The organism is Microthrixaceae bacterium (assembly GCA_023957975.1).
Taxonomy (GTDB): Bacteria; Actinomycetota; Acidimicrobiia; order Acidimicrobiales; family Microtrichaceae; genus JAMLGM01.
The window spans coordinates 1-48,746 of record JAMLGM010000014.1 but is presented as its reverse complement, the minus strand read 5'-3'; the positions used below and the strand labels follow the sequence as shown (position 1 = coordinate 48,746).

At 65.6% G+C, this 48,746-nt stretch carries 55 protein-coding genes and 2 pseudogenes; 55 read left to right on the top strand and 2 right to left on the bottom strand.

What is annotated here, in order from left to right; genetic code table 11:
• The first annotated feature begins 327 nt into the window (after nucleotides 1-327).
• The 45 genes and pseudogenes from M9952_15650 (at nucleotide 328) to M9952_15430 (ending at nucleotide 36,672) form a co-directional block, all read left to right on the top strand.
• Complete coding sequence (locus M9952_15650) at nucleotides 328-3,924, top strand: DNA-directed RNA polymerase subunit beta (GenBank protein ID MCO5314356.1); 3,597 nt, start codon at nucleotides 328-330, stop codon at nucleotides 3,922-3,924.
• A gap of 5 nt (nucleotides 3,925-3,929) precedes the next feature.
• On the top strand, nucleotides 3,930-7,853 hold the full coding sequence (locus M9952_15645) for a DNA-directed RNA polymerase subunit beta' (protein ID MCO5314355.1): 3,924 nt from the start codon (nucleotides 3,930-3,932) through the stop codon (nucleotides 7,851-7,853).
• A 168-nt stretch (nucleotides 7,854-8,021) separates the two neighbouring features.
• The gene (rpsL, locus tag M9952_15640; GenBank protein ID MCO5314354.1) at nucleotides 8,022-8,393 is read left to right on the top strand and encodes a 30S ribosomal protein S12; all 372 of its coding nucleotides are present in this window, start codon (nucleotides 8,022-8,024) and stop codon (nucleotides 8,391-8,393) included.
• A gap of 2 nt (nucleotides 8,394-8,395) precedes the next feature.
• Nucleotides 8,396-8,866, top strand: a complete 471-nt coding sequence (gene rpsG, locus M9952_15635; GenBank protein ID MCO5314353.1) for a 30S ribosomal protein S7 — start codon at nucleotides 8,396-8,398, stop codon at nucleotides 8,864-8,866.
• Between the two features lie 69 nt (nucleotides 8,867-8,935).
• A complete protein-coding gene (fusA, locus tag M9952_15630; GenBank protein MCO5314352.1) occupies nucleotides 8,936-11,035 on the top strand; it encodes an elongation factor G in 2,100 nt (699 codons plus the stop codon).
• 54 nt (nucleotides 11,036-11,089) lie between these two features.
• Nucleotides 11,090-11,440 (top strand): GTP-binding protein, encoded by a 351-nt coding sequence (locus M9952_15625; GenBank protein MCO5314351.1) that lies wholly within the window; start codon nucleotides 11,090-11,092, stop codon nucleotides 11,438-11,440.
• A gap of 293 nt (nucleotides 11,441-11,733) precedes the next feature.
• Nucleotides 11,734-11,880: a hypothetical protein gene (locus M9952_15620; GenBank protein MCO5314350.1), complete on the top strand. Its 147-nt coding sequence runs from the start codon at nucleotides 11,734-11,736 to the stop codon at nucleotides 11,878-11,880.
• A 33-nt stretch (nucleotides 11,881-11,913) separates the two neighbouring features.
• The gene (locus M9952_15615; protein ID MCO5314349.1) at nucleotides 11,914-12,267 is read left to right on the top strand and encodes a hypothetical protein; all 354 of its coding nucleotides are present in this window, start codon (nucleotides 11,914-11,916) and stop codon (nucleotides 12,265-12,267) included.
• A 162-nt stretch (nucleotides 12,268-12,429) separates the two neighbouring features.
• Nucleotides 12,430-13,773 (top strand): beta-lactamase family protein, encoded by a 1,344-nt coding sequence (locus M9952_15610; GenBank protein MCO5314348.1) that lies wholly within the window; start codon nucleotides 12,430-12,432, stop codon nucleotides 13,771-13,773.
• 115 nt (nucleotides 13,774-13,888) lie between these two features.
• Nucleotides 13,889-14,206, top strand: a complete 318-nt coding sequence (rpsJ, locus tag M9952_15605) for a 30S ribosomal protein S10 (protein ID MCO5314347.1) — start codon at nucleotides 13,889-13,891, stop codon at nucleotides 14,204-14,206.
• Nucleotides 14,207-14,459: 253 nt separating this feature from the next.
• The gene (gene rplC / locus M9952_15600; protein MCO5314346.1) at nucleotides 14,460-15,119 is read left to right on the top strand and encodes a 50S ribosomal protein L3; all 660 of its coding nucleotides are present in this window, start codon (nucleotides 14,460-14,462) and stop codon (nucleotides 15,117-15,119) included.
• Nucleotides 15,119-15,754 (top strand): 50S ribosomal protein L4, encoded by a 636-nt coding sequence (rplD, locus tag M9952_15595; GenBank protein ID MCO5314345.1) that lies wholly within the window; start codon nucleotides 15,119-15,121, stop codon nucleotides 15,752-15,754. Before rplC ends, rplD begins: the two co-directional genes overlap by 1 nt.
• Nucleotides 15,751-16,050 carry a 50S ribosomal protein L23 gene (gene rplW / locus M9952_15590; GenBank protein ID MCO5314344.1) on the top strand — a complete coding sequence of 100 codons (300 nt, stop codon included), beginning with the start codon at nucleotides 15,751-15,753 and terminating at the stop codon, nucleotides 16,048-16,050. Before rplD ends, rplW begins: the two co-directional genes overlap by 4 nt.
• Nucleotides 16,051-16,061: 11 nt before the next feature.
• On the top strand, nucleotides 16,062-16,898 hold the full coding sequence (gene rplB, locus M9952_15585; GenBank protein MCO5314343.1) for a 50S ribosomal protein L2: 837 nt from the start codon (nucleotides 16,062-16,064) through the stop codon (nucleotides 16,896-16,898).
• 18 nt (nucleotides 16,899-16,916) lie between these two features.
• A complete protein-coding gene (rpsS, locus tag M9952_15580) occupies nucleotides 16,917-17,195 on the top strand; it encodes a 30S ribosomal protein S19 (protein ID MCO5314342.1) in 279 nt (92 codons plus the stop codon).
• Nucleotides 17,195-17,548: pseudogene (rplV, locus tag M9952_15575) on the top strand (50S ribosomal protein L22). Before rpsS ends, rplV begins: the two are co-directional and overlap by 1 nt.
• A 308-nt stretch (nucleotides 17,549-17,856) precedes the next feature.
• Nucleotides 17,857-18,483: pseudogene (gene rpsC, locus M9952_15570) on the top strand (30S ribosomal protein S3).
• A 266-nt stretch (nucleotides 18,484-18,749) separates the two neighbouring features.
• Nucleotides 18,750-19,166, top strand: coding sequence for a 50S ribosomal protein L16 (gene rplP / locus M9952_15565; protein ID MCO5314341.1), 417 nt, complete (start codon nucleotides 18,750-18,752; stop codon nucleotides 19,164-19,166).
• On the top strand, nucleotides 19,166-19,393 hold the full coding sequence (rpmC, locus tag M9952_15560; GenBank protein MCO5314340.1) for a 50S ribosomal protein L29: 228 nt from the start codon (nucleotides 19,166-19,168) through the stop codon (nucleotides 19,391-19,393). Before rplP ends, rpmC begins: the two co-directional genes overlap by 1 nt.
• Nucleotides 19,393-19,668, top strand: coding sequence for a 30S ribosomal protein S17 (gene rpsQ / locus M9952_15555; GenBank protein MCO5314339.1), 276 nt, complete (start codon nucleotides 19,393-19,395; stop codon nucleotides 19,666-19,668). Before rpmC ends, rpsQ begins: the two co-directional genes overlap by 1 nt.
• Nucleotides 19,665-20,033: a 50S ribosomal protein L14 gene (rplN, locus tag M9952_15550; protein MCO5314338.1), complete on the top strand. Its 369-nt coding sequence runs from the start codon at nucleotides 19,665-19,667 to the stop codon at nucleotides 20,031-20,033. Before rpsQ ends, rplN begins: the two co-directional genes overlap by 4 nt.
• Nucleotides 20,033-20,332, top strand: a complete 300-nt coding sequence (gene rplX / locus M9952_15545; protein ID MCO5314337.1) for a 50S ribosomal protein L24 — start codon at nucleotides 20,033-20,035, stop codon at nucleotides 20,330-20,332. The genes rplN and rplX overlap by 1 nt, the downstream gene beginning before the upstream one ends.
• Nucleotides 20,332-20,904: a 50S ribosomal protein L5 gene (rplE, locus tag M9952_15540; protein MCO5314336.1), complete on the top strand. Its 573-nt coding sequence runs from the start codon at nucleotides 20,332-20,334 to the stop codon at nucleotides 20,902-20,904. Before rplX ends, rplE begins: the two co-directional genes overlap by 1 nt.
• A 3-nt stretch (nucleotides 20,905-20,907) precedes the next feature.
• Nucleotides 20,908-21,093, top strand: coding sequence for a type Z 30S ribosomal protein S14 (locus M9952_15535; GenBank protein MCO5314335.1), 186 nt, complete (start codon nucleotides 20,908-20,910; stop codon nucleotides 21,091-21,093).
• A gap of 14 nt (nucleotides 21,094-21,107) precedes the next feature.
• Entirely contained in the window at nucleotides 21,108-21,512 is a 405-nt protein-coding gene (gene rpsH, locus M9952_15530) for a 30S ribosomal protein S8 (GenBank protein MCO5314334.1), read from the top strand.
• Between the two features lie 7 nt (nucleotides 21,513-21,519).
• Nucleotides 21,520-22,059, top strand: coding sequence for a 50S ribosomal protein L6 (rplF, locus tag M9952_15525; protein ID MCO5314333.1), 540 nt, complete (start codon nucleotides 21,520-21,522; stop codon nucleotides 22,057-22,059).
• Nucleotides 22,059-22,421: a 50S ribosomal protein L18 gene (gene rplR, locus M9952_15520; GenBank protein MCO5314332.1), complete on the top strand. Its 363-nt coding sequence runs from the start codon at nucleotides 22,059-22,061 to the stop codon at nucleotides 22,419-22,421. Before rplF ends, rplR begins: the two co-directional genes overlap by 1 nt.
• Nucleotides 22,421-22,990, top strand: coding sequence for a 30S ribosomal protein S5 (gene rpsE, locus M9952_15515; protein MCO5314331.1), 570 nt, complete (start codon nucleotides 22,421-22,423; stop codon nucleotides 22,988-22,990). The genes rplR and rpsE overlap by 1 nt, the downstream gene beginning before the upstream one ends.
• Complete coding sequence (gene rpmD, locus M9952_15510) at nucleotides 22,987-23,184, top strand: 50S ribosomal protein L30 (protein ID MCO5314330.1); 198 nt, start codon at nucleotides 22,987-22,989, stop codon at nucleotides 23,182-23,184. The genes rpsE and rpmD overlap by 4 nt, the downstream gene beginning before the upstream one ends.
• A gap of 3 nt (nucleotides 23,185-23,187) precedes the next feature.
• A complete protein-coding gene (gene rplO, locus M9952_15505) occupies nucleotides 23,188-23,673 on the top strand; it encodes a 50S ribosomal protein L15 (protein MCO5314329.1) in 486 nt (161 codons plus the stop codon).
• Between the two features lie 116 nt (nucleotides 23,674-23,789).
• Entirely contained in the window at nucleotides 23,790-25,118 is a 1,329-nt protein-coding gene (secY, locus tag M9952_15500) for a preprotein translocase subunit SecY (GenBank protein ID MCO5314328.1), read from the top strand.
• Nucleotides 25,119-25,158: 40 nt separating this feature from the next.
• Nucleotides 25,159-25,821: an adenylate kinase gene (locus tag M9952_15495; GenBank protein MCO5314327.1), complete on the top strand. Its 663-nt coding sequence runs from the start codon at nucleotides 25,159-25,161 to the stop codon at nucleotides 25,819-25,821.
• 159 nt (nucleotides 25,822-25,980) lie between these two features.
• On the top strand, nucleotides 25,981-26,205 hold the full coding sequence (infA, locus tag M9952_15490) for a translation initiation factor IF-1 (GenBank protein MCO5314326.1): 225 nt from the start codon (nucleotides 25,981-25,983) through the stop codon (nucleotides 26,203-26,205).
• Nucleotides 26,206-26,312: 107 nt separating this feature from the next.
• On the top strand, nucleotides 26,313-26,426 hold the full coding sequence (gene rpmJ / locus M9952_15485) for a 50S ribosomal protein L36 (GenBank protein MCO5314325.1): 114 nt from the start codon (nucleotides 26,313-26,315) through the stop codon (nucleotides 26,424-26,426).
• Between the two features lie 10 nt (nucleotides 26,427-26,436).
• Nucleotides 26,437-26,814, top strand: coding sequence for a 30S ribosomal protein S13 (gene rpsM, locus M9952_15480; GenBank protein ID MCO5314324.1), 378 nt, complete (start codon nucleotides 26,437-26,439; stop codon nucleotides 26,812-26,814).
• The gene (rpsK, locus tag M9952_15475; protein ID MCO5314323.1) at nucleotides 26,814-27,212 is read left to right on the top strand and encodes a 30S ribosomal protein S11; all 399 of its coding nucleotides are present in this window, start codon (nucleotides 26,814-26,816) and stop codon (nucleotides 27,210-27,212) included. The genes rpsM and rpsK overlap by 1 nt, the downstream gene beginning before the upstream one ends.
• A 2-nt stretch (nucleotides 27,213-27,214) precedes the next feature.
• Complete coding sequence (rpsD, locus tag M9952_15470) at nucleotides 27,215-27,832, top strand: 30S ribosomal protein S4 (protein ID MCO5314322.1); 618 nt, start codon at nucleotides 27,215-27,217, stop codon at nucleotides 27,830-27,832.
• Nucleotides 27,833-27,914: 82 nt separating this feature from the next.
• Entirely contained in the window at nucleotides 27,915-28,853 is a 939-nt protein-coding gene (locus M9952_15465) for a DNA-directed RNA polymerase subunit alpha (protein ID MCO5314321.1), read from the top strand.
• 9 nt (nucleotides 28,854-28,862) lie between these two features.
• Nucleotides 28,863-29,216 (top strand): 50S ribosomal protein L17, encoded by a 354-nt coding sequence (gene rplQ / locus M9952_15460; protein ID MCO5314320.1) that lies wholly within the window; start codon nucleotides 28,863-28,865, stop codon nucleotides 29,214-29,216.
• 140 nt (nucleotides 29,217-29,356) lie between these two features.
• Complete coding sequence (truA, locus tag M9952_15455) at nucleotides 29,357-30,112, top strand: tRNA pseudouridine(38-40) synthase TruA (GenBank protein MCO5314319.1); 756 nt, start codon at nucleotides 29,357-29,359, stop codon at nucleotides 30,110-30,112.
• A gap of 162 nt (nucleotides 30,113-30,274) precedes the next feature.
• Nucleotides 30,275-30,721 carry a 50S ribosomal protein L13 gene (gene rplM / locus M9952_15450; protein MCO5314318.1) on the top strand — a complete coding sequence of 149 codons (447 nt, stop codon included), beginning with the start codon at nucleotides 30,275-30,277 and terminating at the stop codon, nucleotides 30,719-30,721.
• A gap of 33 nt (nucleotides 30,722-30,754) precedes the next feature.
• A complete protein-coding gene (rpsI, locus tag M9952_15445) occupies nucleotides 30,755-31,147 on the top strand; it encodes a 30S ribosomal protein S9 (protein MCO5314317.1) in 393 nt (130 codons plus the stop codon).
• Between the two features lie 13 nt (nucleotides 31,148-31,160).
• Nucleotides 31,161-32,579 carry a phosphoglucosamine mutase gene (locus tag M9952_15440; GenBank protein MCO5314316.1) on the top strand — a complete coding sequence of 473 codons (1,419 nt, stop codon included), beginning with the start codon at nucleotides 31,161-31,163 and terminating at the stop codon, nucleotides 32,577-32,579.
• A 170-nt stretch (nucleotides 32,580-32,749) separates the two neighbouring features.
• Complete coding sequence (locus tag M9952_15435; protein MCO5314315.1) at nucleotides 32,750-36,226, top strand: SIS domain-containing protein; 3,477 nt, start codon at nucleotides 32,750-32,752, stop codon at nucleotides 36,224-36,226.
• Complete coding sequence (locus M9952_15430; GenBank protein ID MCO5314314.1) at nucleotides 36,223-36,672, top strand: holo-ACP synthase; 450 nt, start codon at nucleotides 36,223-36,225, stop codon at nucleotides 36,670-36,672. The genes M9952_15435 and M9952_15430 overlap by 4 nt, the downstream gene beginning before the upstream one ends.
• Before the next feature lie 117 nt (nucleotides 36,673-36,789).
• Here the strand turns inward: M9952_15430 and M9952_15425 are convergent, their stop codons facing one another.
• On the bottom strand, nucleotides 36,790-37,086 hold the full coding sequence (locus M9952_15425) for a hypothetical protein (protein MCO5314313.1): 297 nt from the start codon (nucleotides 37,084-37,086) through the stop codon (nucleotides 36,790-36,792).
• A 99-nt stretch (nucleotides 37,087-37,185) separates the two neighbouring features.
• Here M9952_15425 and M9952_15420 point away from each other — a divergent pair, with 99 nt between their 5' ends.
• From M9952_15420 to M9952_15410, 3 genes are all read left to right on the top strand, one after another.
• The gene (locus M9952_15420; GenBank protein MCO5314312.1) at nucleotides 37,186-38,619 is read left to right on the top strand and encodes an NAD(P)H-hydrate dehydratase; all 1,434 of its coding nucleotides are present in this window, start codon (nucleotides 37,186-37,188) and stop codon (nucleotides 38,617-38,619) included.
• Nucleotides 38,616-39,803, top strand: coding sequence for an alanine racemase (alr, locus tag M9952_15415; protein ID MCO5314311.1), 1,188 nt, complete (start codon nucleotides 38,616-38,618; stop codon nucleotides 39,801-39,803). Before M9952_15420 ends, alr begins: the two co-directional genes overlap by 4 nt.
• A 107-nt stretch (nucleotides 39,804-39,910) precedes the next feature.
• Complete coding sequence (locus tag M9952_15410) at nucleotides 39,911-41,869, top strand: hypothetical protein (GenBank protein ID MCO5314310.1); 1,959 nt, start codon at nucleotides 39,911-39,913, stop codon at nucleotides 41,867-41,869.
• A gap of 25 nt (nucleotides 41,870-41,894) precedes the next feature.
• Here the strand turns inward: M9952_15410 and M9952_15405 are convergent, their stop codons facing one another.
• Complete coding sequence (locus M9952_15405) at nucleotides 41,895-42,659, bottom strand: hypothetical protein (GenBank protein MCO5314309.1); 765 nt, start codon at nucleotides 42,657-42,659, stop codon at nucleotides 41,895-41,897.
• 134 nt (nucleotides 42,660-42,793) lie between these two features.
• On the opposite strand from M9952_15405, the gene tsaE reads away from it, so the two are divergent.
• From tsaE to M9952_15370, 7 genes are all read left to right on the top strand, one after another.
• Nucleotides 42,794-43,378 (top strand): tRNA (adenosine(37)-N6)-threonylcarbamoyltransferase complex ATPase subunit type 1 TsaE, encoded by a 585-nt coding sequence (gene tsaE / locus M9952_15400; protein ID MCO5314308.1) that lies wholly within the window; start codon nucleotides 42,794-42,796, stop codon nucleotides 43,376-43,378.
• Nucleotides 43,375-44,073, top strand: a complete 699-nt coding sequence (gene tsaB, locus M9952_15395) for a tRNA (adenosine(37)-N6)-threonylcarbamoyltransferase complex dimerization subunit type 1 TsaB (protein ID MCO5314307.1) — start codon at nucleotides 43,375-43,377, stop codon at nucleotides 44,071-44,073. Before tsaE ends, tsaB begins: the two co-directional genes overlap by 4 nt.
• Nucleotides 44,066-44,605 (top strand): ribosomal protein S18-alanine N-acetyltransferase, encoded by a 540-nt coding sequence (gene rimI / locus M9952_15390; GenBank protein ID MCO5314306.1) that lies wholly within the window; start codon nucleotides 44,066-44,068, stop codon nucleotides 44,603-44,605. Before tsaB ends, rimI begins: the two co-directional genes overlap by 8 nt.
• Before the next feature lie 83 nt (nucleotides 44,606-44,688).
• Complete coding sequence (tsaD, locus tag M9952_15385) at nucleotides 44,689-45,702, top strand: tRNA (adenosine(37)-N6)-threonylcarbamoyltransferase complex transferase subunit TsaD (GenBank protein MCO5314305.1); 1,014 nt, start codon at nucleotides 44,689-44,691, stop codon at nucleotides 45,700-45,702.
• A gap of 146 nt (nucleotides 45,703-45,848) precedes the next feature.
• Nucleotides 45,849-46,136: a co-chaperone GroES gene (groES, locus tag M9952_15380; protein MCO5314304.1), complete on the top strand. Its 288-nt coding sequence runs from the start codon at nucleotides 45,849-45,851 to the stop codon at nucleotides 46,134-46,136.
• A gap of 17 nt (nucleotides 46,137-46,153) precedes the next feature.
• The gene (gene groL, locus M9952_15375) at nucleotides 46,154-47,782 is read left to right on the top strand and encodes a chaperonin GroEL (protein ID MCO5314303.1); all 1,629 of its coding nucleotides are present in this window, start codon (nucleotides 46,154-46,156) and stop codon (nucleotides 47,780-47,782) included.
• Between the two features lie 330 nt (nucleotides 47,783-48,112).
• On the top strand, nucleotides 48,113-48,628 hold the full coding sequence (locus M9952_15370; protein MCO5314302.1) for a CoA pyrophosphatase: 516 nt from the start codon (nucleotides 48,113-48,115) through the stop codon (nucleotides 48,626-48,628).
• Nucleotides 48,629-48,746: the final 118 nt, after the last annotated feature.

The following is a 48,746-nucleotide window of genomic DNA, read 5'->3' as shown; positions in this document are numbered from 1 at the left end:
GATGGCATCGCCCTCCCTCGCCGTTTTGCCCTGCTCGCCACCTGCCCGCCAGCCGCCAATCTGCCTGTTCTCCGATAACCAGTGGTCGTGATCACGACCACTGGTTATCGGAGAACAGGCGGGGGAGCGCGGGAGAACAGGCGGGGGAGCGCGGGAGAACAGGCGGGGGAGCGCGGGAGAACAGGAGTGGCGGCTTGACCGCCTGTCAGAGGTGTTCCTATGATTATGGGTTGCCGTCCGTTCTGGTTTTCCGCTTCCCGTTTTTCGAACGGTTGAGCGCGTACCGCAACGGCGACCGCTGCATCTCCAAACGACGAGGAGTAGGCCTTGGCCTCACGTTCCGAAATTCGGGATCGCTATTCGTTCGGAAAGCTTGAGCAGGTTCTCGAGCTGCCCGACCTGATCGCCATCCAGCGCGAATCGTTCGACTGGTTCTTGTATCAGGGCCTCGCGGATGCGTTCCGCGACATCAGCCCGATCAAGGACTTCACCGAAACCCTTTCCCTCGAGCTCGAGTTCGATCCCAACGACGAGGACCTTCGTCCGCCGCCCAAGTTCACGGTGGAGGAGTGCAAGGAGAAGGACATGACCTTCTCCGCACCGATCTTCGTGCGTGCCCGCTTCGTCAACCAGAACACGGGTGAAATCAAGGAACAAACGGTCTTCATGGGCGACTTCCCGATGATGACCGAAAAGGGCACGTTCATCATCAACGGCACCGAGCGTGTCGTGGTGTCGCAGCTCGTGCGTTCCCCCGGCGTCATCTTCCAGCCCGGCGAGCGGTTCCGTCTTCGTAACCTCGCCAAGCACCAGTTGGTCACCGGCACCATCCACCCCTACCGCGGCGAGTGGATCGAATTCGACGTCGAGCAGAAGCCCGGCAAGGACGTCACCGCCGGCACCCGTGTGGCCCGCAAGCGTCGCCTCGGCATCTTCACGCTGATCCGCGCCCTCGGCTACGACGAGGAGAACGAGCCCGGCTTCCTCGACCGCTTCGTCAACCACTTCCACTTCCTCGAGGGGCAGTGGGAAAAGGAGCGCGACATCGCTCCGACCCAGGACGAGGCCCTCATCGAGATCTACAAGCGCGCCCGCCCCGGCGAGCCGCCGACGATCGACTCGGCCCGCGCCTATTTCCGCAACGCGTTCTTCGAGAGCCGTCGCTACGACCTCAGCCGCGTCGGTCGCTACAAGCTGAACCGCAAGCTCGGCCCCGAGATCGCCCGCCTCGAAGAACTCTTCGGGCTTCAGGACATCGATTACCCCGAGGCCGACCAGCCGGTGCTCAGCCGCATCGAGGTGCTCGCAGCATGCACCTACCTGCTGAACCTCGCCGCCGGCGAGCCGGGTTACCGCCTCGACGACCAGGACCACTTCGCCAACCGCCGCATCCGCTCGGTCGGCGAACTGATCCAGAACCAGGTGCGCATCGGCCTCAGCCGTATGGAGCGCGTGGTTCGTGAGCGCATGACCACCCAGGACGTCGAGGCGATCACGCCTCAGACGCTCATCAACATCCGCCCGGTCGTGGCCGCCATCAAGGAGTTCTTCGGAACCTCCCAGCTGTCGCAGTTCATGGACCAGGTCAACCCGATCTCGGGACTGACCCACCGCCGTCGCCTCTCGGCGCTCGGCCCCGGCGGCCTCAGCCGCGAACGCGCCGGCTTCGAGGTCCGCGACGTCCACTTCAGCCACTACGGCCGCATGTGTCCGATCGAAACCCCTGAAGGCCCCAACATCGGTCTGCAGGGTGCGCTCGCCACCTTCGCCCGGGTCAACCAGTTCGGCTTCATCGAGTCGCCGTACCGCAAGGTCGTCGACGGCAAGGTGACCGACGAGATCGTCTACCTGCCGGCCGATGAGGAAGAGGAATACGTCGTCGCCCAGGCGAACGCCGCCCTCAACCCCGACGGGTCGTTCGTATCGGACAAGATCCTCGTGCGCCGCTCGCCGCAGGCCCGTTCGCTCAGCGACCTGAAGCTGCAGCTCGAGCGCGACGTCTTCCTCGGTTCCACCACCGAGATCTCGGCGGTCGAGCCGAGCGAGGTCCAGCTCATGGACGTGTCGCCGCAACAGATCGTGTCGGTGGCCACCTCGCTCATCCCGTTCCTCGAACACGACGACGCCAACCGTGCCCTCATGGGCGCGAACATGCAGCGCCAGGCCGTTCCGCTGCTGCGCGCCGAGGCGCCCTACATCGGCACCGGCATCGAGTCCCGCGCCGCCCGCGACGCCGCCGACATGATCCTCGCGCTCGGCGACGGTGTGGTGAGCGAATGCGACGGCCGCACGATCACCGTCGACTACACCGAGTTCGGTCGCAAGGTGTATCGCCTGCACAAGTTCGAGCGGTCGAACCAGGACACCTGCATCAACCAGAAGGCGATCGTGACCGAGGGCCAGAAGGTCACCAAGGGCACGGTGCTCGCGGAAGGCCCCTCCACCGACAACGGTGAACTCGCTCTCGGCAAGAACCTGCTCGTCGCGTTCATGCCGTGGGAGGGCTACAACTTCGAGGATGCGATCATCCTGAGCGAGCGTCTCGTGAAAGACGACGTGCTCACCTCGATCCACATCAAGGAACACGAGGTCGACGCCCGCGACACCAAGCTCGGCCCCGAAGAGATCACCCGGGACATCCCGAATCTCAGCGAGGAGATCCTCGCGGATCTCGACGAGCGCGGCATCATCCGCGTCGGCGCCGAGGTCGAACCCGGCGACGTGCTCGTCGGCAAGGTGACCCCGAAGGGTGAAACCGAACTCACCCCCGAAGAACGCCTGCTGCGCGCCATCTTCGGCGAAAAGGCCCGCGAGGTGCGCGACACCTCGCTCAAGGTGCCCCACGGCGAGGTCGGCAAGGTCATCGATGTCAAGGTGTTCAGCCGCGACGAGAGCCACGAACTCGCCCCCGGCGTCAATCAGCTGGTGCGGGTGTACATCGCCCAGAAGCGCAAGATCTCGGTGGGCGACAAGCTCGCCGGCCGCCACGGCAACAAGGGCGTCATCTCCAAGATCCTGCCGCTCGAGGACATGCCGTATCTCGCGAACGGCACCCCGGTCGACATCATCTTGAACCCGCTCGGCGTTCCGTCTCGTATGAACGTCGGCCAGGTCATGGAGACCCACCTCGGTTGGGCTGCCCGCTGGGGTTGGGAGGTCGACGGCAAGCGTGTCGGCGAGGAGCCGATCCGCGGCACCGAGTCCAAGACCCGCCCCAAGACCCGTCCGGCCACCCTCATCGCCACCCCGGTGTTCGACGGTGCGAACTGGGACGAGGAAGAACTGTCGGGCAGGCACCCGACGATCAAGAAGATCTTCCAGAACCTGGTTCCCGAGTCGAGCGACCCGGTCTACGGCGACGGTGGGCGTCTCATCGGAGACGACGGCAAGGTCACCCTCTACAACGGCCGCACCGGCGAGGCCTTCGAGAACCCGGTGACCGTCGGTTACAAGTACATCTTGAAGCTGGCCCACCTCGTGGACGACAAGATCCACGCTCGTTCCACCGGCCCGTACTCGATGATCACCCAGCAGCCGCTCGGCGGTAAGGCCCAGTTCGGCGGCCAGCGCTTCGGCGAGATGGAGGTGTGGGCACTCGAGGCGTACGGCGCCGCCTACTGCCTCCAGGAGTTGCTGACGATCAAGTCCGACGACACCCTCGGCCGCGTCAAGGTCTACGAGGCGATCGTCAAGGGCGAAAATATTCCCGAGCCGGGCATCCCCGAGAGCTTCAAGGTGCTCATCAAGGAGATGCAGGCCTTGTGTCTGAACGTGGAAGTGCTCTCCAAGACCGGCGAGGAAATCCACATGCGCGAACTCGATGAAGACTTCTTCCGCGCCGCGGAGGAACTTGGCATCGACCTGTCCCGACCCGAACGTGGGTCCGATGAAGAAGATGCCCGCCGCCAGGCGGAGAGGGGCTGATCCCGTTGCTCGACGTCAACAACTTCTCACAACTCAAGATCGGTCTGGCCACCGCGGATTCCATCCGCATGTGGTCCAACGGCGAGGTCAAGAAGCCCGAGACCATCAACTACCGCACGCTCAAGCCCGAAAAAGACGGCCTGTTCTGCGAGAAGATCTTCGGTCCGACCAAGGACTGGGAGTGCTACTGCGGTAAGTACAAGCGTGTGCGTTTCCGCGGCATCATCTGCGAGCGCTGCGGCGTCGAGGTGACGCGTTCCAAGGTGCGCCGCGAGCGCATGGGACACGTCGAACTCGCCGCTCCCGCGGTCCACATCTGGTACCTGCGCGGCACCCGTTCGTGGCTCGCCTACCTCCTCATGGGCACCACCCCCAAAGAGGAACTCAAGGCCAAGCAGCTCGAAAAGGTCATCTACTTCGCTGCGAACCTGGTGACCTGGGTCGACGAGGACAAGCGCCAAGAAGACCTGCCGGCACTCGAGGCCGAGTTCCTCGCCGAGCGTGACGAGATCGTCAACGAGCGCGAGGTCGAACTGGCCCGCCGCCACGAAGACCTCGAGGGCGAGGTCGCCCAGCTCGAGGCCGACGGGGCGAAGGACTCCGACATCGCGTCGCGCCGCAAGGCCGCCGACAAGGACCTCGTGAACATCCGCGAGCGCTACGAGGCCGAACTCGACATGTTGCAGCGGGTGTGGGACGAGTTCCGCAACCTGTTCGCCCGACAGATCATCGAAGACGAACTGCTGTGGCGTGAGCTCGCCGATCGTTTCGGCGACTACTTCGAGGGCGGCATGGGTGCCGACACGATCAAGAAGCTGATCGACCGCCTCGATCTCGACGAGGAGGAGCGCAAGCTCCGCGACCTCATCGACCCGCCCGACGGCGGCAAGCCGCTCAGCGCCCAGCGCAAGCAAAAGGCCATCAAGCGGCTCAAGATCGTCTCGGACTTCAACCTTCGCGACGACAACGGCAACCGCGTCAACGACCCGCGGGCCATGATCCTCGACGTCGTGCCGGTGATCCCGCCGGAGCTGCGCCCCATGGTGCAACTCGACGGTGGCCGCTTCGCCACCTCCGATCTCAACGATCTGTACCGCCGCGTCATCAACCGCAACAACCGTCTCAAGCGCCTGTTGGACCTCGGTGCCCCCGAGATCATCGTGAACAACGAAAAGCGCATGCTGCAGGAAGCGGTTGACGCACTCTTCGACAACGGCCGACGCGGCCGTCCCGTCACCGGCCCGGGCAACCGTCCGCTCAAGTCGCTGTCGGACATGTTGAAGGGCAAGCAGGGTCGGTTCCGCCAGAACCTGCTCGGCAAACGCGTCGACTACTCCGGCCGTTCGGTCATCGTGGTCGGCCCGACCCTCAAGCTGCACCAGTGCGGTCTTCCGAAGCTCATGGCCCTCGAGCTGTTCAAGCCGTTCGTCATGAAGACCCTCGTCGATCGCGAACTGGCCCAGAACATCAAGTCGGCCAAGCGAATGGTCGAACGTCGTCGCCCGCAGGTGTGGGACGTCCTCGAAGACGTCATCAAGGAACACCCGGTGCTGCTCAACCGTGCCCCGACGCTTCACCGCCTGGGCATCCAGGCGTTCGAGCCGGTGCTCGTCGAAGGCAAGGCCATCAACGTGCACCCGCTGGTGTGCACCGCGTTCAACGCCGACTTCGACGGCGACCAGATGGCGGTGCACCTGCCGCTGTCGGCCGAAGCTCAGGCCGAGGCCCGCGTGCTCATGTTGAGCTCGAACAACGTGTTGAGCCCGGCGCACGGTCGACCGCTGGTCACCCCGACCCAGGACATGATCATCGGCGCCTACTACCTCACCGAACTGGTGGAGGGTGCCGACGGCGAAGGTGGCGTCTATCGCCGCATCGACCAGCTCGAGCGTGCCTGGGAGGCGGGGGAGCTGTCGCTTCACGCCGAGATCACCTGGCGCGATCCGAGCCAGCAGACCGGCACCGACGACGAGGGCCGTCCCGTCTACCAGACGACGACCGCCGGGCGCGTGTTCTTCAACCGCACCCTCCCGGAGGACTTCGGCTACCAGAACAAGCTCATCACCAAAAAGGAGATGGGCGAGATCGTCGATCGTCTCGCGGCCGAGTTCCCCAAGGCCGTCGTGAGCCGTTCGCTCGACGACCTCAAGGGCCTGTGTTTCAACTTCGCCATGCGTTCGGGCATCACCATCTCGATCAACGACGTCAAGACCCCGGCCGCGAAGGCCGAGATCCTCGAACGTCACGAAGGTGAAGCCGAAAAGGTGGAACAGCAGTTCCGCAAGGGCATCATCACCGACGGCGAGCGCATCCAGAAGGAAGTGGAGATCTGGTCGGAGGCCACCACCGAGGTGACCAACGCCATGCAGGACATGTTCAAGGTCCAGCAGTTCAACCCCATCGAGATGATGGTGGGTTCGGGTGCTCGCGGAAACATGATGCAGGTCCGTCAGATCGCCGGCATGCGTGGCCTGGTGGCCAACCCCCGTGGTGACATGATCCCGCGCCCGATCAAGCGGAACTTCCGCGAGGGCCTCGACGTGCTCGAGTACTTCATCGCCACCCCCGGTGCCCGTAAAGGCCTCGTCGACACCGCGCTTCGTACCGCCGACTCGGGTTATCTCACCCGCCGTCTCGTCGACGTCGCCCAGGAACTCATCATCAACGACGAGGATCCGTTCGCAGCGACCCAGGTTCGTGGCCTGTGGATCGAAGACGTCGCCCCCGACACCGCAGCCAAGCGCACCTACCTCGAGACCCGCCTGTTCAGCCGGGTGATGGCCGACGACGTCACGTTGTCAGACGGCACCGTCATCACGGCCGGCACCATGATCGACACCCCGGTCATGGTGGCGCTGCGCGACGACGCCGGTATCAACCGGGTTCGTGTGTTGTCGCCGCTCACCGATGAAAGCGAGGTCGGTATTTCGGCGGCCTCCTACGGCATGTCGCTTGCGACCGGCCGCGACATCGAGGTCGGCGAGGCCGTCGGCGTCATCGCCGCACAGTCGATCGGCGAGCCCGGCACCCAGCTGACGATGCGTACCTTCCACACCGGCGGTATCGCCGGAGCGTCGGGTGACATCACCGGCGGTCTTCCCCGTGTCGTCGAGTTGTTCGAGGCCCGCACCCCGCGCAACAAGGCGGTGCTCGCCCGCACCAGCGGCGTGATCCGCATGGGCGAGGACGACGGCAAGGGCCGCGTGGTCATCGTCGTCGGCGACGACGGCGAAGAAGACGTGTACTCGATTCCCCGCGAGTCGCGCCTCGAGGTCAAAGACGGCCAGGAGATCACCGCCGGTGACGCGATCGTCGAGGGTCCCCGCGACCCGAAGGAACTGCTGGAGATCAAGGGCGTCCGCGCCACCCAGCAGTACCTCGTCGATCAGGTCCAGAAGGTGTACCGCGATCAGGGCGTGTCGATTCACGACAAGCACATCGAGCTCATCGTTCGTCAGATGACCCGTCGGGTGTCCATCCAGGACGCCGGAGAAACCGACTTTCTTCCCGGCGAGCGCGTGGATGCCCGCGTGTTTTCCGAAGTCAACCGTCAGATGGTGTCCGAGGGCCGCAAGCCGGCCGAAGGCCGCCCCGAACTGATGGGTATCACCAAGGCGTCGCTGGCCACCGATTCGTGGCTGTCGGCGGCGTCGTTCCAGGAGACCACCCGCGTGTTGACCGAGGCCGCCATCGGCAGCCGGAGCGACTCGCTGCTCGGCCTCAAGGAAAACATCATCATCGGCAAGTTGATCCCGGCGGGTACCGGCATGACGACGTATCGCGACGTCGCCGTCGATGCCCCCAACTTCGAGCCGATGGCGTACTGGACCGAGGATGAAGGCCAACGTCCGGAGGAGTGGCTCGCCGAGGCGTCCACCCCGAGTGCTGAGATCATCGACCTCATGGCGGGTGGGACCTCGGCCGTCTAGGCCGAGCCCACCCTCCGCATCCCGAGCCGGAACGTGTCCGGCTCGGGAAGTCTTTTGCGGCCCTTTGCGCCGCACCTGTAGCCTGACCCACGGTTTTCTGCGTCCCAGATCGCTGACTCGGTCCGACGGCAGGTCCAACCCATGTACTGAGTTTTTGAAAGGTTCGCTGTGCCCACCATTGAGCAGCTGGTCCGTAAGGGCCGTCAGACCAAGCGCCGCAAGGAGGCCACGCCCGCACTCAAGGGTGCGCCGCAACGCCGTGGGGTCTGCACCCGCGTGTACACCAACACGCCGAAGAAGCCGAACTCCGCATTGCGCAAGGTCGCTCGTGTGCGCCTCACCTCCGGTATCGAGGTCACGGCGTACATCCCCGGTGAGGGCCACAACCTCCAGGAGCACTCGATCGTGCTCGTTCGCGGTGGTCGTGTGAGGGACCTGCCCGGTGTTCGTTACAAGATCATCCGCGGCACGCTCGACACCTCCGGCGTGCGCGACCGCAAGCAGGCCCGCAGCCGTTACGGCGCGAAGAGGGAGAAGTAGGAATGCCCCGCAAAGGACCAGCCCCGCGTCGTGAACTGATGCCCGATCCGGTCTACCGGTCGGTGCTCGTCACCCAGATCACCAACAAGGTCCTTCAGCGCGGCAAGCGCTCGACCGCCGAGCGCATCGTGTACGACGCCCTCGCGCAGATCGAGGCCAAGACCGGCACCGAGCCGATCGCCACCCTCAAGCGTGCCGTCGACAACGTCCGCCCGCAGCTCGAGGTCCGTAGCCGCCGCGTCGGTGGCGCGACCTATCAGGTGCCGGTCGAGGTTCGTCCCCGCCGCGCCAACACCCTCGCCATCCGCTGGCTCGTGGGGTACTCCCGCCAGCGCCGCGAGCGCACGATGGCCGAGCGTCTCGCGAACGAGTTGCTCGATGCCTCCAACGGCGTGGGCGCCTCGGTGAAGCGTCGCGACGATCTTCAGAAGATGGCCGAGTCGAACCGGGCCTTCGCTCACTACCGCTGGTAGTTCTTCGAGGCGGTCGCACCGTGAGGTGCGGCCGCGCTTACGCATCACGAACGCAGAGAGACCACAGACATGTCGCAGTTCCCCCTCGATCGCACCCGCAACATCGGCATCATGGCCCACATCGATGCGGGCAAGACCACCACGACCGAGCGCATCCTCTATTACACCGGCAAGAACTACAAGATCGGTGAGACCCACGAGGGTGGCGCCACCATGGACTGGATGGCACAGGAACAGGAGCGTGGTATCACCATCACCTCCGCCGCCACCACGTGCTTCTGGAAAGACACCGAAAAATCGGTGGAACACCGCATCCAGATCATCGACACCCCGGGCCACGTGGACTTCACCGTCGAGGTGGAGCGTTCGTTGCGCGTGCTCGACGGCGCGGTCGCCATCTTCGACGGCGTCGCCGGTGTGGAACCGCAGACCGAGAACGTGTGGCGCCAGGCCGACAAGTACGACGTCCCGCGCATGTGCTTTGTGAACAAGATGGACCGTACCGGTGCGGACTTCTTCTACGTGCTCGGCACCATCCGCGACCGCCTCGACGCCAAGGCCGCGGTGCTGCAGATCCCGATCGGCGCAGAGTCCGACTTCGCCGGCATCGTCGACCTGGTCACCATGACGGCCTGGATCTGGAACTCCGAGGACATGGGCGCTTCCTGGACCGAGGGCCCGATCCCCGACGACCTGCAGGCAACCGCGGACGACTACCGACAACAGCTCATCGACGTGTTGTCCGAACACGACGAAGCGCTGATGGAAAAGTTCCTCATGGAAGAGGAAATCACCGTCCAGGAAATCCGCGACTCGATCCGTGAGGGCACCCTGCATCACGGGGTCGTTCCGGTCATGTTGGGGACCGCGTTCAAGAACAAGGGCGTGCAGCCGCTGCTCAACGCGATCTGCTGGTACATGCCGTCGCCGGTCGACATTCCCGCCATCGAGGGCACCAACGCCCGCGGCGACGAACCGTTGACCCGCAAGCCGGATGCGAAGGAGCCGTTCTCGGCGTTGGCGTTCAAGATCGCCACGATGCCCCACATCGGCAAGCTCACCTACATCCGCGTCTACTCGGGCACGCTGACCAAGGGCGACCAGGTCACCAACATGCGCACCACCGCGAAGGAGCGCTGCGGTCGTCTGCTCGAGATGCACGCCATCGAGATGAACGATAAGGACACCATCTATGCCGGCGACATCGTCGGTGTGGTGGGTCTCAAGAACACCCGCACCGGCGACACGCTGTCCGACACGAACAACCAGATCGTGCTCGAGTCGCTCGACTTCCCCGACACCGTCATCTCGGTGGCGGTGGAGCCCAAGACCAAGGCCGACCAGGACAAGATGTCCAAGGCGTTGTTCTCCCTGTCGGAAGAAGACCCGACCTTCAACGTGCGCACCGACGAAGAGACCGGCGAAACCGTCATCTCCGGCATGGGCGAGTTGCACCTCGAGGTGCTCGTCGACCGCATGATGCGCGAGTTCAAGGTCGACGCCACCGTCGGCAAGCCCCAGGTCGCCTATCGCGAGACGGTCACCTCGCCGGTCACCAGCATCACCTACACCCACAAGAAGCAAACGGGTGGTTCGGGTCAGTACGCCGAGGTCACGATCAACATGGAGACCACCGGCCCCGGCGGCGGTTACATCTTTGAAGACTCCATCTCGGGTGGACGTATCCCGAAGGAGTACATCCCTTCGGTCGATCACGGAATCCAGGAGGCCATGACCAACGGTGTGCTTGCGGGATTCCCGACGGTCGACATCAAGGTCGAACTGGTCGATGGCAAGTACCACGACGTCGACTCCTCGGAGATGGCGTTCAAGATCGCTGGTGTCCAGGTGTTCAAGGAGGCTGCGCGCAAAGCGTCGCCGGTGCTCCTCGAGCCGATCATGGCCGTTGAGGTCGTGACCCCGGACGACTACATGGGCGACGTCATTGGCGACCTCAACAGCCGTCGCGGCAAGGTCGGCAAGATGGAGCAGCGTGGCAACAACCAGGTCATCCAGGCCGAGGTTCCGCTTTCGGAGATGTTCGGCTATTCCACCGACCTCCGGTCCAAGACCCAAGGTCGAGCCACCTATAGCATGGTGTTCAGTAGCTACCAGCAGACACCGCGCAACGTTCAAGAAGAGATCGTTGCCCGAGTGACCGGCCAGTAACCGGACCCACCCCTTCACAACTCAAGAACTACACCGAAAAGGTAGGAACAGGCCATGGCCAAGGAAAAGTTTGAGCGGACTAAGCCGCATGTGAATGTTGGCACGATGGGCCATATCGATCATGGCAAGACGACGTTGACTGCTGCGATTTCGAAGACGTTGTCGGATCGTGTTGCTGGGAACACGGCGACGGATTTTGAAAACATTGATAAGGCTCCGGAGGAGCGTGAGCGTGGTATCACGATCAATGTTGCTCACGTTGAGTATGAGACCGATGCACGGCATTACGCGCACGTGGATATGCCGGGTCACGCGGATTATCAAGAACATGATCACAGGTGCTGCGGTGGATGTAAACGATCTTGGTGGTGTCAGCTGCTGATGGTCGATGCCGCAGACTCGTGAGCACGTGTTGTTGGCTCGTCAGGTTGGTGCCGGCAGTTGTTGCTCTGGCTCGGGACCGACATGGTCGATGATGAGGAGCTGTTGGAGCTGGTGGAGATGGAAGTTCACGTGACTTCTTGATTCCTATGACTTCCCTGGTGATGAGATTCCGGTGATGCCGGTGTCGGCGTTGAAGGCCCTGGAGGGTGATTCGGCGGCGCAGGATCAGGTGATGGCGTTGAGTGGGCAGGTGGATACCTATGTTCCGGAGCCGGTGCGTGATTTAGACAATAGTTCCGGTACCGATTGAGGATGTGTTCTCGATCACGGGTCATTATGTACTGATGGTGACAGGCAAGATCGAGCAGGGGATTTTGCATACGGGTGATGAGATCGAGATCATTGGTGCGGACGCAGAAGACGACGTGTACTGGTGTGGAGATGTTCCGCAAGTTGCTTGAAGTGAAGTTCAGGCTAAGGACAACATTGGTGCGTTGCTTGATGGTACGAAGGAAGAGGTTCAGCGCGGTCAGGTTTGGCGGAAGCCTGGTTCGATTACTCCGCATACTGAGTTTGAGGCGAACGTGTATGTGTTGGAAGTAGGGATGAGGATGGCCGTCATAAGCCGTTCTTTTCGAACTATCGTCCGCAGTTCTATTTCCGTCGCCACTGACGTGACGGGCAATATCACGTTGCCGGCTGGTACGGAGATGTGCATGCCTGGTGATAACACTGAGATGCATGTGGAGTTGATTGCTCCGATCGCGATGGATGAGGGGTTGCGTTTCGCGATTCGTGAGGGTGGTCGTACGGTCGGCGCGGGCCGTGTGACCAAGATCCTCAAGTAGGGCCGAACGTCCAACGGCGCGATCGTCTGCGCCGGTGCCACCCGTGTGGTTGGGGGGGTGAGCCCGGCCCCCCCCCGGGCCCCACCACCGTTTTCGGCCGACGTTGGATCGCCCTCGCGGGCGCGAGGTACCATCCGTCGGCGTTGTTGAGAGGGGAGACCTATGGGGACGAAGAGGTCGACGCGTCGGCCGATCCGAACGGGTCGGGTGGCGCTCGTTGGTGTGATGGTCGCCGCGGCGAGTGCGTGTCAGCCCTACATCGTGATGTCGACCGCCACCGAGCAGGCGATCAACCGACCGGTCGCCGGCACCGATCGGGTTGAGGCGGCCTGCGATCTGCCGGCAGCGGGCGACCGTTTCGCGCGGGCGACCCCCGAAAGCGTCGGAATAGACCCGAAAATCCTCGACTGGGCACTCGAGGCGACACGAAACGCACTCACCGCATCGGTGCAGGTCTACCGCCACAACTGTCTCGTCGCGACCGCGGGCCCCGAGGGGGCCAACCCCAATCAGCAGTTCCAACTGTTCTCGATGACCAAGAGCGTCGTCGCGCTCGGCGTGGGTCGAGCGGTGACCCTCGGTCTGGTCGACGTCGACGACCCCATCGGGAACTATCTCGACGGCCTCGACGCCGCCCACGGAGCCCTCACCCTTCGCCAGCTCATGACCCAGAGTTCGGGCTTGCGTTTCGGTTGGGCCAACGACCTGGCCGGGTCGGTGGAGAACTCGCTCGATCAGGCCCTCACCATGCCGATCTCGCACGCTCCCGGAACCGACTTCGAGTATGCGCAGACCACCGTGAACGTCGTCGCCGCGGTCGTCGCATCGGCCGCAGGCGTCGATTTCCAGGAGTTCATGGACCGCGAACTGCTCAGCCCGATCGGCATTTCGCGGTCGAGGTGGCAATGGTGGCGCGACGCGGTCGGCAACACCCAGGGCTACGCCTGGCTCACGATGACCTCGGGCGACGTGGCCCGTTTGGCTTCGCTGGTGTTGCACCAGGGCGCGTGGGAGGGTCGGCAGCTGATCGACCCCGCCTATATCGCGGCGATGTCGGCGCCGAGCGCGACGAACCCGGGCTACGGCTACCTGGTTCAGGTCAACTCCGGGGATTGGTGGATCGAGAGCTTCGGCGGCCGACGCTATGAAGGGCCGCGGCTCACCTCGGCCCCGGCCGATACCGTCATGTTTTCGGGGTTCTTGGACCAGGACGTGTTCATCGTGCCGAGCCTCGATCTGGTGATCAGTCGAAACGGGTTGCCGATGGAGAGCCGGTGGCGTTGGCGCCTGTTCAACCGCCTGATGCCGGCGTTTCCCGAGGTGTCGGCGGTCGACCCGGCGGCGCCGATGCCGCGTTCGACCGATATCCACATCGACTGGGAACAGATCGCCGACGTGGAGACGTTGCTGCGGCGCCTGTCGACCAACGGCGGCGCCGTTCCGGTGGCCGACGCGGTCGGTTCGAACGTGCCCAGGGTGCTTTCCGACACCGGTTTGACGCGCTGACTCGGCGCGCGACTAGAGTGATTCGCCGTGCCACGCCGCCGCGTGGCGGTTGATCCTTGGCAATTCGAAGTGCAACGGGCGCCCGGATGGGTGCCCTCGAGAAGTGTGAGAGAGCATGGCTGAGCAGAAGATTCGCATCCGTCTCAAGGCGTACGACCACGAGATCATCGATCAGTCGACGAAGAAGATCGTCGAAACCGTCGTGCGGACCCAGGCCAAGATCAAGGGCCCGATTCCGCTGCCGACCGAAAAGAACCGTTTCACGGTCATCCGCTCGCCACACAAGTACAAAGACTCACGCGAGCACTTCGAAATGCGTGTTCACAAGCGGCTCATCGACATCCTCGAGCCCACCCCCAAGACCATCGACTCGCTGCAACGCCTCGACCTTCCGGCTGGCGTCGACATCGAGATCAAGATCCAGAACGCGTAGGTTCCCAGAACCTCGCGCACCGGGTTTGGTGTCGGCTCGCCGCCGGCACTAACCTCCAGACATCGTGTGACCGGGCAGAACCTCAGGTTCGGCTGGCACACAAGCGAAATCGACGTTCGAGCAGGCCCGCTTCGGCGGGAACCGATCGGCAAACCAAGAGTTCGCTCCGCTAGCCCGTGCTGTGCGGAGCGTTCGCGTGAGGGCTCCGCTGTCCGCCGTTGGTGAGACATGAGCCTAGGAGTGAAACCTCGTCATGGCGACGAAGACAATCGTTGGTGAAAAGGTCGGGATGACCCAAGTGTGGGACGAGAACAACAACGTTGTTCCGGTCACCGTCTTGTCGGTCACACCCGTCCGAGTAGTCCAAATCAAAACCCCCGAAACCGACGGGTACAGCGCGCTGCAGGTCACCTACGGGTCCAAGGACCCGCGCAAGGTGACCCAGCCGGTGCTCGGCCACTACGACAAGGCCGGCGTCGACCCCGGTGTTCGCCTCGTCGAGTTGCGCATCGATGACGTGGCCTCCTACGAGCTCGGCCAGGAGATCACCGTCGACCTGATGGAAGCCGGCGAACTCGTCGACGTCACCGCCATCAGCAAGGGCAAGGGCTTTTCCGGTGCGATGAAGCGTCACAACTTCTCCGGCGTCGGCGCCAGCCACGGCGCACACCGCGTCCACCGCAAGCCCGGCTCGGTCGGCCAGTGCGCCACCCCGTCGCGCGTCTTCAAGGGCAAGAAGCTTCCCGGCCAGTACGGCAACGAGAAGGTGACGATCCTCAACCTGAAGGTCGTGCAGGCCGACGCCGAGGCGAACCTGTTGCTGGTCAAGGGCGCCGTGCCCGGACCCAACGGTGGCCTCGTCCTCATTCGCGACGCCGTCAAGGGCGGCCAGGCATCGAAGGGCGACAACTGATGGCAAACATCACCCTCAAGAACCCGGCCGGTAGCTCCGCCGGAACGGTCGAACTCGACGACGCCGTGTTCGGCCTCGAGCCGAACGTGCCGGTCATGCACCAGGTCGTCGTGGCCCAACTCGCGGCCGCCCGCGCCGGCACCCAGTCCACCAAGACCCGCTCCGAGGTCCGCGGCGGTGGAGCGAAGCCGTTCAAGCAGAAGGGCACCGGCCGTGCACGCCAGGGCTCCATCCGCGCCCCGCAGTGGCGCGGTGGCGGTGTCGCCCTCGGCCCCAAGCCCCGCAAGTACGACCAGCGCACCCCCAAGAAGATGAAGAAGCTCGCGCTGCGTTCGGCCCTGTCCGATCGCGCCGCCGACGACAAGGTCATCGTCGTCGATAGCTGGAACTTCGACACCCCGAGCACCAAGTCCGCCGTCGCGGCGCTCGCAGCGCTCGGAGTCGAGGGCCGCGCCCTGATCGTGTTGACCCCGACCGATGTCAACGCGTGGAAGAGCTTCCGCAACATCGACAAGGTGCACGTCATCACCATCGGTGAGCTCAACACCTACGACGTGCTCGTCAGCGACTACGTCGTGTTCACCCAGGAAGCGCTTCCGTCGAGTGCTCCCGCCACTTCGGAGGACGAGGCGTGAAGGATCCCCATACCATCATCATCCGCCCGGTCGTGAGCGAGAAGTCCTACGGGCTGATCGACCACAACGTGTACACCTTCGTCGTCGACCCGTCCGCGACCAAGATCGAGATCCGCCAGGCGGTCGAAGCGATCTGGCCGGGCCGCAAGGTCGCCAAGGTGAACACCCTTGTCCGCAAGGGCAAGTCCAAGCGCGGTCGTCGCACCAACAAGACGACCTCGTTGCCCGATCGGAAGCACGCCATCGTGACCCTCACGACGGACAGCGCCGAAATCGAAATCTTCCAGGCCGGCTAAGAGGGACGAACATGGCACTTCGAAAGCGCAAGCCCACCAGCCCCGGTCGCCGCTTCCAGACCGTCTCGGACTTTTCCGAGATCACCTCGACGACTCCCGAAAAGTCGTTGCTGGCACCGAAGCACCGCACCGGTGGACGTAACAACTACGGACGCAAGACCTCCCGCCACCGCGGTGGCGGCCACAAGCGTCAGTACCGCATTATCGACTTCAAGCGGACCAAGGACGGCGTGCCGGCCAAGGTCGCGACGATCGAGTACGACCCGAACCGCACCTGCCGCATCGCGCTGCTGCACTATGCAGACGGCGAAAAGCGCTACATCCTCGCCGCCAAGGACCTCAAGGTCGGCGACGTGGTGTCCTCCGGTCAGGGTGCCGACATCCGACCCGGCAACGCCCTTCCGCTGCGCTACATCCCGGTCGGTACCGTCATTCACAACGTCGAGTTCTACCCGGGCGGAGGCGGCAAGATGGCCCGCTCCGCCGGTGCGAGCGTGCAGCTCGTCGCCAAAGAAGGCGACTTCGCCACCCTGCGCCTGCCCTCGACCGAAATGCGCCGTGTTCCGATCGACTGCCGGGCAACCGTCGGCGAGGTCGGCAACTCCGAACACGAACTCATCAAGATCGGCAAGGCCGGTCGTAACCGCTGGAAGGGCATCCGTCCCCAGACCCGCGGTGTTGCGATGAACCCCGTCGATCACCCCCACGGTGGTGGTGAAGGCAAGACCTCGGGTGGTCGTCACCCGGTGTCCCCGTGGGGCAAGCCCGAAGGCCGTACCCGCGACAAGACCAAGCCGTCCCAGAAGCTCATCGTGCGCCGCCGCCGTACCCGCGGTTCGCGCCGATAAGGGGAGAAGAGAAGACCTATGCCTCGCAGTCTCAAAAAAGGCCCCTTCGTCGACGACCACCTTCTCAAGAAGGTCGACGCGCTCAACGAAGCCGGCAACAAGAACGTCATCAAGACGTGGTCGCGTCGCTCGACGATCATCCCGGACATGGTGGGCCACACCATCGCCGTGCACGATGGTCGCAAGCACGTTCCCGTGTACATCACCGAATCGATGGTCGGTCACAAGCTTGGCGAGTTCGCCCCGACGCGGACCTTCAAGTTCCACGCTGGCCAAGAGAAGTCAGGACGGCGCTGATGGCGTTCGGAGTCAAGACGAACGAACGTCCGGGAACCCGGGCAGAACTCAAGTACGCGCGCTTTTCGGCCTACAAGGCCCGTGAGGTGCTCAACCTGATCCGCGGTCGCCACGTCGCCGACGCGATCAACATCTTGGCGCTCACCGAACGCGGTGCCGCCGAGCCGATCCTCAAGCTGCTGAACTCGGCGATCGCCAACGCGGTGAACAACGACGGCATCGCGGCCGAAGAGTTGTACGTTTCGGCGTGCTTCGCCGACGAAGGCCCGACCCTCAAGCGGTTCCGCCCCCGGGCCCGTGGTCGCGCTGGCCGCATCCGCAAGCGGACCACCCACATCACGATCATCGTGAGCCGGATGGACGGCGAACAGCTCGCCATCCTGCGTGCCAAGGCGAACCGTGCCCCGTCGAGCGCCCGTTCGGGTGCCTCGCGTGCCCAGCGTGTGGCCAAGAGCCGTGCAGGTTCCGCACCGGAGCCCGAGGCTGAGGTCATCGAGGCCGACGCCGTCGAGGCTGAGGTTGTCGACGCAGAGGCTGAGGTCGCAGAGGCTGAGGTCGCTGAGGCGGTCGAGGCCGAGTCGGTCGAGGCCGATGCCGCCGAGACCGAAGTTGCCGACAGCGACGCTGCCGAGACCGATGACGCCGAAGAGGGAGAGAAGTAATGGGCCAGAAAGTCAACCCGTACGGCTTCCGCCTCGGTATCACCACCGACTGGAAGTCCCGCTGGTTCGCCAGCCGCCAGGAATACGTCGACAACGTCATCGAGGACTGGAAGATCCGTGACTTCCTCATGACCCAGCTGCCGCACGCGGCGATCAGCCGTGTCGAGGTCGAGCGCACCCGCGATCGGCTCCGGGTCGACGTGCACACCGCTCGCCCCGGCATCGTGATCGGCCGTCGCGGTTCGGAAGCCGACCGCCTGCGCGGCGGGCTCACCAAGATCTCGGGCAACCCGAAGGTGCAGCTCAACATCCAGGAGATCAAGCAGCCCGAACTCGACGCAGCGCTGATCGCCCAGGGTGTGGCCGACCAGCTCGTCGGGCGCGTGGCGTTCCGCCGGGCGATGAAGCGGGCCGTGCAGAACGCACAGAAGGCCGGCGCCAAGGGCATTCGTGTCCAGTGCTCCGGTCGTCTCGGCGGCGCCGAGATGAGCCGCACCGAGTGGTACCGCGAGGGCCAAGTGCCGCTGCACACCCTGCGTGCCGACATCGACTACGGCTTCCGTGAGGCCCACACCACCTATGGCCGCATCGGCGTGAAGGTGTGGATCTACAAGGGCGACATCTTGCCCTACAAGCCGCAGACCGACGACAAGGCGCTGCGCGAGGCCGCCATGGCGGTGGGCGACACCGCCGGTGAAGCCAAGGCGCCGCGCCGCGTGGTTTCGTCGGCCGCCAAGAAGCGTGCAGAGGCCGCGACTGAAGAGGCTGCGCCGCTGTTGAAGGACGCCGATCCCGAGATCGAGCGCCTTCTCGAAGAAGAAGAGCAGATCGAACGTGCGACTCGTCAGCATCACGAGACCCCGCACTTCCGTCCCGGGGATGGTGACTGAACATGTTGATGCCGAGAAAGGTCAAGCACCGCAAGCAGCACCGCGGCCGCCTGACCGGCGCAACCAAGGGCGGCTCCGCCGTTTCCTATGGCCAATACGGAATCCAGGCCCTCGAGCCCGGGTGGATCACCGCCCGCCAGATCGAGGCCGCCCGTATCGCCATGACCCGTCATATCAAGCGTGGCGGCAAGGTGTGGATCAACATCTTCCCCGACAAGCCCATCACCCAGAAGCCGGCGGAAACCCGCATGGGCTCCGGCAAGGGCAACGTCGAGAAGTGGGTCGCCGTGGTTCGCCCCGGTCGTGTGTTGTTCGAGCTGTCCTACCCCGATGAGGAGACCGCTCGCGCCGCGCTCAACCGTGCGATCCAGAAGCTGCCGATGAAGGCCCGCATCATCAAGCGCGAGGAGGACTTCTGATGGCGAAGAACACCGTTCTGGCCGACCTCGACGACTCCGCGTTGCTCGGCGAGCTGGCCAACCGGCGCAAGGAGCTGTTCGAGCTCCGCTTCAAGTTGGCCACCGGAGGGCTCGAGCAGACCTCGAAGCTCAAGGCCGAGAAGCGCCAGATTGCACGCATTCTGACCGAACTCCGTGCGCGAGAGATCGCCGCGGCAGAGGCAGCTGACAAGGAAGCGAGCGCCTGATGGCAGAAGCAACCGAAACCACCGAGCGGAACTCCCGCAAGGTCCGTGAAGGCATCGTCACCTCGAACTCGATGGACCGCACCGCCGTGGTCACCATCGTCGAGCGGGTGCGGCACAAGAAGTACAACAAGACGGTTCAGCGCGACAAGAAGCTCTACGTCCACGACGAGAACAACGATCTCAACGTGGGCGACCGGGTGCGCGTGGCCGAGACTCGTCCGTTGTCCAAGCTGAAGCGCTGGCGGGTCGTGGAAATCCTGGAGCGTGCACGATGATTCAACAGGAGACCCGGCTCCGAGTCGCCGACAACAGCGGCGCCAAGGAGATCCTCTGCATCAAGGTGCTCGGTGGATCGAAGCGTCGTTACGCCTCGATCGGCGACGTCATCGTGGCCACGGTGAAAGACGCCATCCCGAACGCGTCGGTGAAGAAGGGCGATGTCGTCAAGTGCGTCGTCGTCCGTGTGAAGAAGGAAAAGCGTCGTCCGGACGGCTCGTACATTCGTTTCGACGAAAACGCCGCCGTGTTGATCAACGACGCCAAGCAGCCACGCGGCACCCGCATCTTCGGCCCGGTCGGCCGGGAACTTCGCGACAAGAAGTTCATGCGTATCGTCTCGCTGGCGCCGGAGGTGTTGTGATGAAGATCCGCAAGGGCGATCGCGTGATCGTGCTCGCCGGCAAAGACAAGGGCAAAGAAGGCCTCGTGTTGCAGGCCATCCCGAAGCAGGACAAGGTCGTCGTCGAGGGCGTGAACCGGGTCAAGCGTCACCGCAAGCCCACCCAGGCCATGCAGCAGGGCGGCATCATCGAATTCGAAAAGCCGATCCACGTGTCCAACGTGGCGCTCGTCGAAGACGGCAAGCCCACCCGCGTCGGTTACAAGTTCGAGGGCGGCAAGAAGGTTCGCATCAGCCGCCGGACCGGAGCTGAAATCTGATGTCGACAGAAACCAATGCCGTCCCGCGGCTCAAGGCGCTCTACAACTCGCAGATCCGTGCCGAGCTGAAAGAACAACTCGGACTCTCCAACATCATGGAAGTTCCGCGTTTCGAAAAGATCGTGATCAACGTCGGTTGCGGCGGGGCACTCGAGAACCGTCACCTCATCGACAAGGTCACCAAGGAGATCTCCCAGATCGCCGGCCAAAAGCCGGTCGTGACCAAAGCCAAGAAGTCGATCGCCGGCTTCAAGGTGCGTGAGGGCAACTCCATCGGTGTGAAGGTCACCCTTCGCGGCGACAACATGTGGGAGTTCTTCGACCGTCTCGTCACCCTCGCCATCCCCCGTATCCGTGACTTCCGCGGGCTCAACCCCCGGGCGTTCGACGGGCGCGGCAATTACACCTTCGGCGTGACCGAGCAGTTGATCTTCCCCGAGATCGACTACGACCAGGTCGACGCCAGCCGCGGTATGGACATCACGATCGTGACCACCGCCCGCACGAACGCAGAGGGCAAGGCCCTTCTCGACGCATACAAGTTCCCGTTCCGACGCGAAGGGCAGCAGTAAGCCATGGCAACCAAGGCGCTCATCAACAAGCAGCAGAAGAAGCCCAAGTACAAGGTTCGGAGCTACACCCGCTGCCAGCGGTGCGGTCGTCCCCGCGCCGTGTTCCGCAAGTTCGGCCTGTGCCGAATCTGTCTCCGTGAACTCGCCCACGCCGGCGAACTTCCCGGTGTCACGAAGGCCAGCTGGTAAGGAGGCGATTCGATATGACAATGACTGATCCGATCGCTGACATGCTCACGCGTATCCGCAACGCCAACACGGCGATGCACGACGACGTGTCCATGCCGTCGTCGAAACTCAAGGTTGCGCTCGCCACCCTCCTCAAGTCCGAGGGCTACATCGGCGAGTTCTCGGTGAAGGACAAGCCCAACAACACGGGCCAGATCCTCACCATTGCGTTGAAGTACTCACCCGAACGAGAGCGCGTGATCTCGGGCATCCAACGTGTGTCCAAGCCCGGCCTGCGCGTCTACACCAAGCACGACGAGGTTCCCCGTGTGCTCGGTGGGCTCGGCATCGCTGTGCTCTCGACATCCGCCGGTCTGCTCACCGACCGTGAAGCGCGCAAGCGCAAGGTCGGCGGCGAGATCCTCTGCAAGGTCTGGTAGGTCCAACATGTCCCGAATCGGTAAAGCGCCGATCCCGGTTCCCGCCGGCGTCACCGTCACCATCGCCGATGGAGTCGTGGCGGTGAAGGGCCCCAAGGGCGAACTCTCCCGAGAGATCCCCGGTGCCATCACCGTGCGCCAGAGCGAGAACGAAGTCATCGTGGAACGCCCCGATGACGAGCGGGCAAACCGTGCGCTGCACGGCATGTTCCGCAGTCTCATCAACAACATGGTCGTGGGCGTGACCGAGGGGTTCCGCAAGGACCTCGAGATCGTCGGCGTCGGATACCGTGCGGCGGCGAAGGGCTCCAACGCCCTCGATCTGCAGCTCGGGTTCAGCCACCCCGTGAGCTTCGAGGCCCCTGCGGGCATCGAGTTCGTGGTGCCGGCTCCGACCAAGATCGAAGTCCACGGCATCGACAAGGTTCTCGTCGGACAGGTCGCCGCCAACATCCGCAGTATCCGCAAGCCAGAGCCCTACAAGGGCAAGGGTGTGCGCTACTCGGGTGAGCACGTCCGCCGCAAGGCCGGAAAGGCTGGCAAGTAATGAGCGATAAGGCGAAGTACACCCGCGACGCCCGGATTCGGCGCCACGCCCGTGTCCGCAAGGCCGTCATCGGTACCTCCGAGCGTCCGCGCCTTGCGGTGTTCCGCTCGAACAAGCACATGACCGCCCAGGTCATCGACGACTCGACCGGCCGTACCCTGGCCGCTGCGTCGACCCACGAGGCCGACCTGCGTAGCGTCGCCGGAAACAAAGAAGGCGCCGCAAAGGTCGGCACGCTCGTCGCCGAGCGGGCCAAAGCCGCCGGGGTCACCACCGTCGTGTTCGACCGCGGCGGGTTCAACTACCACGGACGAATCGCTGCGGTCGCCGATGCCGCTCGCGAAGCCGGATTGGAGTTCTGATGTCGAACAACAACGATTCCGACCTGCAGCTTCGCGATTCGCGGGTCATCAACATCAACCGCGTCGCCAAGGTCGTCAAGGGCGGCCGTCGCTTCAGCTTCACCGCTCTCGTGGTGATCGGTGACGGCGCCGGTCGTGTGGGCCTCGGCTACGGCAAGGCGAAGGAAGTTCCCCTCGCCATCCAGAAGGGCACCGAAGAGGCTCGCAAGAACCTCTTCGAAGTTCCCCTCGCCGGAACGACGATCACCCACCCGATCATCGGCCAGCTCGGTGCCGGCCGCGTGCTGTTGCAGCCGGCGGCCCCCGGTACCGGCGTCATCGCCGGCGGCGTGGCACGTCAGATCCTCGAAGAGGCCGGCATCCACGACGTGTTGTGCAAGTCGCTCGGATCGGCGAACTACATCAACGTGGCTCGTGCGACCATCAACGGCTTGCAGAACCTGCGCCGCCCCGACGAGATCGCTCGTCTGCGCGGCCTCGACCCGGAGGAGTTCGTACCCAAGGGTCTCCTCAACGCCTACCGTGAGTCCCAGCGTGGACCTGCGCCAGAACCCCTTGAGGTGAAGTGATGGCGATGTTGAAGGTCACCCAGGTCCGATCCTCGATCGGAACCAAGCCCAAGCAGCGCGGCACGCTTCGTGCGCTCGGCCTGCGCCGCATCGGACACACCAACGTTTTGCCGGACACGCCGGACACCCGCGGCCAGATCAACAAGGTCCCGCACCTGATCAAGGTCGAAGCGGTGTCCGAGGATGAGGGGTAACCAATGAAGGTCCATGACTTGAAGCCCGCCGAGGGCGCGAACCGCTCACGCAAGCGCGTCGGTCGCGGCATCGGAGGCAAGGGCGGCAAGACCGCCGGCCGCGGCACCAAGGGCCAGAAGGCCCGCAACACGATTCCGGTCGCGTTCGAAGGTGGCCAGCTTCCGCTCAGCATGCGGGTCCCCAAGTTGAAGGGGTTCAACAACCCGTTCCGCGTCGAATACCAGGGCGTCAACCTCGACACGATCGCCGAGTCCGGTCTCACCGAGGTCACCCCCGAGGCGCTGTACGCCAAGAGCCTCATCTCCAAGGGTGCGCTCGTGAAGATCCTCGGCCGTGGCGAACTCAACGGTGCCGTCACGGTGAAGGCCCACGCCTTTTCCAAGAGCGCCGAAGCGGCGATCGTTGCGGCCGGCGGAACCATCGAGGTCCTGCCCAAGCCCTTCGGCGTACGCCCCGCCTTCCACGGCAGCGCCCACACCAACCGCTGATCTCGCGGATCGGGCCCGCCACAGCGGTTCATCGCTGCGGCGGGCCCCTTCGTAGTTTCGCCCGACGGTCGGCTACGGTTCGGTACCGACGTCGTTTCCATTCTGGAGAGTTCCCTGTGTTGTCCACGCTGCGCAACGTGGTGAAGGTCCCCGACCTTCGAAACAAGATCCTGTTCACCATCGCGATGCTGGCGATCTACCGGTTCGGGTCCTTTGTGCCGACCCCCGGAATCGACCAGAACGCCGTTGCTGCACTGAAGGAGCAGGCAGAACAGGGCGGCGTGTTGACGTTCCTCACGCTGTTTTCCGGAAGCGCACTGACCCGCTTCAGCGTCTTCGCGCTCGGCATCATGCCCTACATCACGTCGTCGATCATCATGCAGATCCTCACCGTGGTGATTCCGAAACTGCAGCAGTGGCAGGAGCAGGGCGCGGTCGGTCAGCGCAAGACCACCCAGTGGACCCGCTATGTCACCGTGGCCATCGCCGTGTTGCAGGGCACCGGCATGGTGTTCCTGTTCCACAACGGCGGCGGCGGGCTCGTGTCGGGTAACTCCAATCTCGACCTCGTCCCGAACTTCGGGCTGTTCCGAGTGTTGTTGATCGTGGTCACCCTCACCGCTGGCACGGCGCTGTTGATGTGGATGGGCGAGTTGATCACCCAGCGGGGCATCGGCAACGGCATGTCGCTGCTCATCTTCGCTTCGGTGGTGAGTTCGCTGCCCGGCACCGGCGGCCAGGTCAAAGCCGAAAACGGCTGGGGTGGCATCGCCATCGTCGTCGCGATGTCGGTGTTGCTCGTGGTCTTCGTCGTGTTCATCGAACAGGGGCAGCGTCGCATCCCGGTGCAGTTCGCCAAGCGAGTCGTCGGCCGGCGCATGTACGGCGGGCAGAACAGTTACATCCCGCTCAAGGTCAACCAGGCGGGCGTCATCCCGATCATCTTCGCCAGCGCGGTGTTGAACCTGCCGGTGCTGCTCAGCCAGGTGCTGCCAGGAGACGGTTGGGGAGCGAGCCTGTCGCGTTTCATCAACGACCGGTTCCGCGGCGGCACCGACCCGCTGTATCTCGCCTTCTACGGGTTGATGATCGTCGGGTTCGCCTACTTCTACACCGCCATCGCCTTCGACCCGGCACAACAGGCCGACAACCTGCGCAAGCAGGGTGGGTTCATCCCCGGCATCCGCCCCGGACCCCAAACCGAGACCTATCTGGCCAAGGTGCTGAGCCGGATCACCCTTCCTGGAGCGCTGTTCATCGCGGCGCTCGCCATCCTGCCTGCCGTCGTGTTGGGGTTCATCCTGTCCGGCGACACCGCATACATCACCCAGAACCTGGGCGGCACCTCGCTGCTCATCGCCGTGGGCGTGGCCCTCGAAACGATGAAGCAGATCGACGGTCAGCTCATGATGCGTAACTACGAGGGGTTCCTGGGCGCGAAGTGACCTCGTCACACCGCGACCCACGAATCAGCGTGCACCCGTCATGTCATCACCTCTTCGTTTGATCATCTTCGGTCGCCAAGGCGCCGGAAAAGGAACCCAGGCGGCACGGCTCGCCGCGCACTACGGGATTCCCCACATCTCCACCGGCGACATGTTGCGCGCCTCGGCGGCCACCGGCTCGGAGTTCGGCCTCGCGGTCAAGGCGGTCATGGATGCCGGCGGGCTCGTGTCCGACGAGCAGATGGAGGGCGTGGTGCGCGAGCGCCTCGCTCAATCCGACGCCGAGGCGGGTTTTCTCCTCGACGGCTACCCGCGTACCCCGCCCCAGGCAGAATTTCTCAACGATCTCCTGGCACCTCAAGGGGTCGATCTCGCGATCAACCTCGAGGTTCCCGAAGACGTCGTCATCGAGCGCATCACCAAGCGTCGCGTGTGCGAAACATGCGGCACGATCTATGCGCTCGGAGACGACTCTGCCGACTCCGGAGTCTGCGCCAAGTGCGGTGGGACCGTGTCCCAGCGTGGCGACGACACCGAGGAGTCGGTTCGCAAACGGCTCGCGACCTACCAGTCGCAAACCGAGCCGTTGATGTCGTGGTTCTCATCCCGGGACAAGTTGGTGACCGTCGACGGTGTCGGCGATCCCGAGTCGATTGCGGCGGCGCTGGTCGCGGCGATCGACTCCGGTGCTGCGTCGTCGTGACGGCGCGCCACCGCAACCCTGCCCCAGGGCGCCGTGACCCGGCGCATTTGTTCCACCACCCCATCACGCAGTAGTGTGCCCAGTCGGCCATCTGTGCGCCGCCTTTTTGGTGCGCAGATCCCGGCCCGGTGAATCGTACATCCTGAGGAGGATGGTCCCCTGCCAAAGCCCAAGGAAGACGCAATCGTTCTCGAGGGAACGGTTATAGAGCCCCTCCCGAACGCCATGTTCCGGGTCGAGCTCGACAACGGCCACAAGGTTCTGGCCCACATCTCCGGCAAGATGCGCATGCACTACATCCGCATCCTGCCGGGCGACAAGGTGCAAGTGGAGCTGACTCCGTACGACTTGACACGCGGTCGAATCACGTACCGCTACAAGTAGGCCTCGGCGACGAGGCAGTCACCCGTTCGGCCGCATCAGTGGCCGGACATCCCCAAGATGAGCGGCGTCGTCCGCTCGATGAGAGCAAACGCTAGAGAAGGCAGAACATGAAGGTTCGACCGAGCGTCAAAAAGATTTGTGAGAAGTGCAAGGTGATCCGCCGCCACGGGCGTGTGCAGGTCATCTGCGAGAACCCGCGCCACAAGCAGCGCCAGGGCTGAGAGGTCACCAATGGCTCGTATTTCCGGTGTCGACATCCCGCGCGAAAAGCGCCTGGTGATTTCTCTCACCTACATCTATGGAATTGGCTTGTCCACCTCGGAGTCGATCTGCGCCTCCCTCGGGCTCGATGAGAGCACCCGGGTCCGCGATCTGACCGAGGAAGAGGTCAACCGCCTCCGCGCCCACATCGAGGAGAACTTCAAGGTTGAGGGCGATCTGCGCCGCGACATCTCCCAGAACATCAAGCGCAAGATGGAGATCGGCTGCTACCAGGGCCTGCGCCACCGCCGCGGCCTGCCGGTTCGCGGTCAGCGCACCCACACCAACGCCCGCACCCGCAAGGGTCCCAAGAAGACCGTTGCCGGTAAGAAGAAGGTCCGCAAGTAATGGCGAAGCAACCAGCAGGAGGGCGTCGCCCTCGCAAGAAGGAACGCAAGAACGTCAACCACGGCGTGGTGCACATCAAGAGTTCCTTCAACAACACGATCGTGTCGATCACCGACCAGGACGGCAACGTGATCTCCTGGGCCTCGGCCGGCAACGTCGGGTTCAAGGGTTCGCGCAAGTCGACTCCCTTCGCCGCTCAGCTCGCCGCCGAGCAGGCCGCCCGTCGGGCGATGGAGCACGGTGTGCGCAAGGTCGACGTCGTGGTGAAGGGTCCGGGTTCGGGCCGTGAAACCGCGATTCGCTCGATTCAGAACGTCGGCATCGAGGTGACCGGCATCAAAGACGTGACGCCGGTGCCCCACAACGGTTGTCGCCCGCCCAAGCGTCGGAGGAACTGATCATGGCTCGTTACACCGGACCCAAGGCGCGGGTGTCGCGCCGTCTCGGTACCAACATCTGGGGTACCAAGGGCGAAAACATCGCCATGGAGAAGCGCCCGTATCCTCCAGGCGACCACGGCCGTACCCGTCGTCGCGGCAACGTGAGCGAGTACCTGCTTCAGATGCAGGAAAAGCAAAAGGCCCGCTTCACCTACGGCATCAACGAAAAGCAGTTCCGCACCCTCTACGCCGAGGCGTCTCGTCGCCAGGGCGTGACGGGTGAGAACCTGCTTCGTTACTGCGAACTGCGCCTCGACAACGTCGTCTACCGCGCTGGATGGGCGGCGACTCGCCCACAGGCTCGTCAACTGACGGGCCACGGACACATCGAGGTCAACGGCCGCCGGGTGAACATCCCCAGCTACCGCGTGCGCAAAGGCGATGTCATCCGACTTCGCGACAAGGCGCGCAACCTCATCGTGATCCAGCACAACATGGACACCCTCGGTCGTGCGGTGCCGGCGTGGCTCGATGCCACCGACGGCGGCCAGGAAGTCTCGGTGCGCGAGTTGCCGATTCGTGAGCAGATCGACACCCAGGTGCGCGAACAGCTCATCGTCGAGCTCTACTCGAAGTAGTCCTCCATGCCCGACCGGCGCCCTCCGGCGCCGGGTTCGGGTGCCCGATTTCCCCGAACGTCTGACCCCGAGGTAGCGAAATATGCTGATCATTCAGCGACCGACCGTCGAAGCCATCGACGATGTAGAGGGCAACCGTCAACGGTTTGCCATCAGCCCGCTCGAGCCCGGTTTCGGGCACACCATCGGCAATTCGCTGCGGCGCACGCTGTTGTCGTCGATCCCGGGTGCTGCGATCACCCAGGTTCGCTTCGATGAGGCGCTGCACGAATTCGACACCATCACCGGTGTCACCGAAGACGTCACCGACGTCATCTTGAACTTGAAAGACATCGTCGTGGTGAGCCACAGCGATGAGCCCGTGACGGTTCGCCTCGACATCGCGGGCCCTGCCGAGGTCACCGCGGCCGACATTCAGACCACCGCAGACGTCGAGATCCTCAACGGCGACCTCCACATCGCCACGGTCAACGCGAAGGGCCGCATCGCCGCCGATCTCACGATCGAGCGCGGGCGCGGCTACCTGCAGGCCGACGCCAGCCGCGGTTCGGGAACGATCGGGGTCATCCCGGTCGATGCGATCTTTTCGCCCGTGCGCCGGGTGGCGTTCACGGTCGAGCCGGTCCGCGTCGAGCAGTCGACCAACTTCGATCGCCTGGTCCTCGACATCGAAACCGACGGTTCGATGAACCCCCGCGAGAGCCTGGCCTCGGCCGGAGGGACGCTTCGTGCGCTCGTGCAACTCGTCGAGGAGATGAGCGACGAGCCCCAGGGCCTCGAGATCGGCGAGGTGGTCATCCCCCAGATGACGTCGCCGGACCTCGACTTGGCCATCGAAGACCTCGACCTGTCGGAACGCCCCCGCAACTGCTTGAAGCGAGCCCAGGTCAACACGGTCGGCGAACTCCTCATGAAGACCGAGGACGACCTGTTGGCCATCACGAATTTTGGACAGAAGTCGCTTGACGAAGTGCTCGTCAAGCTCGATGAGCGCGGGTTGAGCCTGCGCGGACGCAGCTAAGGATCACCCATGGTTGGAACCCCGAAAAAGGCCCGTCGATTCGGCGGCAGCGCAGGCCATCAGCGCCTGCTCATGGCGAACCTCGTGGCGTCGCTGATCGCTGCGGAAGGCATCGTGACCACCGAGGCCAAGGCCAAGGCCCTTCGGCCCGTCGCCGAGAAGATCATCACCAAGGCCCGCAAGGGTGGGCTGCACAACCACCGCCAGATCCTTGCGTTCCTTGGCGATCAGGAGATCGCTGCGAAGCTCATGGACGAGGTCGGCCCGCGTTACGCCGATCGGCCGGGTGGCTACACCCGCGTGCTCAAGCTCGGCCCGCGCCAGGGTGACAACGCCCCGATGGCGCGCATCGAACTGGTCTGAACGACGCCGCTGACCGGCTCGGTCGGCGACGTTGCCACGACCGCGTCGAGACGACGATGGTGCAGGACCCGACATCGAACGAGTCGCCCTCGAACGAGTCGCCCTCGAGAACTGAACCGACCGAGGAGCCGCCCCGACGGGTGCGGCTCCTCGTCGCGTATGACGGCACCCCATTCGCCGGGTTCGCTCGAAACGAGGGGGTGCGCACCGTGGCGGGCGACCTCGAGGCACACCTGTCCAAGGTGCTGCGCGAGCCGATCGTTGTCACCGGAGCCGGCCGCACCGACCGCGGCGTTCACGCGTGGGGTCAGGTCGTCACCTTCGACACTCGCTCCGAACGCCTCGACCTCACCCGTCTCCGCAAGTCGGTGAACTCGGTGCTCGGCCCGCACATCGTGGTGCGCGAGGCCGCCATCGTGTCGAGCGACTTCGATGCCCGCTTCAGCGCCCGCTGGCGCCGGTACCACTACACGATCCTGCGCACCGAGACCCCGAACCCGTTTCTTGCGGCCACCACGTGGCACCTCAGCATCCCGCTCGACCTCGACGCCATGCGGGCCGGGGCGCACCATCTCGTCGGCCAACACGACTTCAGTTCGTTCTGTCGGCGTCCGCCCTCCGGCCCAGGGGGCGCCGCTCGGTCGCTGGAACGAACGGTGCTCGACGTGAGCTGGCAGGAACTCGCCGAGCAGCGTTGGCGCATGGAGATCACCGCCGGGGCGTTCTGTCATCAGATGGTGCGCGCCATCACCGGCACCCTGGTGGACGTCGGCCGGGGCCGCTTCGCTCCCGACGATGTGGCATCGATTCTCGCCGCCCGCGACCGCAACGCCGCCGGCCGGCTCGCTCCGCCCGAAGGGTTGTGCCTCGTGGAAGTCGGCTACGACTCGTGGTGAGGCGCGCCGTCGGTGAGCCACCCATTTGCGACCCGCCGGACCCACCCGATAGTGTGACCAGTCGCGTATGCGGCAGTTTGGTCGCATCACACCGGTCATTCAACAGCTGACACGCCGAAGCCCTCATCTCGTGGAAGGGTCGGCGGCAACAGAAGGTTCACCGTGCCCACTTATACTCCGAAAGCCAGCGAGATCACTCGCGAGTGGCATGTCATCGACGCCGAAGGTCTTGTGCTCGGCCGCCTCGCCACCGAGGTCGCTCGCGTGTTGCGCGGCAAGCACAAGCCGACCTTCACCCCCAACCTCGACACCGGCGATCACGTCATCATCGTGAACGCCGACAAGGTCGTGCTCACCAAGAACAAGGCCGAAACCAAGCAGGTGTATCGCCACTCGGGCTATCCCGGCGGCATCCGCTCCACGACCTACGGCGCCGAGCTCGACACCAAGCCCGCCGAGGCCGTGCGTCGCACCATCAAGGGCATGCTCCCGAAGAACCGCCTCGGCCGTCAGCAGCTCACCAAGCTGAAGGTGTACGCGGGCCCGACGCACCCGCACCAAGCCCAGCAGCCCAACGAGCTCGTCATCGAGCACGCCAAGGCCCGCTGAGTTCGTCTCGTACGGATCGACTGAAAGAACGCAATGTCTCATCCTCTCGTTCAGACCACCGGCCGTCGCAAGCGTGCCGTCGCCCGCATCCGCTTCCGTCCCGGCACCGGCACGATCACGATCAACAAGCGCCCGCTCGAGGACTACTTCCCGAACGACACGCACCGCATGATCCTGTCCGAGCCGCTGAAGGCGACCGCGACCGATGAGCAGTACGACATCGACGCCACCATCCACGGCGGCGGCGTGTCGGGGCAGGCCGGCGCGATGCGCCTCGGCATCGCACGTGCGCTCATCGCACTCGACGGCGAACTGCGCCCCACGCTGAAGAAGGCCGGCTTCCTCACCCGCGACGCCCGCGAGAAGGAATCCAAGAAGTACGGCCTCAAGAAGGCCCGTAAGGCGCCGCAGTACAGCAAGCGCTGATTTCGGTTCTCCGGTGCGTTTCGGTACCGATGGAATCCGCGGCGTCGCCAATGCGCAGCTGACGCCGGAACTCGCCCTCAGGATCGGCCGGGCCGCGGCCCGGGTCCTGGGCGGCGATCTCATGTCGATCGGACGTGATACCCGCTGGTCGGGTCCCATGATCGAGGCCGCCTTCGTCGCCGGTGTGTGCGCCGAGGGGGCCTCGGTCGAGCTTTTGGGCGTGGTGGCAACCCCGGCGGTGGCGTTCCGCTCCCAGACCTCGGGTTGGCCGGCCGCGATGATCTCCGCCTCGCACAATCCCTACGGAGACAACGGCATCAAGTTGTTCGCTGCCGGCGGCACGAAACTCGGCGACGACGTGCAGGCACGCCTCGAGGCGGAACTCGACGCGCTGGCGGCCGAGGCCGCGGCCGGTGAGTCGGCGGGCCGCGAGGTGCCGGGCCGCGAGGTGCCGGGCCGCGAGGTGCCGGGCCGCGAGGTGCCGATCGGCGATCGCGTGGGCACGGTTCGCAGCGCGGAGGTGGTGGGGGAGTACCTCGATCACGTGGTGGCCTCGGCGTTCGGCGGAGATCTGCTCGGTCCGGTGGTCGCTGGGCACGCCGATCGTCGCGCCCTGTCGGTGGTGCTCGACTGTGGCCACGGCGCCGCAGCGTCGAGTGCCGGCGAGGCGTTCCGGAGGCTCGGAGCCGAGGTGACGGTGCTCAACGTCGCCCCCGACGGTCGCAACATCAACGACGGCTGCGGATCCACCCATCCCGAACAGCTCGCGGCGAAGGTCATCGAACTGGGCGCCGACGTCGGGTTCGCATTCGACGGCGACGCCGATCGCCTGGTGGCCGTCGACGGTGCTGGCCGCATCGTGGATGGCGATCACCTCATCGCGATCGCGGCCATCGACCTGCACGAACGCGGTGAATTGCGCAACGACACCGTCGTCGTCACGGTCATGACGAACCTGGGTTTTCGTTTGGCGATGGCCGAGCGCAATATCGCGGTCGTCGAAACGAAGGTTGGTGACCGCTACGTGCTCGAGGCGCTCGACAGCGGCGGCCACAGCCTCGGCGGTGAACAGAGCGGCCACATCATCTTTCGAGATCGCGCCACCACCGGCGATGGCCTGTTGTCGGCGGTGTCGATCGCGGATGTGATCTCGCGGTCGCGACGCCCGCTCGCCGAGCTGGCCGATTCCGCCATGACCCGCCTGCCTCAGGTGCTCACCAACGTGCGTATCGCGTCGCCGATGCCCGATGTGGCGCAGCGCCTCGGCGCACAACTCGCCGAGGCCGAGGCCGAACTGGGTGCCACTGGCCGGGTGCTGGTGCGTCCCTCGGGCACCGAGCCCGTCGTGCGGGTGATGGTCGAGGCGGAATCGCCCGAGGTGGCCGAGCGGTGGGCGCAGCGTCTCGCCGAGGCCGTCGCCGCCCTCGACTGACCCGCGCCAGCCCGCCAGCCCGCCGCGCGCCCGCCAGCCAGCCCGCCGCGTGCCTTCAGCCCGTTTCCCGATAACCAGTGGTCGTGATCACGACCACTGGTTATCGGAGAACGGCCGTAGACTGGGCAATTGCCGCGCATCCGGAGCCGCGGCGCAGGAGATCGCTTCGTATGTGCGGAATCATCGCAGTCGTTCGACGTCACGCCGACCTGAAACGCGTGGGAGCCGACAGAATCATCGACCCGTTGCGCGGAGCGGTCGACCTGCTCGGCGACTCTGTCGGCCTGCCGAGCGTCGAGACGCTGCGGTCGGCCGCCGAACTGGTCGACTCGGTGAACCGCGCCTTGCTGCCCGCCAGCGGTGTGTTCACCCTCATCGACGATCCCGCTCTCGCCGCGAACGCAGCGGATCTCGGTGCCCAACTCGCCGACGCCCTCGCCCGCATCGACGCACACCTCGACGAGGGCGGTGCCGAAGTGGCTGGGGCGCCGATCGACACGGCCGAGGCCGGCGTCGAACGGTTCAACGCCGCCTTGATCGAACTCAAGGATGCGGTCTGGGCGGTCAACCGGGATCGTCTGCGCGCTGCCCGCGAGGTCGCGGCCCTCGCCGGACCCGACACCTCCCCCGCCGGAATCGCGGCGCTGTTCTCCCTGCACCAGGCGTTGAGTGCGGTCGACCGTCTCGAGGTTCGCGGCCGCGACTCCGCCGGCATCGAACTGGTGCTGTATCGCCACGGCCTCGATCTCGCCGATTCAGGCCTGGCGGCCGAACTCGCCAAGCGCAACGACGACAACTTCGTGGCCGGCGGCGTGCGGGTGGACGGCGACTCGCTGGTGTTCGTGTACAAGGCCGCGTTCGAGATCGGTGAACTCGGAGACAACACCGCGGAGCTGCGCCGCCAGATCCGATCCGATGCGCTGTTGCACCGCGTCCTGAGCGGCCCCGAGGTCGAGGCGCTCGTGTTGGGCCACACCCGATGGGCCTCGGTGGGCATCATCTCCGAACCCAACGCCCACCCGCAGTGCTCCGACGAACTCGAAGCGACCGGCGGGAGCCTGTGGACGGCGGTGCTCAACGGCGATGTCGACAACCATGCCGATCTCGTGGCCGATGAGGACCTCAAGATCGCGGCGGCGATCACCACTGACGCCAAGGTCATCCCCGCGCTGGTGAGCCGTCGTCAGATGCAGGGCCTCGATGCGGTCGAGGCGTTCCGTGAGTCGGTGGCGGTGATGGAGGGCTCCGTCGCCATCGCAGCGAACGATGCGCGCGACCCCCAGACCCTGTTGTTGGCGCTGCGCGGCAGCGGCCAGGCCCTCTATGTGGGTCTCGCGGACGACGCCTACATCGTTGCCTCCGAGCCTTACGGCGTGGTTGAGGAGACCGTGAGCTATGTCCGTATGGACGGCGAGACCGCGTCGAACCCCGACAACTCGACGGCGAGCCGCGGCCAGGTGCTGCGCCTCGACGCCAGCGGTGCCGGAACCATCGAAGGCATCACCCGTTGGAGCTATGACGGCACCGAGTTGCCGTTGACCGACGACGACGTGGCGACCGCCGAGATCACCACCCGAGATATCGACCGCGGCGATTTCCCGCATTTCCTGTTGAAGGAGATCTCCGATGCCCCCGGGTCGTTCCGCAAGACCCTCCGCGGCAAGCTCTCCGAGGTCGACGGTCGTTTGCGGGTCACGGTTCCCGACTCGACGCTTCCCCAATCTGTGCGCGACGACCTGGCGAACGGCGCCATCACCAAGATCCTCGTCATCGGCCAAGGCACGGCGGCCGCGGCGGGATCCTCGCTGGCGGTAGCCCTCAGCGAGTTCATCGCGGAGACCCCCGTTCGCGTCGAGGCGGTGCTCGCCACCGAACTGTCGGGGTTCGGCCTCCGAAGCGACATGAGCGACACGTTGGTCGTGGCGGTCAGCCAATCGGGCACCACCACCGACACCAACCGCACGGTCGACCTCGTGCGCTCCCGCGGCGCCAAGGTCGTCGCGATCGTCAACCGGCGAAACAGCGACCTCACCGACAAATCCGACGGCGTGCTCTACACCTCCGATGGCCGCGACATCGAGATGTCGGTGGCCTCCACCAAGGCCTACTACAGCCAGATCGCGGCCGGCCTGGTGCTGGCCACCGCGCTGGCGGACCTCGTCCCGGGCGCGACGAGTTCAGATTCGCCGGATCGCCAGGCCCTGTTGGCCGCGCTGCGTGAACTTCCCGCCAAGATGGCCGAGACCCTCGAGCGGCGCGACGTCATCGGTGCCGCGGCCCAGCGCTTCGCCCCGTCTCGTCGCTACTGGGCCATCGTCGGCAACGGGCCCAACGCCCTGGCGGCCCGCGAGCTGCGCATCAAGTTGTCGGAGCTGTGTTACAAGTCGATCGCGTGCGACGCCACCGAGGACAAGAAACACATCGACCTGTCCGCCGAACCGATGATCCTCGTGTGTGCGGCCGGCCTGGTCGGCTCGACCGCGGATGACGTCAGCAAGGAAGTGGCGATCTACAAGGCCCATAAGGCTGCGCCGATCGTCATCGCGTCCGACGGGGAGAACCGTTTCGACGCTGCGCTCGCGGTGATCGCGGTGCCTGAAACCCACGAGCGCCTGGCCTTCGTGCTGTCGGCCATGGCCGGGCACCTGTTCGGCTACGAGGCGGCCCTCGCGATCGACGTTCAGGCGAATCCGTTGCGTGAGGCGCGAGGGGTGATCGAGAACCTGGTCACCGACCACGCGGCCGATCTGCAACACAACGACCGGGCCACGGCGCTGTTGGAAGGCACCGCCAAGGAACTGCGGCCGCTCGCCCAGACCTTCATGGACGGCCTGCGATCGGGTGCCTACAACGGTCACCTCGACGCGTCGACCGCGGTGCGGGTGTCGTCGCTGTTCCGCTACGCGTCGGGGCTGTCGAGCCTCGACGCCTACCAGAGCGAGTTCGGCAAGATCGGCACCCCCGGGGTCGTGCTCGACGACCTCACCTCGGCGCTGACCGAGGGGATCGAGGAACTCACCCGCCCGGTCGACGCGATCAAGCATCAGGCCAAGACCGTGACCGTCGGCATCAGCCGTTCCGATGAGACGCTGTTGCAGGTGGCGCTCGTCGGCGATGTGCTCGAGGCGGGAGCGCCGCGTGATCGGCTCAGCTACGCGACGTTGCGGTCGCTCGCCGAACTCAGCCCGGCGGTGGTCGACGTGGTCGGCTTCACCCGCTACCGGGTCGAAAACGGCGAGCACGACGATGCGACCGCGGTGGTCATCGATCGCGGCGGGGTCTCGCTGAACCTGACCTCGCGAACCGAGCGCGATCCTCGGCTGCGCGGCACCAAGCACCTCGTGGCACGAGAGCACGAACTCATGGTGGCGCGTGGGCGCGGCGACGGACGCACGGTGTTGATCGTGCCCGAAACCAAGGACGGCCAAACCACCGGGCTGACGTTGTTGCACCTCCGTCTGGTCGATCGGCTTCCGGCGGCAACCGCCCGAGCGGTGTTGTCGGGCTATCGCCGTCGCTACCAAGCGCTGCGCGATGCGGTGACCGAGACCGAGGACCATTTCCGCGACGACCTGTTGGCGGAACAGGACGTGCTCGATCTGTTGTGCGACCCGATCCTCGACCTGGCCGACCGCTGGAGGGCATGACGCCGGCCCACGGTCTCGAACCTGAGGGCCTTGAGGGCCTTGAGGGCCTTGAGGGCCTCGTGGGTGTCGTGGGTGTCGTGGCGGTGGGGATCGACGCGGTCGATGTCGCACGCATGCGATCGGCGCTCGACGCGACCCCCAGCCTGATCGACCGGGCCTTCACCGAGTCCGAACGCGCCTATGCGCTGCGCCAGCGCGACTCGGCGCAACGCTTCGCCGCCCGATGGGCGATGAAGGAGGCGGTGGTCAAGTGTCTCGGAGGGGGCGTTCCTGGGATCGACCTGAGGTGTATCGACGTCGACCGGGGCGAGGGCGGGGAGCCGTCGGTGCGGCTGAGCGGCCGAGCGGCCGAACTCGCAGCGCAACGCGGCATCGTCCGTTGGGTGGTGTCGATGACCCACACCGACACCACGGCCATGGCGATCGCGGTGGGCCTGAGCGCCTGACCCGGCCCCGCCGCCCCGGCCCGTTCTGTAGGTAATCGGTGTTGCTATAGCAACACCGATTACCTACAGAACGCCTGGCGGGCAGAACGGCTGGCGGGCTGGCGGGGCCGGGGCGGGTCAGCGCGTAATCTCCACCGGGGTGACCAACCGCCAGCCGCGGCGGCGCACATTCACGATGGCATCGGGTCCGAGCGCCTTGCGGAGCTCGACGATGATGCCCTCGCATCGTCGCTGCGACAGATCGTGCAGCCCGGCATGGCGGATGAGCTGTTCGCGGCTCACCACCGTGCCGTCGGCGAGGGCTTCCAATACGGCGGCGCTGCGATGGGACAACGTGACGGCGGTGCCGTTGACGACCGCGGTGACAACCGCAGTGACGACCGAGGTGACGGCGGGATCGGAGGTCGAAGCCATGGGAGGCATCCAACCAACCGGGTGTTTCGCGTTCGCGCGCTCATTGTTACGCCTCGATGAACGATGTCGAGGTGTTGACGAAGCGGGCAGAATGTCCGGGTGATTCCTGTGCTGAGTCCTGCCGCCATGGCCGCGGTCGATCGTCATGCCGCCGACTCGCTCGACGAACTGGTCGAGCGCGCCGGCGCTGCGGTCGCCCACGCCGCGATCGAGATGCTCGGAACCGTCTACGGCCGGCGGGTGATCGTGATCGCCGGGTCGGGCAACAACGGAGCGGACGGTCGGGTGGCCGCACAGATCCTCCGCACCCGCGGCGCGGCCGTGGAGGTTCGCGAACCCTCCGATCGGCGCAAGGTGAAGGGGTTCGACCTGCTCATCGATGCTGCGTTCGGTACGGGGTTTCGCGGCACCTGGGATGCGCCGGTGACCGACGGCGTTGCGGTGCTGGCGGTCGACATCGCCTCGGGGGTCAACGCACTGAGTGGAGCAGCCTGCGGCACGCCGTTGCGTGCGACGCGCACCGTGACGTTCGCGGCCATGAAGCCCGGACTGTTCTTCGCTGACGGTCCGTCGTTGTGCGGGGAGATCACCCTCGCCGACATCGGGTTGGATCTCGCCCCAGGCGACCGCGTCGATCGTGCGCCGCTGCACCTGCTCGAGGCCGACGACCTCGTCGCGTTGGTACCCGACCGCGATCGCGCCGCGCACAAATGGAACGCTGCGGTTCTGGTCGTCGCCGGTTCACCGCGAATGCCGGGTGCGGCAGCGCTTGCGGCGATGGGGGCCCAGCGCGGCGGTGCCGGATATGTGCGGGTGGCGTCTCCCGGCATCGACGGCCCGGTCGGTTTCGCCGGCGCTCAGGGCGGCCACGCAACACTGCCGGTGGAATGCGTGCGCGTCGACGCTGCCGAGGCGGACTGGTCCGACGACGTGCTGAGCGAATGCGACCGCGTGCGTTCCATCGTGTTGGGCCCCGGGTTGGGACGCGACCAAGCCACCGGTCGGGCGATCCGGGCGGTGCTGCGCGACGCCTCGGTCCCGGTCGTCGTCGACGCCGACGCGTTGCGGGCGATCGGCGACATCGACTCGGGGTTTACGGAACTTCCGGAGAACTCTGTGCTGACCCCTCACGACGGCGAGTTCGCGGCGATGGCCGACGAGCCTCCCGGGGCCGATCGTGTGGCCGATGCCCGCGATCTCGCCGAGCGCACGGGGGCGGTCGTGGTCCTGAAAGGCCCCACCACCGTCGTCGCCGCACCCAATGGACGGGCGGTTCTGGTGAACGCCGGCGACGAGCGCCTGGCCACCGCCGGCACCGGCGACGTGTTGTCGGGGGTGATCGCAGCGCTGTTGGCTCGCGGCGCCAACGCGTTCGACGCCGCGAGCGCCGGGGCCCTGGCCCACGGTCTCGCAGCCCGGCGCCTGCCGCTGGTGGGCACGGTCGCCGGCGATCTCCCACCGGTGATTTCCGAGGTGTTGTCCGAGGCCGTCGCCGAACAACGTGCGACGGGCCCGCGGCGGACGCGACGATGACGCGACCGAGTCGCATCGAGGTGTCGGCGTCGGCGCTTCGTTCGAACGTCGAGGCGCTCGTCGAGTTGTGTGCTCCGGCCGCGGTGTGCGCGGTGGTGAAGGCCAACGCGTACGGACACGGGGCCGTGCTGGCGTCACGCGAGGCGCTCGCCGGCGGAGCGAGCGTGTTGGCCGTGGCCTTGGTGGAGGAGGCGGTGGAGCTGCGCGAGGCCGGAATCGACGCGCCGATCCTGGTGTTGTCGGCGCCCCAGCGCGACGACTGGGCGACGGTGGCGGAGTTGGGGCTCGAGTCGTTCGTGTACTCGCGCGACGACATCGAGGCGGCCGCGGCGGCCGCTGGGGCGGGGTCCGTCGGCGGCGCACGAGGCGAGGTGGAGGTGGGGCTTCATCTGAAGGTCGACACCGGCATGCGGCGCGTCGGCTGCGAGGTCGGCGATGCGCTCGAACTCGCCGGCCTGATCCTCGACACGCCGGGGGTGCGCCTCGCCGGGCTCGCAACCCACCTCGCCACCGCGGATGAGGTAGCGCCGAGCGCTGGTGCGGCGCTGTGCGACGCCCAACTGGCCGCCTTTTCCGAGGTCGACGCGCAGGTCGCGGCGATGGTCGAGGGCCGCTCCGGGTCGGCGACGGACCGATCGACGAACGGCGACCGCGGCTATGTGCGTCACGTGGCGAACTCGCCGGCGGCACTGACCCGCCCGCAGGCGCACCTCGACATGGTGCGATGTGGCATCGCGGTCTACGGCATCGCCCCGTCGCCGGCGCAGCCGATTCCGGTCGAGTTGACCCCGGCCGCTCGACTCGTCTCGGCGGTGACATGGACCAAACGGGTGGGTGCCGATGAGGCCGTGTCGTACGGGGCTCGGTATCGCACACCTCGTGAGACGACGATCGCGACGGTCCCGGTGGGCTATGCCGATGGCGTCGCCAGGTCGCTGACCGGAGCCGGCGCGGAGGTGCTCATCAACGGTCGTCGCGCCCCGATCGTGGGAACGGTGACGATGGATCAACTGATGATCGACGTCGGCGACGAACCGGTGGCGATCGGCGACGAGGTCGTGCTGATCGGCCGCGCTGGCGCCGATGAGATCACCGCCAACGATCTGGCCGAGACGATCGGGACGATCGGCTATGAGGTGGTCACCCGATTGTCGGCCCGGTTGCCGAGGGTTGTGGTGCCGTAGGACATCGCCCAAAGGTGCCGACGATCTCGGGCCGGTCGGCCCGGGTCACTCGGGAAAACTTCCCAGGGCGGTTGTGGAATTTGGTGTCGATCCGTATCGTCGACCAGATGGGTGAATCGATTCTCGACGACGTTCTCGGCGCCGACAACGCCGACAGCACTGCTGGCGTAGATGGGGATCGGCGCCTGCGCATCGACCGTCGTCGGCTGCTCCAGGGCGCGGCGGTGGCCTCGGCCGGCGGCGCCGTCGCGACGCTGTTTCAGGGTCGGGCCGATGCCCAGTCGGCCAACAAGCTTGAGGGCTACGCCAACCTCACCTCGGTCGACCCAGGCCAGACGATTCGCTTTTTCGTAACCAACGGTCTGGCCGCCGGAGTCCGTTCGACGGCGGCGTTCGCCATCAAGCGCGTCGATCACCCGAACGACGTTCAGGTCCACACGGCGTCCGTCAGCGTCGAAGGTCAGGTGACTCCGGCGAACGCGTGGGCGGTCGGATGCAACTGGAATGAGACCACGAGCTTCACCGTCCCGACCTCGTGGCCGACGGGGCTGTACAACGCGTACTTCAGCGAGGGTTCCACCCGCTCGTGCATTCCTTTCGTCGTGAAGCCCGCGGTGCTGGGCGCCGCCAGCAAGATTCTCTGCCAGGTTCCCTTCACGACGCTTCAGGCCTACAACGGCTGGGGCGGCAAGTGCCTGTACGAGTTCCGGTCCTCCAACAAGGTGCGCTCGTACAAGGTCAGCTTCGACCGTCCCCACGACAACCCCGAGTACGGCGACCTTTATCAGTGGGTTCGTCCGTTCATCCGGTTCGCTCGTCGGCGAGGCATCGAGATCGATTACGTGTCGACGGTCGACCTTCACGACAAGGCGTCGCTGCTCGACAGCTATCAGATGTTCGTCACCGTCGGCCACGATGAGTACTGGTCGCGGGAGATGCGCAACAACCTCGACCGGTTCGTGCGCAACGGCGGCAATGCGGCGGTGTTCAGCGGCAACACCATGTACTGGCAGATCCGCTTCGAGCCGAACGCCGCGGGCGCGGCGAATCGGGTCATCACCTGCTACAAGGACTGGAACGCCGACCCGATCGCCGACCCGGCGCGAAAGACCGTCGAATGGGAGGAGTTCGGGCCGAGCTACAAGCGCGCGTTGGGGACGTTCTCGCAGCACTCCTCGATCGGGCTCGGCTGGGAGCGCGGCGGGGTCTGGTCCGGTACCGGACCGCGTCCGGCCAACCCGTTCGTCATCGAGCGACCGGAACACTGGGCCTTCGCCGGCACCGGACTGGCGAAGGGTGCGCAGCTCGCCGGCGAGCTGGTCGGCTATGAGACCGACGCCCTCAAGTGGTCGCGGGTCAACGGCGTTGCAACGCCGACCGGCACCGATGGTGCCCCGTCGAATTTCAAGATTCTCGGCATCGCCAACCTCGATTCCTGGACGGCGGTGGGGCAAAAAGGCGGCGAGGCCGTCATGGGGACGTTCCGTCGAAACGGAACGGTGTTCAACGTCGGAACGGTCGACTGGGCGAAGGGTCTGACCTCGCCAACCGCCGAGGTCGAAAAGATCACGATGAATGTGATCGAGGCGCTCTCGAGGGTGAAGACCCCGCGCGAGCGCCGCCTTCAGGAGCTGTATCAATACCACGCGGTCAATGCGGATGGGGGATGGCGTTTCGTGTTCGCCCCCTCGCCGTTCTTCACCCAGAAGAACACCGGCTGGATCTACGACGGCCCGGCGTTTTGGGTCTACACCTCGCCACCGGCAGACGTCGACGGCGTCGTGGAAATCAAGCAGTACCATGCGGTGAACCCCGATGGCGGTTGGAACATCCGCTATCAGCTCCCCGAGGTCGCCACTCCAGAGGGCTACGTGTACGACGGGCCAGCGTTCTTCGCGCACGGCACCGCCGGCACCGGCCGCTACCCGATCTATCTGTACACGGCGCCGTCGGCGGGCTCGTTCGATCGGGTCGTCTACTCGCCCACCCCGAATCTCGGTCGCGGGTGGAACCTCGAGGGTGTCGCCTTCTACGCCCCGACCCCGCCGTCGCGACTGTCCGACTGACCGCTGGTGCTCCTGAGCGCTGCGCTCAGGGGGCCGCCGTCAGGTCCCAGCGGGGCTGGTAGTAGAGGTAGCGAGGGGTCATCGTGTCGAGGCCGTAGCCGCATCGCGCCGATGCCCGCATCGGCCCGAGGGTGATGGCCTCGGGCCAGGGCGCGTTCACGGTCCACGTTCCGCTGTCGTCGACCAGGACCGTGCCGTCGGGGTCGAACGGGGTGGTACCGCCGAATCCGCTGTTCACCATCCACTCGACCGTGCCGCCGGGGCACCGTTGCCCCGACATCGTGAACGCGTCCGACAGCGATTGAACCTCGGGGGCTTGCAGCGTCATCGCCTCGCTGGAGCGGACGTGGAACAACGTGGCGGTCATCGAGCGGCGCGGCGGACGAAACGTGCCGCACAACACCCGCACCCCGTACCACCCCTCGAACGCGTCGGGGAGCCGCACGGTGCCCGTCGAACGCATCGTCACCGAGGTGTCCACCGCCGCTCGCGCGATCCGCACGGCTGAACGTTTCGCTCCGTCGTCGGTCTCGAGGTACACCTCGGCGGTGATGGGGCCCACCGGGCAACCCTCGACGGTGACGAGGACGTCCACGTCGTCGCCGGGAACCGGGCGTTCGGGGGAGGTCCGAACCACCACCGAAACCGGCACCGCCTGCGCCGACGCCGGGGTCGCGGCCGGAACCGACGCCGCGCAGATCGCTGCGGTGAGCACCGCGGCGAGGCGGCGCCGGCGGTGCGCGGAGCGCGGGGAAGTCGTGGCGTTCGGCGTGTGGTCGGTGTCGGTCATGTCATTCCATGGAGGCGGGATCCGATGCATGAGCGTACGGCGTTTCTCGCCGCGAACCAACGTCGCCACCGCAGGGGTGTGAACGGGTGGGGTGTCGAGGGATGGCGGGTCGCGGTGCCGGTAGTGTGTGACCGATGCTGAGCGCCCACACGACGTCGCCCACCGAGACAGCAGCGTTGGCCGCAGCGATCGCCGCGCTCGCCGAACCGGGCGACCTCATCTTGCTGACCGGCGATCTCGGTGCCGGCAAGACGGCCTTCGCCAAGGGGTTCGGCCGGGCGCTCGGGGTGGCCGAGGCGATCACCTCGCCGACCTTCACGCTGGTGCGCGAATACTCGGGCCGGCTGAAGCTGTATCACCTCGACGTCTATCGCATCGAGCAGATCGAGGAGGCGCTCGAACTGGGACTGGCCGAACTGCTCGACGAGGGGGCGGTGACCCTCATCGAATGGGCCGACAACATCTTGTCCGAACTGCCCGCGGATCGCTTGGAGATCGTCATCGAACTCGTCGACCCGGCCGCAGGCACCGACCCGGCCACAGGCACCGACCCGGTCGCAGGCGCCGAGGTCGCAGGCGCCGAGGTCGATCTCGACGACTGTCGCAGCCTGCGGTTCCATCTGCAGGGGCCCCGCTGGGCGGCGCGCTCGCGTGCCATCGCCGAGGCCGTCGCACCGTGGACCCGCCCCGAACCGACCTCGAATGGTGAGGCGTCATGATCATCCTCGGAATCGACACCGCGACATCTCAGGCCGGCTGCGCGCTCGGAAGCTATGAAGGCGTCCTGGCGCTGTCTCAGTGCGCGAAGGGTCGCCGCCACGCCGAGAACCTCACCCCGGCGATCCGCTTCATCTGCGAACAGGCTCAGATCGAACTGGGCGAGATCGGTGCGATCGCGGTCGACCTCGGCCCCGGGTTGTTCACCGGGCTCCGCGTCGGCATAGCGACCGGCAAGGCGATGGCCCATGCCCTGCGGGTTCCGGTGATCGGTGTCGCCAGCCTCGACCTGGTGGCCTTCGCAGTCCGGTATTCGTCGCGCCTCATCGTGTCGGCGATCGACGCCCGCCGCTCGGAGTTGTACTACGCGTTCTACCGGCAGGTGCCCGGCGGGGTGCAGCGCCTCGGCGACTATCAGCTCGGCTCTCCGGCCGACCTCGCTGCCGATCTGGCGGAGCGGCGCGACGAGATGCTGCTCGTCGGCGACGGGTTCCAGCGCTATCACGACCTCTTCGCCGGGGTCGACAAGGCCGAGATGGCCGACGCCGGGTTCGCCCACCCGAGCGCGGCGTCGCTCGTGCAACTCGCCCATGCGAAGGCGTTGCGCGAGGAATTCGAACCCCCCGCGTCGCTCGAGCCGATCTACTTGCGCAAGCCCGACGCCGAGATCAATTGGGTCACCCGCAACGATGGCTGACGGCCACGGTGGGTGGCCGTTGCGTGCGACGGGGTCGCTCAACGACGTCGCGATCGTGGCGATGAGGCCCCGCCACCTCGGCGGGGTGGCGGCCATCGAGAACCTGACGAGCACGCGGCCGTGGTCCGAAGAGCTGTTCGCATCGGAGCTCAAACAGGCGACGTCGCGTTGTTGGGTGGCGGTGCGATCCAACAACGAGGTGGTCGGGTTCGCGTGTCTGATGTCGACCGGGTTCGAAACCCACATCACCAACATCGCGGCGGCCGTCGATCATCGGCGTGAGGGAATCGCCACCGCGCTCATGGTGACGATGATGGATGCCACGATGGCGTGGGGCCTCGACGCGGTCACCCTCGAGGTGAAGGCCGGCAACGACGCCGCGCAGGGGCTGTATCGGCGTTTCGGTTTCGTGGCCGAGGGCGTGCGGCCGAAGTACTACGCCGAGACCGGCGAGGACGCGGTGATCATGTGGTGCCGTGGGATCGATTCCGACGACTACGCGGATCGGCTCGCGCAGATCTGTTCCGGCTGAGACCCGTGTGGGCCGAGACCCGTGCCGGCTGAGACCTGTGCTGGCTGAGACCTCGGTGTGCGGCGCCCGGTAACGTGATGACGATGAGCGCCGACCTTTCGCCGACCGCACCGATTCTCGGAATCGAGACGAGCTGTGACGAGACCGCGGCCGCGGTCGTCGCCGGCGGCCGAACGGTGATGAGTTCGGTCGTGTCGAGCCAGGTCGACCTGCACGCCAGGTTCGGCGGAGTGGTGCCCGAGATCGCCAGCCGGGCCCATCTCGATCTCATCGTGCCGATCGTGGCCGAATCCGTGGTTTCGGCCGGGGTCGCCGAAGCCGACATCGCGGCGGTGGGGGCCACGTGTGGGCCAGGGCTGATCGGGTCGTTGCTGGTCGGGGTGAGCGCCGCCAAGGCGTTGGCCCTTGCGTGGGACGTGCCCTTCGTGGCGGTGAATCACCTCGAGGCGCACCTGTACGCCTCGCTGCTCGAGGACCCCGATCTCGAGTTTCCGCTCGTGGTGTTGTTGGTGTCGGGCGGCCACACGATGCTGATCCGCATGGACGGACCCGGGCGCTATGAGTTGCTCGGCCAGACGATCGACGACGCGGCGGGGGAGGCCTTCGACAAGGTCGCCCGGTTCCTCGGTCTGGGCTATCCGGGCGGGCCGGCGGTCGACCGGCTGGCGATGGTCGGCGACCCCGAGGCGATTGCGTTTCCCCGCTCGATGCTCAACGACGGCTACGACTTCAGCTTCTCGGGCCTCAAGACCTCGGTCATCAACCACGTGCGCAAGCATCCCGACGTGAGCGCCGAGGATGTGTGCGCATCGTTCCAGCAGGCGGTGGTCGACGTGTTGGTGACCAAAGCGCGTCGGGCCGCCCGCGAGGTCGGGGCGAAGGGGTTGGCGCTCGGCGGGGGTGTGGCGGCCAACAGCCAGTTACGTGAATCCTTCCTCGACGTGTGCGTGGACGAGCAGATCGCCGGGTTCTTGCCGAGCCATGAGATGTGCACCGACAACGCGGCGATGGTGGCGGCGGCGGCCTGGTATCAGCTGTCCCTGAAAGGTCCGTCGAGCCTGGATGTCGGCGCCTACCCGAATCTCTCGCTGATCTGACGTCGCGGCGAGCCGACGCGGCGGCGATCTGAGGGGGCGCTTAGCACTCGATCATGTGGAGTGCTAACTTGGCACTCGCGCCGGTTGAGTGCCAACACGGTCGCATTGAAGTCCGCAACTAGCGAAAGCCCAACGGAGGCATCTGCATGAACCTGCAGCCACTCGAAGACCGAATCGTCGTTCGTCCCGCCGAGGCGGAGGCGACCACCGCCAGCGGTCTGGTCATCCCCGACACCGCCAAGGAAAAGCCGCAGCAGGGCGAGGTTCTCGCCGTCGGCGAAGGCCGCTTCAGCGACGAAGGCGAGCGGATCCCGCTCGACATCAAGGTCGGCGACAAGGTCGTGTACTCGAAGTACGGCGGCACCGAGATTTCCCATGGCGGCGAAGACCTGCTCATCCTCGCCGCCCGCGACGTGCTCGCGATCGTCAAGTAACCGAAGGACGCAGTCACATGGCAAAGATTCTGAAATTCGACGACGAGGCGCGCCGCGCCCTCGAGGCGGGCGTGAACAAGCTCGCCGACGCGGTCAAGGTCACCATCGGCCCCAAGGGTCGCAACGTCGTGCTCGACAAGAAGTTCGGTGCGCCGACGATCACCAACGACGGCGTGTCCATCGCCCGTGAGATCGAACTCGAAGATCCCTTCGAGAACATGGGTGCCCAGCTCGTCAAGGAAGTTGCGACCAAGACCAACGACGTCGCCGGCGACGGAACCACCACCGCCACCGTGCTCGCCCAGGCCCTCGTTCGTGAAGGCCTCCGCAACGTCGCCGCCGGCGCCAGCCCGCTCGGGCTCAAGCGCGGCATCGAGGCCGCCGTCGCCGCAGCGGTCGAGTCGATCCACTCCCAGGCCACCTCGGTGGACGACGATCAGGGCAACATCGCCCAGGTCGCCTCGATCTCGGCCGCCGATTCGGCGATCGGAAGCGTCATCGCCGAGGCGATCGCCAAGGTCGGCAAGGACGGCGTGGTCACCGTGGAAGAGTCGAACACCTTCGGCATGGAACTCGACTTCGTCGAGGGCATGCAGTTCGACAAGGGCTACCTGTCGCCGTACTTCGTCACCGACGCCGAGCGTCAAGAAGCGGTGCTGAATGACCCCTACATCCTGTTCGTCAACGGCAAGATCACGTCGGTGCAGGACCTCGTTCCGGTGCTCGAGAAGGTCATGCAGTCGGGTAAGCCGCTGTTGATCGTCGCGGAGGACGTCGAGGGCGAGGCGCTCGCCACCCTCGTGGTCAACAAGATCCGTGGCACCTTCAACTCGGTCGCCGTCAAGGCCCCCGGCTTCGGCGAACGCCGCAAGGCGATGCTCGCCGACATGGCGATCCTCACCGGTGCCCAGGTCATCAGCGAAGAGGTCGGCCTCAAGCTCGATGCCGCCGATCTGTCGCTGCTCGGGCGTGCCCGCAAGATCGTGATCACCAAGGACGAGACCACCATCGTCGAGGGCGCTGGTTCCCAGGACGACGTGAACGGTCGCGTGGCCCAGATCAAGGCCGAGATCGACAACACCGACTCCGACTGGGACCGCGAGAAGCTCCAGGAGCGCCTCGCCAAGCTCAGCGGCGGCGTTGCGGTCGTCAAGGTCGGCGCTGCGACCGAGGTCGAGCTCAAGGAAAAGAAGCACCGCATCGAAGATGCGCTCTCGGCCACCCGCGCCGCGATCGAGGAAGGCGTCGTCGCCGGTGGCGGTACTGCGCTGCTTCGTGCCCGCGCCGGCCTCGCGGATGTGATCGCCGGTCTCGAGGGCGACGAGGCGACCGGAGCCAAGGCCGTGCATCGCGCGCTCGAGGCGCCGACCCGCCAGATCGCCGAGAACGCCGGTCTCGAAGGTGCAGTCGTCGTGCAGCGCGTCGAGGCCGAAGCTGGTTCGGTTGGGCTCAACGCCGCCACCGGCGCATTCGAGGACCTGCTCAAGGCCGGCGTCATCGATCCGGCCAAGGTGACCCGTGCGGCGTTGCAGAACGCGGCCTCGATCGCCGGCCTGTTGCTGACCACCGAGTGCCTCGTCGCCGACAAGCCCGAAGAGGCTGCGCCGGCGATGCCCGACATGGGTGGCATGGGCGGCATGATGTAACGAACGCTTTTGCGTCGCTAACCACGAATACAAACGAAGGGCGGCGGGCACATGCCTCGCCGCCCTTCGTCGCGCCCAATCCCGCCCCGGACACTGGGCGGGTGCCCGATTACCATGCGGGGCATGGCACTTGGGCCGCGAGGCGGCGACCAGATCATCCCGCGGCCACCCGACGTCGTTGTCGGCGCGCCACCTCCGTGGTCGAGCCTGGTTTCCCTTCCCGATCTGTCATGGAACAGTGTCGCTGAGCGGGTTCGGTCGTTCCCGCCAGGGGCGCCCCCAGAGTTCGCAGTTTCAAATTCGGCGGATGCTGCGGTGTTGGTGGCTCTGATGCCATCGTTGAACGGCATGACAGAAGTCGTGTTCACTAAACGACCTCAAACGATGAAGCAACACTCAGGTGAGATCTCGTTCCCCGGGGGGAAAGTTGAGCGTGGTGAGTCGTGTCGTGATGCCGCACTCCGCGAGGCACACGAAGAGGTGGATCTGATGCCTCAATCTGTCCAGCTTGCCGGACGGCTCGATGCGCTCTCCACGGTCGCAACCGCATTCACGATCTATCCCGTCGTCGGGCGCGTCAAGGAATCGGTCACACTGACACCGCATCCTGCGGAAGTAGCGTCAATACTTCGAGTCGGTGTCGATGAACTCCTTCAAGAGGGTGTGTATCACCAAGAGGTTTGGCAGGTGGCGGGCCACGAATGGCCAATGCATTTCTATCTCCTCGAAGGTGAGACGGTGTGGGGTGCCACAGCCGCCATCCTCACCAATTTCCTTGGATTGCTCACCGGTACCAGGCCACCCGCGGGGAGGCCGCCTATTACCGATCGATGGATGATCGACTGACACCCTGGTGGCAGACCCTCCGCCCGCTGAGACAGTAAGCGAGGGGGGTTGCCGCCCTCATCCGTGCGTCATCGGCAAATCGGTCGGTGACGGCGGGTCGGGTTGATCTGCCGGCGCT

What these genes read in the sequence shown, in the direction of transcription:
- M9952_15430 (MCO5314314.1), top strand. Translation starts at nt 36,223, where the DNA reads ATGACGCCGGCCCACGGTCTCGAACCTGAGGGCCTTGAGGGCCTTGAG.
- rplB (MCO5314343.1), top strand. Translation starts at nt 16,062, where the DNA reads ATGGCACTTCGAAAGCGCAAGCCCACCAGCCCCGGTCGCCGCTTCCAG.
- rplX (MCO5314337.1), top strand. Translation starts at nt 20,033, where the DNA reads ATGAAGATCCGCAAGGGCGATCGCGTGATCGTGCTCGCCGGCAAAGAC.
- rimI (MCO5314306.1), top strand. Translation starts at nt 44,066, where the DNA reads ATGGCTGACGGCCACGGTGGGTGGCCGTTGCGTGCGACGGGGTCGCTC.
- rpsH (MCO5314334.1), top strand. Translation starts at nt 21,108, where the DNA reads ATGACAATGACTGATCCGATCGCTGACATGCTCACGCGTATCCGCAAC.
- alr (MCO5314311.1), top strand. Translation starts at nt 38,616, where the DNA reads ATGACGCGACCGAGTCGCATCGAGGTGTCGGCGTCGGCGCTTCGTTCG.
- groL (MCO5314303.1), top strand. Translation starts at nt 46,154, where the DNA reads ATGGCAAAGATTCTGAAATTCGACGACGAGGCGCGCCGCGCCCTCGAG.
- rpsE (MCO5314331.1), top strand. Translation starts at nt 22,421, where the DNA reads ATGTCGAACAACAACGATTCCGACCTGCAGCTTCGCGATTCGCGGGTC.
- M9952_15435 (MCO5314315.1), top strand. Translation starts at nt 32,750, where the DNA reads ATGTGCGGAATCATCGCAGTCGTTCGACGTCACGCCGACCTGAAACGC.
- rplE (MCO5314336.1), top strand. Translation starts at nt 20,332, where the DNA reads ATGTCGACAGAAACCAATGCCGTCCCGCGGCTCAAGGCGCTCTACAAC.
- rpmC (MCO5314340.1), top strand. Translation starts at nt 19,166, where the DNA reads ATGGCGAAGAACACCGTTCTGGCCGACCTCGACGACTCCGCGTTGCTC.
- rplF (MCO5314333.1), top strand. Translation starts at nt 21,520, where the DNA reads ATGTCCCGAATCGGTAAAGCGCCGATCCCGGTTCCCGCCGGCGTCACC.
- M9952_15495 (MCO5314327.1), top strand. Translation starts at nt 25,159, where the DNA reads ATGTCATCACCTCTTCGTTTGATCATCTTCGGTCGCCAAGGCGCCGGA.
- rplO (MCO5314329.1), top strand. Translation starts at nt 23,188, where the DNA reads ATGAAGGTCCATGACTTGAAGCCCGCCGAGGGCGCGAACCGCTCACGC.
- M9952_15425 (MCO5314313.1), bottom strand. Translation starts at nt 37,086, where the DNA reads ATGGCTTCGACCTCCGATCCCGCCGTCACCTCGGTCGTCACTGCGGTT.
- rpsM (MCO5314324.1), top strand. Translation starts at nt 26,437, where the DNA reads ATGGCTCGTATTTCCGGTGTCGACATCCCGCGCGAAAAGCGCCTGGTG.
- rpsK (MCO5314323.1), top strand. Translation starts at nt 26,814, where the DNA reads ATGGCGAAGCAACCAGCAGGAGGGCGTCGCCCTCGCAAGAAGGAACGC.
- rplN (MCO5314338.1), top strand. Translation starts at nt 19,665, where the DNA reads ATGATTCAACAGGAGACCCGGCTCCGAGTCGCCGACAACAGCGGCGCC.
- M9952_15535 (MCO5314335.1), top strand. Translation starts at nt 20,908, where the DNA reads ATGGCAACCAAGGCGCTCATCAACAAGCAGCAGAAGAAGCCCAAGTAC.
- rpsJ (MCO5314347.1), top strand. Translation starts at nt 13,889, where the DNA reads ATGGCTGAGCAGAAGATTCGCATCCGTCTCAAGGCGTACGACCACGAG.
- rpsQ (MCO5314339.1), top strand. Translation starts at nt 19,393, where the DNA reads ATGGCAGAAGCAACCGAAACCACCGAGCGGAACTCCCGCAAGGTCCGT.
- tsaD (MCO5314305.1), top strand. Translation starts at nt 44,689, where the DNA reads ATGAGCGCCGACCTTTCGCCGACCGCACCGATTCTCGGAATCGAGACG.
- tsaE (MCO5314308.1), top strand. Translation starts at nt 42,794, where the DNA reads ATGCTGAGCGCCCACACGACGTCGCCCACCGAGACAGCAGCGTTGGCC.
- M9952_15625 (MCO5314351.1), top strand. Translation starts at nt 11,090, where the DNA reads ATGGCCAAGGAAAAGTTTGAGCGGACTAAGCCGCATGTGAATGTTGGC.
- rplQ (MCO5314320.1), top strand. Translation starts at nt 28,863, where the DNA reads ATGGTTGGAACCCCGAAAAAGGCCCGTCGATTCGGCGGCAGCGCAGGC.
- groES (MCO5314304.1), top strand. Translation starts at nt 45,849, where the DNA reads ATGAACCTGCAGCCACTCGAAGACCGAATCGTCGTTCGTCCCGCCGAG.
- rpsG (MCO5314353.1), top strand. Translation starts at nt 8,396, where the DNA reads ATGCCCCGCAAAGGACCAGCCCCGCGTCGTGAACTGATGCCCGATCCG.
- fusA (MCO5314352.1), top strand. Translation starts at nt 8,936, where the DNA reads ATGTCGCAGTTCCCCCTCGATCGCACCCGCAACATCGGCATCATGGCC.
- M9952_15405 (MCO5314309.1), bottom strand. Translation starts at nt 42,659, where the DNA reads ATGACCGACACCGACCACACGCCGAACGCCACGACTTCCCCGCGCTCC.
- rplC (MCO5314346.1), top strand. Translation starts at nt 14,460, where the DNA reads ATGGCGACGAAGACAATCGTTGGTGAAAAGGTCGGGATGACCCAAGTG.
- rplD (MCO5314345.1), top strand. Translation starts at nt 15,119, where the DNA reads ATGGCAAACATCACCCTCAAGAACCCGGCCGGTAGCTCCGCCGGAACG.
- tsaB (MCO5314307.1), top strand. Translation starts at nt 43,375, where the DNA reads ATGATCATCCTCGGAATCGACACCGCGACATCTCAGGCCGGCTGCGCG.
- M9952_15610 (MCO5314348.1), top strand. Translation starts at nt 12,430, where the DNA reads ATGGGGACGAAGAGGTCGACGCGTCGGCCGATCCGAACGGGTCGGGTG.
- rplR (MCO5314332.1), top strand. Translation starts at nt 22,059, where the DNA reads ATGAGCGATAAGGCGAAGTACACCCGCGACGCCCGGATTCGGCGCCAC.
- rplP (MCO5314341.1), top strand. Translation starts at nt 18,750, where the DNA reads ATGTTGATGCCGAGAAAGGTCAAGCACCGCAAGCAGCACCGCGGCCGC.
- M9952_15465 (MCO5314321.1), top strand. Translation starts at nt 27,915, where the DNA reads ATGCTGATCATTCAGCGACCGACCGTCGAAGCCATCGACGATGTAGAG.
- rpsI (MCO5314317.1), top strand. Translation starts at nt 30,755, where the DNA reads ATGTCTCATCCTCTCGTTCAGACCACCGGCCGTCGCAAGCGTGCCGTC.
- M9952_15410 (MCO5314310.1), top strand. Translation starts at nt 39,911, where the DNA reads ATGGGTGAATCGATTCTCGACGACGTTCTCGGCGCCGACAACGCCGAC.
- rpsS (MCO5314342.1), top strand. Translation starts at nt 16,917, where the DNA reads ATGCCTCGCAGTCTCAAAAAAGGCCCCTTCGTCGACGACCACCTTCTC.
- rpmJ (MCO5314325.1), top strand. Translation starts at nt 26,313, where the DNA reads ATGAAGGTTCGACCGAGCGTCAAAAAGATTTGTGAGAAGTGCAAGGTG.
- M9952_15370 (MCO5314302.1), top strand. Translation starts at nt 48,113, where the DNA reads ATGCCATCGTTGAACGGCATGACAGAAGTCGTGTTCACTAAACGACCT.
- rpsD (MCO5314322.1), top strand. Translation starts at nt 27,215, where the DNA reads ATGGCTCGTTACACCGGACCCAAGGCGCGGGTGTCGCGCCGTCTCGGT.